The organism is Mesorhizobium sp. L-2-11, from assembly GCF_016756595.1.
Lineage (GTDB): Bacteria > Pseudomonadota > Alphaproteobacteria > Rhizobiales > Rhizobiaceae > Mesorhizobium.
In genome coordinates this window covers 5725039-5781490 of sequence record NZ_AP023257.1, presented here as the reverse complement: position 1 = coordinate 5781490, position 56452 = coordinate 5725039, and the positions used below count along the sequence as shown (strand labels likewise).

The following is a 56452-nucleotide window of genomic DNA, read 5'->3' as shown; positions in this document are numbered from 1 at the left end:
GTTTCGATCGGCGACGTGGTGAAGAAGCGCATCGAGGAGGTCGAGCACGAGGCCGAAGAGATTATTCACTACATCTGGGCGGGGTAAGCTCGCCAAGGCCCGCCATCTGGCCGCGACGTCCTTTTTTCAGGTTTTCAGGGTTTCTGATCCCCTGCCGAACCTCCTTCGGCAGCCTGAATAACGGATAAGCAGGCTGCGGGATCGCACACCGTATCAGATTACTGAGACTTGGGCATAACGTAGCGCCAAACCATGTAATCTTGAGAAACATCCGATACTAGGGCACAATTTGTAGACGCATCTGAAGTGCGCAGCTATCTCAAACTCGGCCGTCTTGCGCCGAGTGACAGGTCGCGGCGGAGGGTTGGCGTCGATGGATCAGGCGTTCTTTCTTCTGTTCGCTGCGGCGTCCGTGATCACGGCACTGACCGTGGTCCTGGCGCGGAATCCGGTTCACAGCGCATTGGCGCTGATGGCGTGTTTCCTGCAGATCTCGGCAATCTTCGTCTTGCTCGAGGCACCGTTGCTCGCTGTCATCCAGATCTTCGTCTATGTCGGCGCAATCATGGTCCTGTTCCTGTTCGTGATCATGATGATCGATGTGCGCGAAGCGGTGTTGCAGCGGTTCTTGCCGGGCGGCAACCTGCCGGCTCTGGTGCTGCTCGTCCTGCTTGGGGCCGAGATGCTTGTACTGGTGCTCTGGAGCGACCGCTTTTCGGTCACGGAGCCCGTCGCGATGCGCGGCGGCGATCAGATCAGGCAGCTCAGCACGACACTTTTCGCCGACTATCTCCTACCGTTTGAAGCCGCCTCCGTGATCCTGCTGGCGGCCCTGGTCGGCGCCATCGTGCTGGCGCGGAAGGAGCAGGGGTGATGGTTCCGCTCTGGTGGTATATTTTGCTCGGAGTGGTCCTGTTCGTGATCGGAGCGGCGGGCGTGCTGCTCAGGCGCAACATCCTGGTCGTGCTGATGTCGCTGGAGTTGCTGCTCAACTCGGTCAACATCAATTTCATCGCTTTCGGGCGTTACTACGACGATTTCCGCGGGCAGATCTTCGCGATCTTCGTCATCGCAATCACCGCGGCGGAGGTTGCGGTCGCCCTCGGGATTCTGGTCGCCCTCGTGAGGAACAAGTCCACCCTCAAGGTCGACGACGTGACCATGATGAAAGGATAGCGGCTTGGACCCGGTGATATCGATCCGGCCGCTGCTTGCCGTCGCCGTCGCAGGCCTGGCGGCCCTTGCAGTTCTCCTTCTGAACAACCGCGAGAAACCCCGCGATCTCGTCTCGCCCTTAGCCGCGATCGCCATGTTCGCAATTGTCGCCTCGATGGCACCCACGGTGCTGGCCGGCGGGACGGTCGATTTGCGCCTGTTCGAGATTCTGCCGGGGATCGACTTCGCTTTCCGGGTCGATGCGCTCGGCATGGTGTTTGCCACCGTCTCGTCGCTCTTGTGGATCGTGGCGGCGATCTATTCCATCGGTTACATGCGCCACTTGAACGAGCACGCGCAGACCCGGTTCTTCGCTTGCTTTGCGACCAGCCTCGCGGCGGCCGTCGGGGGCGCCTTCGCCGCCAATCTGTTCACGCTGGTGATCTTCTACGAGGTGCTCAGCCTCGTTACCTATCCGCTCGTCTATCACCACGAGGACGAAGAGGGATGGACGGGTAGCCGCAAGTATCTCGTCTATTTGATGGGCGCGTCGAAAAGCGTGCTTCTCGCCGCGCTGGCGCTGACCTACCATCTGGCGGGGTCGCTCGACTTCGTGCCAGGCGGGCTGCTGGCCGGGGTCGATGCCTCGCCGGCGCTGATGACCGTGGTCTACTTCTGCTATCTGTTCGGCTTCGCCAAGGCCGCGGTGATGCCGATGCACGCCTGGCTGCCTGCCGCTATGGTCGCGCCGACACCGGTCAGCGCACTCTTGCATGCGGTGGCCGTGGTCAAGATGGGCGTGTTCTGCGTGCTGCGGGTGGTGTTCCATGTCTTCGGCACGGGGCTGGTGGACGGGCTGGGGCTCGGCATCGCAACGGCCTATCTGGTCTCGTTCACCATCCTGATGGCGTCCATCTACGCCCTGACGCGGGACGACCTGAAGGCGCGGCTCGCCTATTCGACGGTCAGCCAACTCTCCTACATCGTTCTGGGCGCGGTCCTGCTGTCGCCGGTCGCGATGGTCGGCGGGATCATCCACATTGCGGCGCATGCGTTCTCCAAGATCACGCTCTTTTTCTGCGCCGGGTCGATCTATTGCGCGTCCGGCAAGCGGAACATCAGCGACATGGCCGGCATCGGCCGCAGGCTGCCCTGGACGATGGGCGCGTTCTTCGTGGCCTCACTCAGCATGATCGGGGTACCGCCGACCGCGGGCTTCGTCAGCAAGTGGTATCTGGCGCTGGGCTCGGTGGAGGCGGGGGAGATTGCGTTCCTGATCGTGCTCTTGGTGAGTTCGGTCCTGAACGCCGCCTACTTCCTGCCGGTCAGCTATGTCGCTTTTTTCGGGACGGAGACACAGGAAAGTCCGGCGACGGTCCGTGAAATTCCAATGGTGACGATCCCGCTGGTCGCGACCGCGATCCTGTCGGTGTCGATGGGTATTTTCCCCGGCTATTTTCTCACCCTGGCGGAAGGAGTGGTCAGATGATCAGGCGTGTCGTCGATTTCTTTGGTGAGGCGAGATACGCGGAGCAACGCCGCCGGCTGTTTTATTCGGCGCTCGTTCTGATCGTCATCGCCGATTTTCTGGTCCCCCGCGAACACGCTGAATACCTGTGGGACCGCTTGCCGGGCTGGTCGGCCGTCTATGGCTTCTTGTCCTGCGTCCTGCTGATCTTCGTCTCTAAGTTCCTTGGCCATCAGGGCGGGCTGATGCGGCATGAGGATTACTATGATTGACTTCGTCCATCCCGCCCTGCTGTTCATTCTTGGCGCCCTGCCGATCCCTTTCCTGAAAGGATCAATCCGCAAGGCCTATCTGATGCTGATCCCCGCGGTGGCGATCCTCGCCGTGCTCACCGTGCAGCCAGGCAGCTACGGCGCGGCGGAGTTCATCGGGCAGGAAATCCTGATCGCCAAGGTCGACAGACTGAGCATCGTCTTCGCCACCGTTTTCACCATCATGGCGCTGATCGGCATGGTCTACGCGCTGCACCTGACGGGCGCCGGAGAGCATGTGGCGGCGTTCGTCTATGTTGGCAGCGCGCTCGGCGTAGTGTTTGCAGGTGACTACCTGACCCTGTTCCTGTTCTGGGAAGGTATGGCGTTTGCCTCTGCCTATCTGGTCTTTGCCCAACGCGGCAATCAGGCGATCCGTGCGGGGTTCCGGTATCTCATGGTCCATATCACCGGCGGCGTCGCCCTGCTGGGTGGCGTCATTCTCCACGGGCTCGCCACCGGCTCCTTGCTCTTCGGCCCGATCGCGGGGGGGATGGGCGTCGCCGCCTACCTGATCCTTGCCGGGTTCATGCTCAACGCCGCCGTGCCGCCGCTCAACGCCTGGCTGACAGACGCCTACCCGGAGGCGACCGTCACAGGAGCGGTGTTCATGAGCGCCTTCACCACCAAGACCGCCGTCTATGTGCTGGCCCGGGCGTTTCCGGGCACCGAGCTTCTCGTTTGGCTCGGCACGGCAATGGCGCTTTACGGCGTCATCTACGCGGTGCTGGAGAACGACTGCCGTCGGCTCCTGGCCTATCACATCGTCAGCCAGGTGGGCTACATGGTGGCGGGCGTCGGCATCGGTACCGAGATGGCGGTGAACGGGGCCTCCAGCCATGCCTTCGCGCATATCCTCTACAAGGCGCTCCTGTTCATGGGTGCTGGGGCGGTGATCCACGTCACCGGGCGGCGCAAGCTCACCGAGCTCGGTGGGCTCTACAGGACCATGCCGCTGACCGTGGCGCTCTACATGGTCGGTGCCTTCGCGATCTCGGCATTTCCGTTCTTCTCGGGCTTCGTGACCAAATCGATGGTGGTGGCCGCCGCCGGACAGGATCACCGCGCGCTGGTGGTGCTGGCGCTGACGATGGCATCATCTGGGACCTTCCTGCACACTGGGCTCAAGCTCCCGTACTACATGTTCTTCGGCATGGACCGGAAGCTGGAGGCGCGGGAGCCGCCCCGCAACATGCTGGTTGCGATGGGAATGGCGGCGGTGCTGTGCATCGCGATCGGGGTGTTCCCCCAACCACTTTACGCGCTGCTGCCCCATCCAGTCGACTTCGAGCCCTACACCGGCGTCCATATCACCGAGAGCCTCGGCATACTGATGTTCACCGCATTGGGCTTCGTGCTGTTCCTCAGGGCGCTCGATCCCGAGAACACGATCAGCATCGACACCGACTGGTTCTACCGCAAAGGCGCGCGGCATTTCATGTGGCTCGCCGAAAAACCGCTGGCGCGCTACGAGAAGGCGGTGAGCGACGTGTCCGAGACCGCGGTGCTGCCCTTCCTGCACGGAACCGCGCGGGCCGGACTGCGGATCGATCTCAACGGTGTGGACGCCGTCGTGAACGGCGTCGCCCGCTCAATCCTGCGCGGTGGCGGTGTGCTGCGCAAGCTGCAGACCGGCGTCGTGACCCATTACGCGCTGGCGATGATCGTCGGTGTGATCGCAGCCATCGCCGTCTTCGCCGTGGTGTGGCGGTAGCGGTGCGATGGCGTTCCCGCTGCTTAGCCTCATCGTGTTCATGCCCGCCGCCGGGGCAGCGGTTCTGATGTTTCTCCGCAGCGACGATGCGGTGCGGTGGACGGCGCTGGGTGTCACCGTCCTCGACCTCGCTCTCTGCATCGCTATGCTGGCCGGCTTTGACACCACTACCCACGAGATGCAGTTCACCGAGACGCGCCCGTGGGTGCCCGCGCTCGGAATCACTTACGCGCTCGGCATCGACGGAATCAGCGCGCTCTTTGTATTCCTGACTGCGTTACTGGGCTGGATCTGCGTGCTCGCCTCGTGGGTCGCGATCGACCGCAAGGTGAAGGAGTTCATGGTCAGCCTGCTGGCCATGCAGGCGCTGATGCTGGGGGTGTTCTGCGCGCTCGACCTGTTCCTGTTCTACGTCTTCTGGGAGGCGATGCTGATCCCGATGTACGTGATCATCGGCGTCTGGGGTGGCGACGGCCGGGTCTATGCGGCGTTCAAATTCTTCCTCTACACGCTGGCGGGCAGCCTTCTGTTCCTGATCGGTGTCATCGTGCTCTATTTCCACGGCGGCGAGACTTTCGACATCCTCGCCCTGACGGCGCAGGATTTGCCGTTCCGGGTTCAGTCCTGGCTGTTCTTTGCCTTCCTGATCGCCTTCGCAGTCAAGGTGCCGATGGTGCCGGTCCATACCTGGCTGCCGGACGCTCATGTGCAGGCGCCGACGGCGGGCAGCATCATCCTCGCCGGAGTGCTCCTGAAGATGGGCGCCTACGGGTTCCTGCGATTCTCGCTGCCGATGCTGCCGGAGGCGTCGCTGCATTATTCGACACTAATGCTGGCCCTTTCGGCGCTTGCGATCGTCTATGGCGGGTTGCTTGCCTTGGCGCAGGACGACCTCAAGAAGCTTGTGGCCTATTCCAGCATCAGCCACATGGGTTTCGTGACGCTGGGTATTTTCACGTTGAACCTCCGCGGGCTCGAGGGCGGCATCCTGCAAATGTTCAATCATGGCGTAACGACGGGCGCGTTGTTCCTGTTCGTCGGTCTGATCTACGAGCGCACCCATACCCGCAGCATCGCGGATTATGGCGGACTGATGAAGGCGGCGCCGGTCTATACCGCATTTCTTGCGCTGTTCACCCTGTCGTCGATGGCGCTGCCGGGAACGAATTCGTTCGTGGGCGAGTTGCTGGTGCTGTCGGGCGCGTTTGCGGCCAATCTGGCTGTCGGCGCCGCCGCCGTTCTGGGTGCTCTGCTGGGCGCGGCCTACCTGCTTGGCATGTACAGGAAAGTCGCGCTCGGTCCGGCTAGCGTCGGCGCGCGGTTCAAGATACGCGACGTGAACGCCCGCGAGATGGTGGCGATCCTGCCACTGGCCGCCTTTGTGCTCTGGGTCGGGCTCTATCCGAAACCCTTTCTCGACATCATCGACGCATCGGCGAAGCATCTGCTGGCGCAGGTGCACGGCAGGGGGGACGGCCCATGACCGACGCCGCGCTCTACCAGTCGATCCTTGCGAGCCTGCCCGAGATCGTCGTGGTCACCGGCGCCTGCATCCTCCTGATCCTGGGTCAGATTGTGCCAAAGGGGTCAGGGCATTTCCTCGTCTGGGCTTCCGCTGCAACCGTGCTGGTTGCGGCCCTAGCGACATTGCTACTGGCGGGCGAGGTGCGGCCGGCCTATTCGGGCATGTTTATCGCCGACCGCTTCGCGGTCTTCTTCAAGATGGTGTTCTACCTTTCGACCATCCTGACGTTCCTCCTGTCGCGAAAATATGCCGAGATCGAGGAGATCGCGTTGAGCGAATACTATGTCCTGCTGCTCTTTGCGCTTTCCGGCATGATGATCATGGCCTCGGCAACCGATCTTCTGTCGATCTATGTCGGCCTCGAGCTGATGGCGCTCTCGACCTATGTGCTCACCGGCTTCCTCAGGAAGGAGCGGCGGTCGAACGAGGCGTCGCTGAAATACGTGGTTCTCGGCGGGGTCTCGACGGGAATCTTCCTCTACGGCGTCTCGCTGATCTACGGGATCACCGGCACGACGCAGCTGCACGGGATGGCTGCGGCGGTGACCGGCGACCCGCTCGATCCCGGATTGCTCCTGGCGGTGGTCTTCATCGTCGCGGGGCTGGTCTTCAAGGTCGGCGCGGTGCCGTTCCACATGTGGGTGCCGGACGTCTATGAAGGCGCGCCGACGACAATCACGGCCTTCATGTCGGTCGCCCCCAAGGCGGCCGGGTTCGCGGTGATCCTGCGCGTGTTCCTCAACCCGCTGGTCGCCGCTTCCGACGCCTGGATCATCGTCGCGGTGATCGCGGTGGTGACGATGGCGCTCGGCAGCTTCGTGGCGCTTGTGCAGGACAATTTCAAGCGCCTTCTCGCCTATTCCAGCATCGCCCATGCGGGCTTCGCGCTCTTCGGCGTGGTGGCGGGTGGCGCCGACGGGATTGCCGGCGTGATGCTCTACCTGCTGATCTACGCCTTCATGAATCTCGGTATCTTCGGCATCGTCATCATGATGCGGAATGGCGATTTTTCCGGCGAGGTCATCGAGGACTACGCCGGCTTCGCCAAGTCGCATCGCGGGTTGGCGCTTCTGATGCTGCTCTACCTGTTCGCGCTCGCCGGCATTCCGCCGACAGCCGGGTTCTTCGCCAAGTTCTACGTGCTGGTGGCGCTCGTCGAGCGGGGTTTCGTCACGCTGGCGGTGATCGCGGTGCTGTTGAGCGCCGTCGCCGCCTACTTCTACATCCGCATCGTCATGGTGATCTACATGCGCGAGCCGGAGCGCGCGTTCGAGCCTGCCCTGACGCCGTCCGTCCGCGCCACGCTCGCCTTGACCGCCGCCGGCACCATCGGCATCGGACTGTTTCCGGCGTGGTTTCTGAGGCTTGCCCAGAGTTCCGTGTTCGGCGGTTGACCACGATTGGATTTGCAATGAAGCGGCCAACCGAATACTCTTGGAGCTACGAAAGGATGCCCTAGTCGCTGCACGAGGGCCGCACCGCCGGCCAGAAGATTTGGTCGGTCGCAGCTTGAGCAAGCCCTCGGTGGGTGACCGGGGCAGCGTGACATGACTGGAATGGAATTCCTGCCGGTTCTCTTCATGGTCGCCGGAATTGTCCTGGTGGCCGTGGCGACGCTGTTCGTCTCCTCGCTCCTGCGCCCGTCCAACCCCTATCCCGCGAAGAACATGCCCTATGAGTGCGGTATGGACCCGGCCGGCGAGGCCGCCGGGGGCCGCTTTAGGGTGCAGTTCTTCATCCTAGCAATCCTGCTGGTGGTGTTCGACGTCGAGGCGATGTTCCTGTTTCCCTGGGCGGTCGTGCTGGAGGAGATCGGGCTCGTCGGCTATGTCGAGATGTTTGTCTTCATGCTGCTGCTCATCGTGGGCTTCGCCTACGCCTGGCTGAAAGGAGCGCTGGAATGGGAGGAATAGGCGAAACGATTCGCGACAGCGTGCTGTTCACCACCGCCGACAGCGTCATCAGCTGGAGCCGGCGGTCGGCGCTCTGGCCCGAAACCTTCGGGATTGCCTGCTGCGCCATCGAGATGATTTCGGCCGGCTGCGCCCGCTACGACCTCGACCGCTTCGGCGTGGTGTTTCGACCTTCGCCCCGCCAGTCCGACGTGATGATCATCGCCGGCACGGTGACGCGGAAGTTCGCTCCGGTCGTGCGCCGGCTCTTCGACCAGATGCCGGAGCCACGCTGGGTCATCGCCATGGGCACCTGCGCGATCTCGGGCGGGGTCTACAACACTTACGCCGTGGTGCAGGGGGCGGAGACTTTCGTGCCGGTGGACGTGCATGTGCCCGGCTGCCCGCCGCGGCCCGAGGCACTGATGCATGGCATCCTTCTGCTCCAAGAGAAGATCAAGAGGTCCCGCGCGCTGGCCGGGACGCCTCTGGACCGGGTTGTAGCCTCATGAGCGTGGAGACGTCCCTCATCCGAACCCTGATCGCGGAACGTTTCGGGGGGGAAATCGAGGAGCTTGGCTTCTCGCATGGGGTTCACGCTTTCGCCTCACCGCCTGACATGATCGTCGAGCTCTGCCAATTCCTGAAGGGCCATCCGACGCTGCGGTTCGATTTCCTGTCCGACATCTGCGGGGTCGACCATTATCCCGAAACGCTGCGCTACGAGGCGGTGTACCACCTCTATTCGCTGCCGAACAAATGGCGCGTTCGGATCAAATGCCGCCTCGGCGATCCGCCGCGGGTCCCGTCGGTGACGGGAGTCTGGCGGACCGCCAACTGGCACGAGCGCGAGGCTTGGGACATGTATGGCATCCGGTTCGAGGGCCATCCCGACCTGCGCCGAATCTACATGTGGGAAGGCTTCGAGGGCTTTCCGCAGCGCAAGGACTTTCCGCTCCGGGGCTACAAGGACACGCTGAACCCGTTTGGCGCGGAAGGCCCGCCGCCGACGCAGCCCGATCTCGCCACCAAGGACATTCCATAAGGGAGGCCGTTCGACGCCGGGAAGTGAGATGACCGAAGTCACGGAACTGAGCAGGCCGGCAGGTGAAGCGCTCGACACAAAGGAGGTGCTTCTCAACCTCGGCCCGCAGCATCCCAGCACGCATGGGGTGCTGCGGCTCGTCCTTCAGTTGGATGGCGAGTATGTCGCGCGCGTGGACCCACACATCGGCTACCTCCACCGCGGCACCGAAAAGCTGGCCGAGAGCTTCACTTACACCCAGATTTTTCCGCTAACCGACCGGCTCGACTACCTCTGCCCGCCCTCGAACAACCTCGCTTTCGCGCTAGCGGTGGAGAAGCTCCTGGGCATCGAAGCGCCAATTCGCGCGCAATATATCCGCGTGCTGATGGCCGAACTCGCGCGGATCTCCGGTCACCTCCTGATCACCGGCGCGTTGCCGATGGACCTGGGCGCCATGACCGCGTTGCTTTACGCCATGCGCGAGCGTGAAATGATCATGGACCTGTTGGAGATGGTCAGCGGGGCGCGGATGCACACCTCCTTCTGCCGCGTCGGGGGTGTGCGCGAGGACCTGCCCGGCGGGTTCTTCCCCAAGATCAGGGAGTTCTGCGGCATCTTCCCGAACCGGATCCGCGACTATGAACGGCTGGTCGAGAACAACCGGGTGTTCCTGAAGCGCACGCAGGGGATCGGCGTGATCTCAGCCGAGGACGGTATCGACCTTGGCCTGAGTGGCCCGAACCTGCGGGCCTCGGGCGTCGACTGGGACATCCGCCGCGACGAGCCTTATGAGATTTACGACCGGCTGGCTTTCAACGTCATTACCCGCGATGAGGGCGATTGCTACGCGCGCTGGCGATGCCGCGTCGAGGAGATGCGCGAGAGCGTCCGGATCATCGAACAGTGCCTCGACCAGATGCCCGAGGGGCCGTTCCAGATCGACATGCCGACAATCGCTTTCCCGGTGGACAAGGACAAAGTGCACTGCTCGATGGAGGCGCTGATCCAGCATTTCGACCTCTCGGCCTATGGCTTCAAGGTACCGAAGGGCGAGGTCTATTCGGCGATCGAGGCGCCAAAGGGCGAACTCGGGTTCTACATCATCAGCGACGGGTCGCAAAAACCGTTCCGGATGAAAGTGCGGGCGCCGTCATTCGTCAACCTTCAGGGAGTATTCGGGGTCAGCAATGCCCGCTACCTGGCGGACATGATCGCCGTGCTGGGCAGCCTCGACCCTGTGATGGCCGAGGTAGACAAGTAGCAGGGGATTTGACGCGATGAACATGCGCGAAAAGATCGAGGCGGCGGCGGCGCGGTATCCCGACCGGCGCTCGGCGATCATGCCCGCGCTTCTGATCGCGCAGAAGGAACATGGCCACCTGCCCGGCCCGGTGTTGGAAGAGGTCTCCGACATCCTCGGTGTCGAGCGGGTCTGGGTCTACGAATTGGCGACCTTCTACACCCTCTTCCACACCGAGCCGGTGGGCCTGTTCCACCTGCAACTCTGCGACAACCTCTCCTGCATGCTGCGCCGATCCGAGGATCTGCTGAGGCATCTGGAGACTGTGCTGGGGATCGAAAAGGGCGGCACGATCCCGGACGGGCTGTTCACGCTTTCGACCGTCGAATGCCTCGGCGCTTGCGAGATGGCCCCGGTGATGCAGGTCGGCGACGACTATCACGGCGACCTCGACATTGCGCGGATCGACGCGCTCTTGGACAGGCTGCGCGCGGCGGCGGGGCAAACGACGGGCGCCGAACTCGCCGCCGCAGGACCGCCGGGTGAGTAGCCGCCATGTTCGAACCGGTCCTTCTCAGAAACATGGACGTGCCGGATGGCCATCTGCTTTCGAGCTATGAGGCCGGCGGCGGCTACCAGGCGCTGGCGAAGGCGCTGCGCGAGCACACGCCCGAGGAGATCATCGACCTCGTCAAGCAATCGAACCTGCGCGGTCGCGGCGGCGCCGGATTCCCGACCGGGTTGAAATGGAGCTTCGTGCCGAAACGGGCCGACAAGCCGAAATACCTGTGCTGCAACGCCGATGAGGGCGAGCCCGGCACGTTCAAGGACCGGATCATCATGGAGCGTGATCCGCACCAACTGATCGAGGGCATGGTGATCAGCGCCTACGCGATCGGGGCGGAAACCGCCTATGTCTACATCCGCGGGGAATACGTGCTGGCGATCCACCGGCTGAAGCAGGCGATCGCCGAGGCCCATGCGAAGGGTTATCTGGGAACACGGATTCTGGGCTCGGATTTTAATTTCGTCGTGCACATCCATTGCGGCGCCGGCGCATATATCTGCGGCGAGGAGACGGCGATGCTCGACTCGCTCGAAGGCAAGCGGGCGCAGCCCCGTCTGAAACCGCCATTTCCGGCGGTCGCGGGGCTCTACGCCAGCCCGACCGTGATCAACAATGTCGAGACGCTGGTCTGCGTGCCGCATATCGTGGCGCGGGGGCCGGACTGGTTTCGCAGCATCGGCCCTGACAAGAGCCCCGGTCCGAAGCTTTATTGCCTCAGCGGGCACGTGCGGAACCCGGGCCTTTACGAACTGCCGATGGGCATATCGCTGCGTGAACTGGTCGAGGACCGCGCCGGCGGGCCGCCGCCGGGCCGCAGGATCAAGGCGGTGATCCCCGGCGGGGTCTCGGCGCCGCTGATCCCGGAGCGCGCCCTGGATGTCGGGATGGACTTCGACTCGCTGGCTGCGGTCGGCTCGATGCTTGGCTCGGCCGGAGTGATCGTGATCGACGACTCGACCTGCATGGTCAAGGTCGCCACCCGGATCATCGAGTTCTTCCACCACGAGTCCTGCGGGAAATGCACGCCTTGCCGCGAAGGGCTGAACTGGGTGGTGAAAGTGCTGCGCCGGGTCGAGGCAGGGCAGGGCGCGCCGGACGATCTGGAACAGCTGGAAGCGCTCTGCAAGGGCATTTTCGGCAACACGTTCTGCGCTCTGGGCGACGGCGCGGCTATGGGGCTGCGGGCGGCACTGGCGCATTTCGAGCATGAATTCGTCGCCCATATCGAGGAGGGCAGGTGCTCGTTTCATTAAGGAGCGCGCAGGGAGAAGGCCGCAAGAAAGTCATGGTTAGCGTCACGATCGATGAACAAACGCTGGAAGTGGACGCAGGCTCTACGGTGCTGCAGGCTGCCGAGCGTTTGGGCATCGAGATCCCGACCTTCTGCTATCTGAAGCGGCTGCCGGCGCTGGCCTCCTGCCGCATGTGCCTAGTGGAGATCGAAGGGCAGCGGCGGCTGCAGCCTTCCTGCGCCACCGCGGTCACCGACGGCATGGTGGTGCGGACTAACACGCCGCTGATCGACGAAACGCGCTCTTCCATGCTCGACATGCTGCTTGCCAACCACCCCCTCGACTGCCCGATCTGTGACAAGGGCGGCGAGTGCGAGCTTCAGGACATGGTGATGGCATACGGGCCCCGGGAAAGCCGATTCCGCGATGCCAAACGTGTGTTCCACTCCGAGGATATCCGTCTAAGCCCCGTCATCATCATGAACGTCAACCGCTGCATCCAGTGCCAGCGCTGCGTCCGGATGTGCGAGGACGTGGTCGGAGCGGTCGCCTTGGGCACCATCGAAAAAGGCATGGATACCGCCGTCACCGGCTTCGAGGGCAGTCTCGCGAGTTGCGACCAGTGCGGCAATTGCGTCGAGGTCTGCCCGGTCGGCGCGCTGATGAGCTTCCCCTATCGCTACAAGGCACGGCCCTGGGATCTGGTCGAGACCGACACGGTCTGCCCGCATTGCGGCACCGGCTGCCAGCTCACCGTCGGCGCGCGCAAGGGCGAGTTCATGCGGGTCCGCTCGAAGTGGGAGCATGGCGTCAATCGCGAAACGCTCTGCGTGCGGGGGCGCTTCGGCCTCGACTTCGTCGGGAGCCGGGACCGGATCAAGCGGCCGATGATCCGTCGTGACGGCGCACTGGTTCCGGTTTCCTGGGACGAAGCCGGGGACTACCTGCGCCGGCGCCTGTCGGCCGTCGAGAGCAAGGCTGCGGGCGGGCTGGCCTCGCCGCGCCTGCCCAACGAGGTGCTTTATCAGTTCCAGAAGCTGATGCGGACGGTATTCCGGACCAACAACATTGACTGCTCGTCGCGCTGGTCCACGCCCTTCGAGACGCTCGGCCCGTTGGTGGCGGGCTTCTACAGCCGCGCGCCGCTGGAGGAGGTGATCGGCAACGACTGCGTGCTTGTCGTCGGTGGCAATGTGACCGACGAGAACCCGGTCACTGAATACCTGCTGCGAGACGCGGCGCGGCGGAGGCAGACCAGGTTGCTCATGCTCTCGGCGAGGCCATCCCGGCTGGACACCGATGCCCGAGCAGTCTTTCGTGTTGCTCCGGGCGCTGAGGCTGCGGCCCTTGCCGCAGTGGTGGCCGGTCTCGTGGCGGCGGCCGGCCAAGCCTTGCCGAGCGAGGTTCTTGCGGACGTCGGCGCGACAACCGGCTGGGCACCAGCGACTACCGGCAGCGACGGGCCGGACCATCTAGCCGCTGCGCTGCTGGACGGCGGGAGCGTCGCTGTGCTTGTCAGCGCCGACCTCCTGAGGCTTTCCGAAGCGCGCGCAACGCTGCAGCAGCTCACCAACCTGCTGCGGGTTCTCCGCGTGATCGGCAAGGGCCCGGCGATGCAGTTCCTCTTCGACCGAGCCAACCAGCTGGGCGCCTGGGACATGGGGGTTCTGCCGGCGGCCCTGCCGGGGCTGCACCCGGTCGGCGATCACGCGGCGCGCACAGCTCTCATACGGGCCTGGGGCGCCGAAATTCCGCCTGAGCCGGGCGCGGATCTCGACGCAATGCTGGCGCTTTGTGACAAGGGGCGGGTAGGCGCGCTTTATATCGTCGGAAGCGACCCCCTGATGACCTATCCCGACCGGGGATTCGTCAAGCGGGCGCTTGATGCCACCGATCTCCTGATCGTGCAGGACACCTTCCTCACCGATACCGTGGGTCTGGCCGATGTCGTCCTGCCTGCGGCGGGTTATGGAGAGGAATCCGGCACCTTTACCAACAACGAGGGCCGGATCCAGGCGGTCCGCAAGTTCCGCGAACCCGCCTTCGAGGCGCGGGGCAATCTGGCGATCTTGGACTTCGTCGCAGCGCTCCGCAACCAGGCAATGCAGCCGTCGATGCAAGGCGAAATCTTCCGCGAGATTGCCCGACTGGTTCCGGCCTACCAAGGGCTGACGCAGGACGGGCTTGGCGCTGACGGAGCATTCACCACGGCGGACCCGACGCCGCCGGCTGGCGAGTTCTTCGCCCCTCCGCCTAACCCGAATGCGGCCGACCGGCTCATGTTGGTCACCGGCAACTGCCTGTTCCACAATGGATATCTTTCCGAACGCTCGGAGATCCTAAATACGGTGGCGGATGACCCATATGTTGAGATGAGCGCGTGGGACGCCGCGCAGCTTGGCCTTTCGGATCGCGATCAGGTTATCGTACGATCCACCCAGGGCGAACTGAGGGCGCAGCTCAAGGTCAATAGGCATTTTCCCGGGGGGCTCGTGTTCGTGCCGGAAAACTATAGAGACCTGCGTCTCAACAGCCTTATGCGGCGGGGCGAATACCCTTGTCCGGTGGAGGTTCAAAAGGCGCGTGCTGCCTTCGCCACCGGAGTCGAGGTGCGCCCTGAAAGTCGCGGCCGAGGCATTGCCGAGCTTCCGGGCAGTTCACTCTAATCGGCTCCCCCGGGTTTGTATCCTCAGTGATAAGGGGTCCCGGCAATGTAATCGCTCAACGCTTGCTCGGTACGGAGCAATTCGTCGAGCCGGTGCTTGACCACGTCGCCGATGCTCACCACGCCGACAGAAGCATCGCCGTCCATGACCAACACATGGCGCGTGCGTCGGTCGGTCATGAGCGACATCACAAAGGGCAGCAAATCCTGTGTCGAACAGGTCACCACACTGCGGTTCATGATGTCGGCGACCCGCATTGTGGCCGCCTCGATTCCGTATTCAGCCACCGCATAGCAGCAGTCCCGCTCCGACAGCGTGCCCAGGCATTCCCCGGGCGAACGGCTGACGACCACGAATCCGATGTTGTTGTCCCGAAACAGCCGCAGGACTTCTACGATCGTCTGATCTGGTGTGACTGAGATGAGCTCGGGAGATTTGGTCTTCAAGATTTGGCAGACAAGCATCTGAGCCTCCTGTGCTCCGGCTTGACGACTACCGCGCGTTCACGTTCGGCGGATATTCCGCCACCAGTTGTATCCCTGCGGCTCACTCGTCTCGACCAGCACGTCCTGTTCGGTATTCAGACGCGCCGCGACCACACCGCCGCCGGTCGTCGCCTTGCCCGGTTTGCCGAGCAGATCGTCACGTCCGACCACCAGGTCACGCGAGGAAAAACTCGAGAATTCATACTCTTGGCCAAGCGCGATCGCGTCGGCCGGGCAGGCGTCCTCGCACAGCCCGCAGAACAGGCAGCGGGCCATGTCGATCTCGAATTTTGCTGGATGCCGGTTGCCCTTCTCGTCCTCGTAGGGAATGACTTCGATACAGTCGCAGGGACAAATCCGCGCGCAGAGCTCGCAGGCCACGCACTTGATCTCGCCCTCTTCGTCGCGCGTCAGGAAGTGATGCCCGCGGTAACGCGAATAGGGCAACCATTTTTCCTTGTCAGGATACTGCATGGTCACGGATCTGGAGAACATGTAGCCGAAGGTCAGCGCCAAGGCGCCCGCTAGATCGGCGAAGAATGCCCAGCCGATCCATGTTCCACGTATGTGCAGTGCGCGCGACATCGCCGCCTCGCTTGGAGTGGCCCTCAAAGGAAAGCAACTCCTGTTACTATTATGTTCGCCAGTGACAGCGGAAGCAAGACTTTCCATCCGATCGCCATCAGTTGGTCGTATCGATAGCGCGGGAAGGTGAAGCGGAACCACATAAACACATAGAGAAAGAACGCGACCTTGAGCGCGAACCAGAGGAGCGGCGGCAACGGGACCAGCACGCCGTTCCAGCCGCCGAAGAACAGGATGACCGACAGGACCGACACCAGCAGCATGACGGCGTATTCGCTGACCATGAAGAACGCAAAGCGGATGCCGCTGTATTCGGTATGGAACCCGGCCCCCAGATCGCCTTCCGCCTCCGCGAGGTCGAATGGAATGCGCTGCGCTTCGGCCAGCCCGGCGACGAAGAATACGAAAAACCCGACCGGTTGGTAGACGATGTTCCAGACATCGGCCTGCGCCCGTACGATCTCGAGCAGGCTCATGGATTGCGCCAGCATTACCACGCCGATGACCGCGAAACCCATGGGGATCTCGTAGCTGATCATCTGCGCGCAAGTCCTGAGGCTGCCCAGGACCGCGTATTTGCTGTTCGCGGCCCAGCCGCCGAAGATGACGCCATAGACCTCGATCCCGATCACCGCGAAGACGAAAAGGAGCGCCACGTTCATGTTGGAGGCGTAGAGCGTGATCTCGGCGCCGAGGACCGAGACGCTTTCGCCGAAGGGGATCGCGACGAACACCACGAAGGGCGGGGCGAGCGCCAGGATCGGCGCCAGTTTGAACAGGAAGCGGTCGGCTTCGGCCGGGATGTGGTCCTCTTTGGTCAAGAGCTTGATGCCGTCCGCCACCGGCTGCAGCAGCCCGTGCCACCCCACGCGCATCGGCCCCATCCGCTGCTGGATGTGCCCGGCGATCTTGCGTTCCACCCAGGTCAGCGGCAAAGGCAGCAGCAGCAGGATCGCAATCAGCAACGCGACCTTGAAGGCGATCAGGCCAAGGGCGACGACAAGTTCCATAATCCGCGGCTACTTGTTCATCGGGTTGAGACTTACGATACTGAGCACTGCGCTTGTCCGGCTTCGCGGAAACGACAGTCTGCCGGCGGCGACGCAACTTGTGCAATGGTATCACAGTCTTACCGTTGCTGGCCATGGTGTGTGTCGCTTGGCGCTCAAACGGGCCCGCACATCGAGCAATGGCACGCAATGACGGGACCAGATGGCCCCAGCGCCTAATACTGAACGCCTCCACAAACAGCCCCCTTCTTACCGTTCAACAACGGCATTCGGCACGAGACACATTCCTAAGGGCCAGAACGCAGGGCACTGAACCGCTTAATCGGTGCAGGTGACGCTCCCCCACCAAAGGGCAATCCGAACGAGTTGCCGCCCGCCCGGCCAAAAAAGAGACCGACAACGCAGACGAGAAATGGGGAAATCTCGGCAGCGCCATCGGTCCAACGGACCAAAGGCGAGGAGGGTTTTGGTGAATTGTCAATGCTATCAGCTTGGTCCGTTCGGCGCCATTCGGCTTTCCGGTTCTTCGAGAGTGCCCGATGGGCGGTATGAGAGGCCTCGGATCATGCCAGAAACTGCGTCGCCACGCCGAGCAACGGTCCAGCCTCGGCGAGCTTTTGGTCGAGCGTATGTACCGTGGCGCCATGCTCCGATGCCGTTGCGAGATGCAGCGCGTCACCAGCGCGAAGCCCGAGACTCTGCTGATCGGCGAACTTTGCCGCCGTGCGGAAATGCCCGCCCGTGACAGGCAGCACGGTGAAGCTCTCGGCGGCCAGCTTGTGGAACATCGCGAGCGCTGCTGCGCGCTGCTCCAGGTTGATCTGCCCGGTTCGCAGCTTGATCGCCATGGCCGACGACATCTCGGTGATGGTCCAGTCGCTGATCAGAAGCTCCGCCGGATCCTGCTCCGCCAGCCAGCTCTGAACGCGCGGCGTCGTCGCTTCATTTGAAAGGGCGGCAACGATCAGCGACGTGTCGAGATAGTGCATCAGTAGCGGTCGCCATCCCGCATCGACCGTACCAGATCGGCAGAACTCTCGGCCTGAGGCGGCATGGTCGCGGTCAAGGATTGCAGGAGGGTCGCGTCGATCCGCCGCCGCGGTCTCACCACGGCGGTGAGCCGTGCGACCGGTTTACCCCGCCGGGTGATGTCGATCGTATCTCCTGCCTCGACACGATCGACTAGCTCGCTCAGATGGGCTTTGGCATCTGCCAGGTTGATCACACTCATGTCACGCTCCTGACCATCTAGATGGTCATATAGCGTATTGCGCCTAACATTTCCAGCGAGAGGTTTTTCACTCTGCTCCGGCAGCAACTCCATGACATGATCTGTGGGCGTGCCGGTCCGAAGCGCTGCTGTCGGGCTGAAAATGCGTCCTTCGTTGCAGCCTCATCGATTGTCGAGATCCAGCAACAACGAGGCCGCCAGCGCCTCTTCGGCGATGGCCACGCGGTGGTGACGCATCGCGGCCGCCAGCGCTACGTCCCATGACGCTTCCGCCACCTTTCCTCCAAGCTGGTGCGAAAAGCGGTCAAAAGCCAGATGATGGTCAGCCCAACAAATGTTGGACCGATCCCTATGAGAGCAGGCGCATCGGCTCGTTTGCCAATGCGGCTGTTTGTGGAAGCCAGGAAATCAGCCGCCTTTGGCTTTACAACCGCGGGAGCCCGGTCTGGCCGGGACGCCTTTCCATACTCGTTCCACCAGGTGGTGAGCGCACATCGCACCCGTCATCCTGTTCCTCGCGAGTCCTCAGCGCGAAATCAGATCATTGCAGTCGGCTGTTGTGTCGCAGCACCAGGCCGACTGCGCCGAGCAATGCATCATTTTCCGTGTGCTTGCCGACGATTATGCGGGTGCGCAGGGCGGGCGCGATATCGCGGGACTTGATGAGCGTGTGGCGTTCATATGACGCGATCAGCGGTGCCAGGAGAACGTCGCCTGCCAAAGCCATGCGGCCGCCGATGATGATGAGCGGCGGATTGATCACCGAGCCGATCAGGCCAAGACCACGGCCGGCGAAGTCCGCGGTGTCCTCGATCATCCGCAGCGCCCCGACGTCGCCCTGTTCGGCCATCATGATCACCTCGTCCATCGTGACCGTCCGCCGCACGATGCGCGAAATCTGCTCCAGCGGCCGGGCAAAACTCGCATAAAGCTCCAGGCATCCGCGATTGCCGCACCGGCAAAGATCGCCGCCTGGATCGATGCTGATATGCCCGAATTCGCCGGCGCCGCCGGCGATGCCGGTCACCAGCTGGCCATGCTGGACTATGGCCCCGCCGACGCCGAGGTCGATCTTGAACAGGACGAAATCGTCCTGGCCGACGGCCGCGCCCCACATTAGCTCGGCAATGGCCGAGCAGTTGCTCTCGTTGTCGGCGAAAATCGGTTGTTCGAGAACCGGCCCGAACACCTCTCGGATGTTGACCCCGGCCCAGGTCGGAACAATACTCGCACGCAGCACCACGCCTTCGCGGCTGACAGGGCCCGAGACGGAAACCCCAACCCCCAGGAGTCCCGCCATCGGCAGACCGTTCTCTTCGTAGCATTGGGCGATTGCTGACTTGGCGAGCTCGGCCGCCTGTTGTGGCTGGTAGTCCAGGCCCATGGTGATAGTTTGTTCGGCAATGACAGAATGCGACACGTCGGCGACGATGCACCGCATCTCGTCGAGGCCCAGATGGATCCCGACGCAGGTGCCCGCAGCGGGATTGAGCGTCAAGGTCGCGGCGGGCCTGCCAACTCCCCTGGCCAAGTCATGGTGGGCCGAGGTTTCGATCACCATTCCGGATTTTTTCAAGCCATTGAGCGCGGTTGAAACGGTCGATCGCGCCAAGCCGGTGATATGCGCGATTTGCGAGGCAGAAAGCACGCCGCGCTCACGCAGGCAGCGCACGATCAGGCTCTCCGGTGATGCGGAGGGCTTGTCGATCAGCCAGTTTCTAAGCGAAGGTTTGTTCATGATGAGCACAAAGGACGTTGACTGATAGCTCAAATATGTCATCTTGGAAAGAACGGAGATGCTGCATCTCCCTCTGCGACGAACTCGAATTGCGTCCACAAGCGGTCGATACGAACCGTTCATCACTTATGGGAGTGAAACGATGGAATACCTGAGGACGGCCGTTGCGGCCGCTGCGGCATACACCTTTGTTGCGGGAGCCGCGCTCGCAGAGCCCAAGACCAACCTGTTGCATCAATGGGCGACCGGATCGGACGCCCAGGCCATTGCCAAGCTCGGCGAGATGTTTACCGCCAAGGGAGGCACCTGGCAGCAGACCTCCATCGCGGGCCACACGGCCAACACGCTGGCGAAACTGCGCGCCGACGTGATCGCCGGCAATGCACCTCCAGCGGTGCAGCTCAAGGGACCCGAGATCGCCGAATGGAACGAGACCGGTATGACAGCCAATCTCGACGAACTGGCGACAGCGGAAAATTGGGAGAAGGTCGTCGCTCCCGAATTGCTGCCGGTGATGAAGCCGACCGGCAGTTGGGTGGCGGCGCCGATGAATATCCATCGCATCAACTGGCTGTGGGCATCGCCGAAGGTCATGCAGGAAGCAGGTGTCGCCGAGGTGCCGAAGACGTGGGCGGACTTCAACGCCGCCTGCGACAAGATCGTGGCATCAGGCAAAATCTGCATCTCGCACTCGACTGCCGACTGGACCGATTCGACGGTCTTCGAGGTCGTGGTCTACGGAATGGATCTCGATCTCTTCAAGAAGGCCTTCGTCGAGGGTGACGTCGAGGCGATGCGCAGTGAGGGCATGGTCAAGGCCTTCGAACAGTTCCGCACCATGACGACGAAATATATGGACCCCGGCATGAACGGGCGCGACTGGGATACCATGTCGCATCTGGTCGGCCGCGGCGAGGCCGCCTTCCACATCATGGGCGACTGGACGCTCGGCCTGCTCACGGCCGGCGGCTTCAAAGAGGGCACCGACTATGTCTGCGCCCAGGCGCCGACTGACTGGGGCAAACCGGGCTTCATCCTGAATTCCGACTCGGTCGTGTTCTTCCAGCAGAAGGATCCAGACTACGTCGAGGGGCAGAAACTGCTCGCCAGCACCATCCTGTCGCCTGAGTTCCAGACGATTTTCAATCAGACCAAGGGCTCGATCCCGGCCCGTCTCGACGTCGATCTTTCGAACGGCTTCAATCCTTGCCAGCAGCTTTCCCAGAAGGACCTGCAGGCGTCGATCGATGGCGGCACGCTCGTCCGTTCGATGGCGCATAACATGACGATCCCGCAGAAGGTGCGCGGCGCGATCATGGATACCGTCACCGAATTCGTGGCGACGCCGGACATGACCGCGCAGGACGCAGCCAGTGCGATGGCCGATGTTGCCGAAGCGCAGATGTGAAGAAGCTGCCGATGATGGCCCGGCGCGGCGCGCCCGACCCCGACTTCGCCGGAGCAGCCGATGTCCACGCGTGACCTGACCGTACCGGTTGCGGCTCCCGCAACCCCGTGGCGGCAGCGCCTGGGCACGATGGTGCCCATTCTGGTGCTGGCGCCGTCGCTTGCAGCGAGTTTCATCTACGTCTTCGTCTTCACGCTCTGGACGCTGTATCTCTCGCTCTCCAGTTCGTCGCTGATGCCGACCTATGGGTTTGTCGGTCTCGACAATTATGCTTCGCTCTGGGTGAACCGGCGCTGGAACATCGCCTACACAAATCTCTTCCTGTTCAGCGGCTTCTATATTGTCGGCTCGATGGCCATCGGACTGCTTCTCGCGATCCTGATCGACCAGCGCGTTCGCGGCGAGGCGGTTTGGCGCACGATCTTCCTCTACCCGCTGGCAGTGTCCTTCATCGTCACCGGTACGGTGTGGAGCTGGCTCTACAATCCCGTCGACGGCATCCAGGCCTTCGTGCGGGGGCTCGGCTGGACCGACTTCAGCTTCGCCCTGACGGCCAACCGCAACACCGCGATCTATGCGGTGATCATAACCGGTATCTGGCAGTCGTCCGGCTTCGCAATGGCGCTTTTCCTGGCTGGCCTGCGGTCGGTCGATCCGGATCTCATCAAAGCAGCGCAGATCGACGGTGCGTCGGTTTTCCGAACCTATCGGAAGGTCATCCTGCCGACGATCGCCCCGATTTTTCTGGCGGTGGCGGTCATTCAGATCCAGTTCGCCATCAAGACGTTCGACCTGGTGGCGGCGTTGACGCGGGGTGGGCCGGGTGTGTCCACCACCTTCCCGGCGATCTACGTCTACGACCTGATGTTCCAGCGCGGGCAGATCGGCGAGGGTGCCGCTGCGGCGATGATGATGCTCGCAGCCCTCGCGGTCGTGCTGGTGCCCTATTCCGTGTGGATCGTTTGGCGCAGGCGGGCGGAGGGCCGCAATGGCTGAAATCGCCGCCAACGCCCGGCATGATCCCGAAGCGGCCGCGGCCACGCGGCGCTATTTCTGGAACCGCTTCCTTGTCTATGCAGTGCTGACGCTTTTCGCCGTCATCTACCTTGCACCGCTGCTGGTCGTCGTCTTCAACTCATTGCGGGAGCAGTCGGAGATTGCCCGCAACGGCCTCATCTCCCTGCCGCGCAGCTTCCGCCTCGATGCATGGGCGGAGGCGTGGGGCACTTATTGCGTCAGTGGCACCTGCGAAGGCATGAAGCGCAATTTCTTCAACTCGCTCTGGATGGCAATTCCCGCGACGGTCATCTCCACGCTCCTCGGCGCCATGAACGGCTACGTGCTGTCGAAATGGCGCTTCAAGGGCTCGGAAGTTCTGTTCAATCTGATGCTGCTCGGCGTCTTCATGCCCGGCCAGATCTCGCTGATGCCGTGGGCGTTCCTGCTCGGCAAACTCGGCCTAACCAATTCGACATACGGGCTGGTCTTGATTCATGTCGTCCAGGGCATCTCGTTCACCACCCTGTTCTGCCGCAACTTCTACGTCAGCATACCGGACGATCTTATCAAGGCGGCACGCATCGACGGCGCCGGCTTCTGGCGGATCTTTCGCAAGATCATCCTGCCCCTGTCGCCGCCGATTTTGATCGTCACCGTCATCTGGCAATTCACCGGTATTTGGAACGAGTATCTGTTCGGCGTCGTCTTCACCTCGGGCCAACAGCAGCCGATTACGGCGGCATTGGTCGCGCTCACTGCCGGCGGCACGACCGCCCGTGCTTACGATGTGATGAGTGCAGCCGTGCTGATCGGCGCGCTGCCGCCGTTGCTGATCTACCTGTTCGGTGGAAAGTACTTCGTGCGCGGCCTGACGCAGGGCGCCATCAAATGAGGCATCGCCCATGTCCGCGCTGATGATCCGCGACCTTCACAAGAGCTATGGCGGGCTCGAGATTCTGGCCGGCATCAATCTCGAGGCGCGAACCGGGGAATTCATCGCCCTTGTCGGCCCGTCGGGATGCGGCAAATCAACCTTGCTCGCCATGATCGCCGGCCTGGAAACCGTCACCTCGGGTGAGATCTGGATCGGCGACCGGCTGGTGAACTCCGTGCAGCCCAAGGATCGCGACATAGCGATGGTGTTCCAATCATACGCCCTCTATCCCACGATGACGGTGCGCCAGAACATCACCTTCGGCATGGAAAGCCGGGGCGTGCCAAAAGCGGAGCAGGCGGAAGCCGTGAAGCGGGTTGCCGCACTCCTGCAGATCGAGCAGCTGCTCAACCGCAAGCCCGGGCAATTGTCGGGTGGCCAGCGGCAACGCGTTGCGATGGGGCGCGCCCTGGTACGCGACCCAAAGCTGTTTCTGTTCGACGAGCCGCTGTCCAATCTCGACGCCAAGCTGCGCGTCGACATGCGCACCGAAATCAAGAAGCTGCACCATCGCGTCGGAAAGACGACGGTCTACGTCACCCACGATCAGGTCGAGGCGATGACGCTGGCGTCCCGCATTGCGGTGATGAATCAGGGCTCGGTGCAGCAGTTCGACACGCCGAAGCGGATCTATGACCGGCCGACCAACATGTTCGTGGCCGGTTTCATGGGATCGCCGGCGATGAATTTCATCCCCGCCCGTCTTACCGGTTCAACCAGCATCTCGGTACGCGCCGCTGACGGCAGCGACGCCACTCTTGCCCTTGCGGCGCCTTTGCCCGCCGGTGCGCCAAAGGACGTGGTGCTCGGTGTTCGACCCGAACACATCTACCGTTTCACGACGGACCTGAAGTCGCGCAAACCTGCTGTGCAGCCCTTGCAGGCGCCGGTCGAACTGGTCGAGCCGACCGGCGCCGAGACGCTTGCCGTCCTCAGGCTGGGCGACCTGGAGATCACCGGACGTTTCGAGCCGGATGACGCTCCCGTCATGGGCGAGACGATAACGCTCGGCATCGACATGTCGCGCGCCTGTCTGTTCGATCCAGCAACCAGGGCGCTTCTGTGATCTGATGTCCGTGCAATTCGCGACCTACCCGAGCTTGACCGATCGCGTCGTGCTGATCTCCGGCGGCGCCTCCGGGATCGGCGCCGATATGGTCCGCGCCTTCGTGGCGAATGGCGCCCGCGTATGCTTTCTCGATGTGCAGGACGAACCCGCGGAGGCGTTGGTGCGTGAGCTCAGCGGTGCCGGCGGGCGAACTCCCCTGTACCTGCATTGCGATGTGACCGACGTTGATGCGCTGCAGGCCTCGGTAGAAGGCGTGCGCGCGCGGCTTGGTCCGGTCGCCGTCCTAGTGAACAACGCTGCCGACGATCAGCGCCATCCTGTTGATGCGGTGACGTCAGAATATTGGGACCGCAGCTTCGACGTCAATCTCCGGCATCACTTCTTCGCCGCGCAGGCGGTGCATCCGCATATGAAGGAACTCGGCTTCGGCTCGATCATAAACTTCTCTTCCATCGCCTGGCGTTTCGGCGCGGACCAGATGGTAGCGTATGCCACCGCCAAGGGCGCCGTGGTGGCGCTGACCCGCGCACTGGCGCGGTCGTTTGGATCCGACAACATCCGCGTCAATGCAGTCGAACCCGGCGCCGTCATTACCGAGCGGCAGCGCCAGCTGTGGTTCAGGACGCAGGACCCAATCGACCAGACGGTGCAGCGGCAATTGATCCGCCGCGTCCTGTTGGGCGAGGAGATTGCACGGACCGTGCTCTTCCTTGCCGCCGACGACAGCCGAATGATCACGAAACAGTCCATCGCCGTCGATGCCGGTCTGCGCTGATGCGATCGCTTCCACATCTTTCAATGGGACTGCCAAACTGATGTTTCGCCTCGGTCTCAACCCTTACGGACTGACCTACACTCTCGGCCTGCAGGGACGTGGTACGCCGCGGCACAATCCGGACGGGACGGGGCTGGAAGGCTTTATAGCGATTGCGCAGGAACTGAGCGCACGCACGCTCGAGATCTATGAACCATGGTTGACCGACTTGCCGGACGCCGAAATCGTCGACCTGCGCGGGCGTCTGGCGGCGCTCGACATCGTCCCGGTGGTCAGTGGCGGACTTCTGGTGGCCGGTCCGTTGGACAGCGCGTTTCGGGCGGCGCGCCTGCTCGAGGCGACGACGATCCGTATCGCGCTGACCCCAGTCCTGTGTGGCGATCGTAACCTGTGGGGCCCGAAATGGAGTGAGTTCAACGCGACGATCCGCGCTGCCTTGACGGAATGGGGACCGCGTGCGGCGGCTGAGGGCCGGGTGCTCGGCATCGAGAACCATCAGGACTTCGGCAGCGACGAACTGGTCGCGTTCTGCGAACTCGGCGGGCCGGGTGTCGGCATCACCTATGATACCGGCAACACCTTTCCTGTCGGCGAGGCACCGCTTGCCTTCACGCGGCGGATCGCGCCCTATGTCCGCCACGTCCACCTCAAGGACTATCGCGTGCAGTTCACCGATGAGGGTTATCGTCTGGTCCGCTGCGCGATCGGCGACGGCGCCGTGCCTTTCGCCGGACTGGCAGCCATCCTCGCGGAGCACCACGACACGCTGACGGCCGTGCTTGAGCCGGGCGCGCTGGAGGCCCGCCACGTTCGCTGTCTCAGCGACGACTGGTGGAACGGGTATGCGCCGAAGACCGCGCGCGAGTTCGCGGCCTGCCTGAGTGCTGCGCGCGTAAACCGCCTTGCTGACGACGTCGACTACCGGACGCCATGGGAGCGCGACGATGACGGCGCGCTCGTTTCGTATGAGCTCGACATGATCCGGCGCAGCGCCGCCAACATGAAGAAGTTCGATTTCATTGCAATGGAGAAATCAGCATGACTGACCGAGAACTCAGCGGCCTGACTGCCTTCGTGACCGGCTCGGGACGCGGCCTCGGCCGCGTGATGGCCGAACGCCTGGCCGAACTTGGCGCAAACGTTGCGATCCACGATCTCGATTGGACCCGGCCATCGCAATATGGCGAATTCGCGGACCTTGGCGAATCCGCCAGCGGTCTGGAAAAGCATGGGACACGGGTAACCGCGGTTACGGGCAATATCGGTGACAGGCAAGCCGTTGCCGAAATGAAGAGGAAGATCGAAGCGGAGCTCGGCGATGTGCACGTTCTGGTCAACTGCGCCGGCGGCGACATTGGCGCCAAAGGGGTTAAGCCCAGTCCCAACAACGCGCTCGACATCGACTATGAAGACATCAAGGTGCTGACCGAGAACAATCTCATCGGCACGATGCTGGTCTGCCAGGCGTTCATTCCGCCCATGGTCAAACGCGGCTCAGGCTCGGTGATCAACATTGCCTCGGCGGCAGCGCATATCGGATGCTCGCCGGAGGTGGTCTACTCCACGCTCAAGGCGGCCGTCGTCCATTATACGCGCTGCCTCGCCAAGGAACTGATCGATGATGGCGTGCGCATCAATGCGGTGAGCCCCGGCGCCACCAAGACGGCACGGTTTCAGGCGAGCCGCGTGGTCGATCCGGAGCGCATGGATTCGAGCAAGAAATCGCTGAACCGCTATGCCGAGCCTGAAGAGATCGCCGAAGCGGTGGCCTTCCTCGCCGGTCCGCGCGCGCGTTTCATCAACGGGCAGGTCATTCGCGTCGACGGCGGTTTCACAATCTTCCCAGGTTGAATCGCGGCCGTTTCACATCGCGAACCGTCGGGCTGAGCGCACACCAATGAGCAGGGCCACGACGGCCCATTGCCAGACCTTGCTTCGTTGATGGGTTGCGACGTACTCGCAGAGCCCAGGAATCGACGGTGAAGTTCGGCAACACGTCAATTCTCTTGGCGACACGCTGATGTTACAGCCCGCCTGTATGCACCCACGCAATGGCTCAGACTGTTGGGGTCGGTCTACTCTGCGCCCTGAGAAGGCGAGATTTTCCGGATCGAGGCGCTGGGCCACTGCGCGCAGGCAGGGCGAACCGCTCCTGTCTACACGTTCAGAGGCGCAACATTAGAGATTGGGGGAACAGATGAGGCAAGAGAACGATGTTGAGAAGTCGGTGCGCACGTTGCGTGCTCGAGCACCTGACGACGCGGCTGAATTGCTTGCCCGAGAATCTCCCGAGTTCATCCGAGACATATTAAAGTTGTTGCCGGATACGCACGCCCGGAAGGTGGCGGAGCATTTGCCTCCGGATATGAGGCCTATCAAGCCTCATGGCGACGGCAAGGATATCGCGGTCCGCGGATCCGTCGTCGAGTTGATGGACCCGATCCCCGCCAGCGTTCCTGTCGGGACGACGGTAGCCGCCGCGGTCGAGGCCGTCAGGCGCGCGCAGGTGCCGACCGAGTTGACTTACCTCTACATCACGGACGAGGGCGATAGACTGGTTGGCCTAGTGGTCTTGCGCGATCTGATGCTGAGCGAGGCCGGCGCGACGGTGGATCAGATTATGCTGCCAAGTCCGTTCGCCCTTCACGTCGATATGCCTTTGAGCGAAGCCTGCAAGGCGGCGGTACGCCGTCACTACCCTGTCTATCCCGTGGTGGACGCGGAGAACCGGCTGCTCGGGCAGGTTCGCGGCTGGCAGCTGTTCGAGCAGCAAATCATCGAGATTTCTGCCCAGCCTGGCCAGATGGTGGGTGTCCAGAAGGAGGAGCGTTCTTTCACTCCGCTGTTTTCAGCCTTCTTGAAACGTCATCCGTGGCTGCAGCTCAACCTGCTGACGGCCTTCATAGCCGCTTTCGTGGTCGGCTCGTTCACAGGCACGATCGAGAAGATCGTCGCGTTGGCGGCGTTCCTCCCGGTGTTGGCCGGACAGAGCGGAAACACCGGCTGCCAGGCGCTGGCTATTACGCTGCGTGGCCTCGCCTTAAGGGATGTGGACAAACGACCGAAGCTGCATTTGGTGCTGAGGGAGGGAGCGCTCGGGATCGCCAACGGCTTGCTCGTCGGTCTGGTGGCGGCTGCGGCGATGTGGTTCTACGCTCCACGGCAGCCGGAGTCGGCATCCCAGGCGCCCATGCTGGCGCTTGTGATCCTGCTCGCAATGTCCGGATCGTGCCTCATGTCAGGAATCTCCGGCGTGCTGATCCCGTTGGGCCTGCGGCGGGTCGGCGCCGATCCGGCCGTGGCTTCGGCGATCTTCCTAACCACCGTGACCGATATCGTGGGCATGGGCCTGATGCTGGGGCTGGCCACCATGCTGGTGCTGTAGTCCGTCGCGCCGCTTGAGCGCCGGGCGCCGTGCTGTGCTGGCGATCCGGCGGACCGACTGTACCGAAGACCTTCGGATGAGCCACATTTGACTCTGATGCGCCAGGCGCGGCCAGATACGTGCAGAATCGCGCAAACAATATTGATCTTGTAGGCTACGCAATCCACGGCTGATTATGATTTGTCTTAGTTGCTGTTTGTAGCGAATACTTTCTCGGGTCCAAGCAACGCTGAAAAGATGTTTGGCCAACCAGCGTAGGAGAAACGCGAATGAATCCGATAGTTTGTTGCGCAACTGCAACAGCTGCTGAAGACTCGGAAGGTCCCGTGACAGTTCTGTCGCTTTTTTTCGTGGCGGCGTGCTAGATCCGCTGCACTAGTCGGGTTGGGTGGGGTTCTCGGCATGCATTCCTCGTTTTCAATGATCCTCGGCTTCGCCGCGGCGCTGCTTTGTACCGGCATATTGCCGGCCGGCGCACAAGGTCTCTATCCGGCCTATGACGATGCGTTTTCGGCCCGCATTGCCAATCCGACCGACAATGGAACGCTAGCTCAATTCGTCACAGTTGCCGTCAACGCAGGGCAGTACGATCAGGCGATCTCGTCGATCGAGCAGTATCTCATCAAATATCCTCGCGATGCGCGCGCCCGGCTCGCGGCCAGCCGGTTGTACTATCATGTCGGCTCCTATGAATTGGCCCAGCGGCAGGTGCAGTACGGCCTCGAGGTCGGGGACCTGTCAGCGGATGAGCAGCAAGAGGCCGTTCGCCTGCTCGCCCGCATCGAGCGCGCGTTACGGGGCGTCACCTGGGAACTCGCTCTGACCGGCGGCATGTTCAGCGCATTCACCGATTTTGAGTCGGGCGGGGCCCAGGACGACCATTCCTTCGCCTCGCCCTACGGGCGGGCGGAAGGCTTTGTCCGGTGGGATCTCGGCACGCCAAGTGCTGACGCAATCGTCGTTTCGGGATCGTTGACGGCGACACAGCGCTTTTTCACAGAAGACCTGTCGGTTCCCGGTGCCGAGGAGACTTTTATCCAAGGTAACGCCGCCATTACCCTGGACAAGGGACTGCCCAACAGCGGGATCGATTCCCTGCGGCTGCTACTTTCCGCGTTCGCCGTTACAGATCGCTTCGACAGCGATATCAACGAGACCGGCGTCGGTCTAAGTGGGCGCTTCCTCGTGCGCCCCACCGTCGAGACGACGCTTTTTGCAGGTGCCGGCTACATCGATTTAAGCGGCTCGAAAGGCATCTTTGCCGATAGTAGGGTCTTCTATGAGGCAGGCGGCAGCTACCGCTTCCGCAATGGCCAGGCGCTCGGACTGCGCCTGGTCGGCTCGACTGACTTCGCCTCCGGAGCTGGCGAAATCGGCCGCAGCTACATGGGAGAGGTCCGCTACGGCGGCGTGGTGAAGGAAGTACCGGACCTTTTCGTATGGTCTCACCAGGTCGCCGTCTCGGCCGGCCACAGCGACACTCCCGACTTGTCCTTCGGCATCGGCACGAACATAGAGAGCGACTTCTGGCGCATTGCCTCGGAAAGCGATTTTCAGCTCACGGAGTCGCAGAAGGTGAGTGTCGACCTCGCCTATCGCGAAACCGACTTCGATATCGCCAGCGGCGACCGAAATTCATTCGAATTGCTCGTGAGCTACACGTTGACACTCAACTGAAAGAGGCCGCGATGAGGACCCTGCATCGTCAGATAGCCACTTGTATCGCCTGCCTTGCCTTTGCGGCACCATCTGTCGCTGAAACGGTCGGGTCCATGACGGCCTACCAGACCAACATCATCCGCAATGACGGCGAGGCGATGAACGTCGGCGCTGGCGTCGAACTCGGCGACCAGCTGCGCAGCAATATCACCGGTCTCGGAATGCTCGTGTTCCGGGACGAGTCGAGCGCCAAGATTGGTCCGAACACCAGCCTGACGATCGATGAATTCGTCTACAATCCGGGGTCCCGATCAGGAAAGATCGACATCAGGATGAACAGCGGCCTGGCCCGTTTCTACGGCGGTCAGGTTTCGAAGGGCGGCGACATGCAAGTTGCGACGCCACACATGGTGCTCGGAGCCAGAGGCGGCATCATTGAAGTGCTTGTGATAGCTGGTCAGACCGTCGGCATACTGCGCGCCGGCCGCATGACCTGCATGATGAATGGCCGCAAGCTCGTGATCACCAACCCGGGCCACGCCTGCACGTCGGACGATGACAAGCTGCTAACCGGTTACGGCGGTATCGACGCCTTCCCGATATTGGACAGCATCGATCGGATAGCCGGCACCGGCCTGCCGGGCGAACCGGGTCCGGGGCTGAACGTAAGCGCGATTTGTGCGTCAGCACTCGGCAACTCGCTCAAGGCCTGCAAGTCCACCGACGGCGCATTGCCCGGCGTGGCCACGGAGTTCCCAGACAGCCAAACGCCCCCTGTAGGCAGCGGGGTGGATGATGACGATGATAACTGCTTTCCCGACTGCCGGTAAGCCCGGCCGATCGGTGTGAGCCCCTCACTTGATTGGCGGCGGGCTGCCAGGCTGAAAATACCCGGTCTTGCGGTCGTACTCTTGCTGCTCGCTTGCCATTTTGCTTTCGACGGGCCGCTGTCGCGCCTGCGCGAACGCACGTATGACTTCTACCAGTTCCTCGCCCCGCGCGAGGCGACGAGCAATCCTGTTGTCATAGTCTCGATAGACGACGCGAGCCTTAACGCATACGGGCGATGGCCTTGGAACCGTGGCCTTTTGGCCGATTTGGTCGATGGTGTCGCCGAGTCCGGTGCCGCGGTGATCGGGCTCGCGCTGGTGCTGCCCGAGGCTGACATCTCTCCTGATGGCATCGCCGGAGACAAGCGCCTCGCCAGCGCGCTGGCGAAAAATCGAACGGCGCTCGCCGTCAGCCTGGGCAATGAGGCGACGGTATCAGAAGCAGAGCCCAAAGCCGGCTGGTCGATCGTCGGGCAAGTACCCGAGACGCTTCCTGGCTTCACCGGTCTGACGGGCTCGCTTGCGGATTTCTCGGGCGCCGCTGCAGGCCTCGGCGCAATTCGCACTCTGCCCGATCCCGACGGCGTATTACGCCATGTGCCGCTGCTCTGGCTGCGAAATACGGCTCAAGGCGTGCAGCTCTGGCCGTCCTTCGCGCTCGAACTCCTGCGCCTCTACGCCGGAGAGAACGGCTACGTTGCCCGGATGAATGGCGCCGGGTTCGACGCGCTCAGGATGGCCGGCAGCATTGTGCCGCTTGAGCCGCAGGGCAGCATCCGCCTCTGGGAAACCGACACCAGCACGCTGCGCATATCTGCCAGTAATATCCTTTCGGGCCGCGGCGATCCGCTGCTGCGGAACGCGATCGCCATTGTTGACCTGTCGGCCGTGGGATTGACGCAGTATCTGCCAACCCCGACGCGTCCGGCTCGACCAGGCGTCGACATCCACGCTGATGCAATCGGCCAGATGCTTGCCGCGCGCCATCTTGTAGAGCCCGCGCAAGCGCGGATGCTCGAGCGGCTCTGGTTTGTCCTCAGTGGCATCGTGTTCATCGCACTTTCGGGAGTTCTCGCCCAGCGTGTCATGCTTGGCGTCCTCGCTCTGGCGCTCCTTGTTGCCACGCCCTTCGCGTTCGGCGCTCTCGAATACAGCCTGCAGGGTAAGCTCTACGACCCACTGCAGCCGGCGCTTGCGACAATCCTCGTAGCTGGCTTCGAAGGCTATGCCCTCTACAAGCGCAGCGAGCAGCGCCGGTCCACCCTGGCACGGCAGTTTTCGCAATATCTGTCGCCCTCCGTGGTGCAGCGCCTCGCAAATTCGGATACCGAAGCGATCCTGTCCGGAGAGAAGCGCGAGATCACAATCCTGCTGAGTGACATACGCGGCTTCACGACGATGAGCGAACAACTCGATGCGCAAGAAATCGCAAAGGTGGTCAACCACTTCCTCGGCCTTGCGACTGATGAGATACTCAAGCGCGACGGGACCATCGATAAGTTCATGGGCGATGCCGTGCTAGCCTTCTGGAACGCGCCGCTTGGTCAGCCAGATCATCGCGAGCGCGCGCTCGAAGCGGGGCTTGCCCTGATCCAAAGGGTGAAGCGCGAAAACGCCGCGTTCACCGCGCGCGGGCACCCCCCTATCGAAATCGGCGTCGCCATCGAGACTGGCATCTGTTCCGTAGGGAATTTCGGCTCCGAACGGCGCTTCGATTACACCGCGATCGGCTCGCCGGTGAACCGCGCGGCACGGCTCGAGTCTACGACCAAAAAGCTGAGGATCCCTCTGGTGCTTGGTCCCGGATTTGCCCAGGGAGCATCGATGCCGGTTGTCCAGGCGGGCGCCTTCGAACTCCAAGGCTTCAACGGCGAGGTGCCGGTTTTCACCGTTCCGGAGATACACCCCTCGTCGCAATCCGCCGAGGCAGTCGTATGATGTTCGGCTCGCTACCTCATTGGCAGCCGGCGACCGAAAGCGGACGCTGGATGATGCCAAGCGCGAAAAGATGCTCTCGGAACTCAGCGGGATTGTCTTCAACGACGTTGCCCTGACTCCGATGCACCGTGAGGTTCTCGTCGTGGCGGCCCGAATCGACCTCCAGTTCACGACGCGGGCCGAGCAGTATACGCTAGCCGCCAATTCCAAGACTTGAGGAGTTGTAGACTTGACCAGCATCGCCACGGGGTCCTTTGCGGATCGCGGCCGCGCTACATACGATCTTGGCGCGACCGCCATCTTTGCTTCGAAATCAGATCCACGCTTCCATTATTGTCTGTATGTGCCGCCTGCGGTGGGGGAAGGCGCCAAAGTCGATCTGCTGGTGGCCGTCCATGGCACCGGGCGCACCTCGTTCCTCGGTTTTCGCGACGCGTTCGCCGAGTTCGGACGCTGGAACGACTGCGCCATCTTGTGCCCGCTGTTCCCAATCGGCGTTCTCGGCGACGATGCCCGCAGCGGGTACAAATACATGATCGAGGGTGATATCCGTTACGATCAGGTGCTGCTCGCCATAGTCGAGGAAGTCGTTGCGAAATATCGTCAGGACTGGACCCGCTTCGCCATGTTCGGATATTCCGGCGGCGGGCAATTCACCCACCGCTTTGCCATCCTCCATCCCGACAGGCTATGGGCGGCGTCGATCGGCGCGCCGGGCTCGGTGACCTTGCTCGATTCCGCACGGGATTGGTGGGTGGGCATTCGTGACCTGCCGGAGAAGTTCGGCATCAGCTTCGACGCCGCTGCGCTGGCAAAAGTGCCTGTCCAGATGATCGTCGGCGATGCCGATCTGGAAACCTGGGAAATCACGCACGTTCAAGGTAGCAGCCATTGGATGCCGGGCGCCAACGATGCAGGACAAACGCGGCCGGAACGCCTCAGGACGTTGTGTCGATCGTTCGAGGACGCGGGTTTGCGCGTGCGCTTCGATTTGCTGCCAGGCATATCCCACGAACGCGACGCGGTTCTCGATGTGGTCAAGGATTTTCTGGCCCAGGCGCTCAAGGAGCGACGGAACGGATCAACAATGGCCAAGCCCCGCACCGACAAGCTTGCGCAAGGATAGCCTGTTGCGGGCAGGCCTCAATCGTATTTGGCGACAAAGCGTCCGACAGCGGCGAGGCAATCGTCCTTCTCCTCGACATGCGGCATGTGGCTGGAATTCGGGAAGACAAGGCCTTCCACGTCCGGGATGCGATCGAGAAAGGGCTGGACGCAGGCTTCGGTCGCTTCGTCGTAAAATCCGCGGAACGCCAGGGTCGGCGCCTCAATCAGATGCAGGCGCTCGACGATGGTCCAGTTCCGCAAGGTGCCGATGACGTGAAATTCATTGGGTCCGTTCATGGTACGATACACTGTCGGATCCGCGTCGATTGCCGCGAATGTCCGGGCCACTTCCGGCGGCGTCGGAAGGACACGGCAGACGTGGCGGTCATAGAACGCCTTGGTTGCCGCAACATAATCCGGGTGATCGGTGGTCCCGGCTGCCTCGTGCCGGTCAAGCGCGTTTTGCACGTCGGCCGGCAGCCCGGCGCGCAATTGCAGCGCGCCTTCCACCCATAGCGCCATCGAGGCCAGCGAATTGGCCAGGATCAATGCCTTGAGCCCGGCAGGGCGTCGCACTGCATGTTCGGCCGAAAGTATGCCGCCCCAGGACTGGCCGAGCAGGGCGTAGCGCTCGGTAATGCCAATGTGAGCGAGCAGCGCATCGAGTTCGCCCAAAAAGAAATCCACGGTCCAGAAGTCGCCGCCCTTGTCGGGCAGATGGGTCGATTTGCCGTTGCCGATCTGATCGTAGTGGATGACGGCCCGCCCGGTATCGGCAAGCTCCTTGAACGAATCGACATAGTCATGGGTGCAGCCCGGCCCGCCGTGAGCGACGACCAAAGGCAGCTTGCCCGAGGTGAGATCTCCGACCACGCGGTACCAGGTGCGGTAGCCTCTGTAGTCGCTGAATCCTTGGGTGGTCGCATGTGCCGTCACAGTTCCAAGCTCCGCGTCATGGCGCGGCAGGAACCGAGTGACGGACCCTCCCAGGCCTTGTTTGCGGCCGACGGTACTAAGTCGCCCGGCGCATTTACAGCTAGCACTATTAACAGGTTTGCCCTGCCAGGATCGGTGGCCTCAGGTGGAGAGCCTCAATGCTCCGGCTCGAAACCGTCGCCTGGTTGCTTGCCATCATCAAGGCTGGGGGTTGGCATGTGGCGCTTCAACGCCACCCGATTGCCGATCGGTGCTGAGCTTAAGCGGGCGCGGCTGTGCCGAGCGCTGCGGCCACCACATCAGCAAGGCCACGGCCGGCGCTGCCGTCCTCGTCGAGGCGCGGATTGTAGATGGTGACCTCGATCCCGACCGCCTTGCCGCTCGCCAGGATGATGCGGAGCGCCGCCGACAGTTCGTCCCAAGACAGCCCGCCCGGTACGCGGAAATCGACCGCCGGCATGATCGCATCGTCGAGACAATCGGCGTCGAGATGGATGAAGAAGCCGTCGAGTTCCGCTCGCGTCAGGTGACCAACCGCTGCTTGGGCGGCGGCTTCGACGCCCAGGCGGCGGATGGCGTGCAGATCATAGGCCGTGAGCTCGGCCGGCAAAGGCTGGCTGCCGAATTCGGCCTGGTCCTGGTGGTCGCGAAACGCGAAGGCAACGACGTCCTCGGAGCGCGCCAACGGGCGGCGGCCCTCCAGGTCGGTCAGCAGGGCCGGCCCGTAGCCGGTAACGAACGCCAGTTCCATCGACGCGCCTTCGCTGTTGGGCTCCGCCTCGGGCTGGAAGAAGTCGGCGTGGCCGTCGATGAAGAACAGGCCGTAGCGACCGCGCCGGCGCAGTGCCAGCATCGGACCCAGCAAGATCGTGCAGTCGCCGCCCAGCACCACCGGGAATTCGCCCGCGTCCAGCGCCTCCCCCACGGCGTCGGCGAGCCTGGGCGACCACGCCGCGATCGCCTTGGCGTTCAGCGTCAGGGTCGCAGGGTCGGGCTTCGGGTCTTTCGGCGGGACGGCCAGCCGCCCGGCGCGGCGCGCATGGATGCGTTCGGCGAGGCCCAGTTCCAGCAGCCGACCGGGCAAGGCTTCAACGCCGTCGGTCGCCAGACCCAGCGAGGACGGCGCTTCAAGGATGGCATAGCGGCGGCTCGGCATCGGATGCTCCAGCTATCGCGGGTGAGAGGGCGTTGCCCCGGCGTTCTCAGCTACTGAGCGCTGCGAGGCTGCCGGTTTGATGTAAGCGACGCTTTTACAGCCAAAAAATCACCTCGCAGCCGACGTTACTTCAGTACGTGGGCGAAACCGTGGAAATTTCAAGCCGCCGCCCAAATTCCCTGTTTGAGGTCAAGATGATTGCATTCGGAAGAACGTTGCGCGGCCGGATCAATGGAACGCCGTAGCTCAAAACGTTTTAAGTACGCTGCGCAGCGCGCGGGCGCGCAGCGGCTCCGCCACCGCCCATGTCGGCAGTAGGGCGATGCCGATGTCGTCGAGCGCGGGAACGCGCAGCATCTCAGTATTGTTGCTGCGAAAATTGCCGCCCACGGCCGCCCGCACCTCGCCAATTTTGCCGGCAAGGCCTATCTCCTGGTGAGAGACCCAAAACCACGAAGGAGATCGACGATGGATGCCAAAGCTGCAGCGGCCGAAGCGTTCGTTCGCGAGCCGGCGGCCGGCTCGACGCTCAACGTTCTGGGCATCACCCATATCTACAAAGCCACCGGCGCCGAGACCGCCGGGTCCTTCTCGCTTTGGGAGTCCGTGGTTCCGCCGGGCGCGGGAACGCCATCGCACACCCATGCCCGTGAGGATGAAGCCTTCTATGTGCTGAGCGGCGAACTCGTCATCGAATTCGAGGGCGACACCGCGCCGCATCGCGTTGCGCCCGGCGGCTTCTTCTTCGGCGCACGCGGCCGGCGCCATGCCATCCGCAATGACGCCGACAAGCCGGCTCGCGTGCTCGTCTTCTGCGCGCCGAGTTGCGGCCTTGATCAGATGTTCGCGGAATTGGACGCCGCGACCGCCGCCGGCACGCCGGAGATGGCAAAGGTCGTGGCCATCGCCGCTAAATACGGCGTGACCATCGAGGCACCGGCTGATCCGCCGCGCTGAAGTCAGATCGTCTGTCAGGCGGGAAAGAGAAATGCGGCGGCGGGATCGAAATAAATCTGTCTGTTTGAGGCGATGCCTTCCTGTGCATGCGCCATGTCGGATGTCGGCCTGACGTCGATCTCCTGGCCGGCGGCGGTGCGCGCGATGACGCGCCGCCGCTCGCCGAAGAAGGCGGTGTCGATGAATTCGACCGCAAGCCCGGCAGTGGCCGGGCCGGGCCGCAGCCGAAACGCTTCTGGCCGCACCATCAGCCGGGTCTTCTGGCCTTGGCTGAAGTCCTGATCGTTCCTGACGCCGGAGACGACCGAGCCATCGGCGAGGCGGATCGTGGCGGCGCCGTTGACGGTTTCAAGATGCTCGGCCGGCAGGAAATTGGAATTTCCGATGAAGCTGGCCACGAATTCGCTCTGAGGTCTCAGATAGAGGTCCTCACCGGTGCCGATCTGCTCGATGCGCCCGTCCTGAAACAGGGCGATGCGATCCGAAAGATGCAGGGCCTCGTCCTGATCGTGGGTGACGTAAAGGATCGTTACGCCGGTTTCGCGATGGATGCGCCGTATCTCGGCCTGGATCTCCTCGCGCAGCTTCTTGTCGAGCGCCGAAAGCGGCTCGTCCATCAGGAGGATCGGCGGATCGTAGGCGAGCGCCCTGGCAAGCGCCACGCGCTGCTGCTGTCCGCCGGAAAGCGCGCCGGGATATCGGCCGCCGAAACTCTCGAGCCGCACCAGCGACAGCATCTCGGTGACCTTTCGGTTCACCTCGGCGTCCGGCCGGCGGCGCACGCGCAATGGAAACGCAACGTTCTCGGCGACGGTCAGATGCTGGAACAGCGTGTAGCGCTGGAACACCATGCCGATGTTGCGCTTGTGCGACGGCACCGACAGCAGCGACCCGCCTTCAAGAAGAACGTCGCCGGATGTCGGTTGCTGAAAGCCGGCGATCGCGTAGAGCGTCGTCGATTTGCCAGAGCCGGAAGGGCCGAGAAAGGTCAGGAATTCGCCCTTGGGAATATCGATCGTGACATCGTGAACGGCGACGAAGCTGCCGAACGCCTTGCGCAGGTCGCGAATAGAGAGGAACGGTTCGGTCATTTCGACAATTTCCGCCGAATGAGTGCGGTTACGACCATCAGGCTCAGCGTCAGAAGAACGAGAAGGCTGGAGGCCGCGGCGATGACCGGGCTGAGATCCTGGCGCAGGCTGCCCCAGATCTTGACCGGCAGGGTCTGCAAGGTGGGGCTGGCCATGAAGATCGCGACCACCACCTCGTCCCATGAGGCGAGAAAGGCGAAGATCGCCGCCGAAAAAATCCCGATCTTGATCGCCGGCAAGGTCACCCGGAGTTTTGCCTCGAATGGGCCTGCGCCGCAGACGATCGCCGCATCCTCGATGGATTTGTCGAAACCTTCGAGTGCCGCGGTGATCGGAATGATGGCGAAGGGCAGTGCCAGGACGGTGTGGGCGATGACGAAGCCTGCCGTGGTGCCGCCGAGCCCGATCCGCAGGAAGAATGCATAGATGGCGATGGCGAAGACCACGACCGGCAGCACCATTGGCGTCAGCAGCAGGCCGCGAAGCACGTTGCGCCCGCGAAACTGTCCCCTGACCAGGGCGAAGGAAGCCAGCAGCCCGATGACGACGGCAAGAAGCGCAGCCATGGCAGCAATGCGCGCGCTGGTCAGCGCCGCTTCGAGCCACGCCGGATCGGCGAAGAGTTCCCCATACCATTTCAGCGTCCAGCTTGGCGGCGGAAAAGCCAACCACCGCGACGAGCCGAACGACAAAAGCACGATGAAAACCACCGGCAGCAGCAGAAACGCCGCAACCAGGCCGGTGAAACCCAGCAGTGCTGCACGCAGCCAGCCCAGCCGATCGTAGTCGAGCAGCATCTCAGATGCCTCCTGTCATGCGCTTGGCGCCGACGAGGCGCAGCTGCAGCGCGTAGAGCGCCATGGTGACCACAAGCAGGATGAAAGCCGCAGCACTTCCGAGCCCCCAGTTGAGCAAGGACTGGATCATCTGGGCGATCATTGCGGCGAGCATCATGTTGGAGGTGCCGCCGAGCAGCGTCGGTGTCACGAAATAGCCGAGCGACATGACGAAAACCATCAGGCCGCCTGCAGCGATTCCGGGGAGCGATAATGGCAGCAGGATGCGGCGGAAGGCCTCGAAGGGGCTCGCGCCGCAAAGGGCGGCGGCGCGCAGCGTCATCGGATCGATGGCGCGCAGGGTTCCGACCAGTGGCAGTATCATGAATGGCAGCATAATGTAGACCATGCCGATGGTGACGCCGGTCAGGTTGTTGATCAGCGGCAGCGGCTCGCTGATCAGGCCGATATCCATCAGCGTCCGGTTGATGACGCCGGTGCGTTGAAGCAGCACCATCCAGGCGTAGGTGCGGGTGAGCAGATTGGTCCACATCGACAGGATGATGATGCCGAATACGATCGAGCCGAGGGCGGGCGGCATGATCGCCAGCATCCAGGCGACCGGAAACGCCACGATGATGGTGACGGCGGTGACGACGGTGGCGACCAGAAAGGTGTTGAAGAAGACCCGCGTATAGGTGCCGTCGCCAAACAGGGTGGCGTAGTTGTGCAGGCCCGGCACGGGTTCGGTCACGCTGCGCAACAGCAGCGCAACAACCGGCACCACGAAGAACAGGGCGACAAGAGTTAGCGCCGGCAAGGCGCCGCCGATGCCATCTGGCCTTCGGAGGATTGGCTGTCGATGAAGCAAATTGCCCGACATGGCGATGATCCCGGCAGCTCAGGCGGGACGCCTGGCGACGCCCCGCCGGTTCATGGGTGAGGTCGGCTTCTATTTGGCCTGCCAGGCGTACCAGCGTTCCGCGATCTTATCGCGGTTTTCAGCCCAGTAGTTCATGTCGAGGTTGATCTGCCCGTCGACATAGGCGTCCGGCAGCGACTTGACGACATCGGCCGGCATTTCGGCCTTGGCTGCCGTGTTGATGGGGGCGTAGCCGCTTGCTTCAGCAAACATGGCCTGGCTTTTCGGGCTTGTCGCAGCGGCCAGGAATTTCATCGCGCTCACCTTGTTCTTCGAACCCTTGGGGATGACGAGCACGTCGGCGGCGGTCAGGTTCTGATTCCAGGATGCGCCGACATCGGCGCCTTCCTGCTCGAGAGCGAAGACACGTCCGTTCCAGAGCTGCCCGAAGGCTGCTTCACCGGAAGCGATCAGCTGTTGCGACTGCGCGCCGCTGTCCCACCAGACGATTTCCGATTTGATCGTGTCGAGTTTCTTGAACGCCCGGTCGAGGTCGAGCGGATAGAGGTTGTCTGCAGGCACGCCGTCGGCCAGCAGCGCGATTTCGATGACGCCCGGCGCCGACCACTTGTAGAAGGTGCGCTTGCCGGGAAATTTCGCCAGGTCGAACATGTCGGCCCAGCCCGCCGGTTCGCCCGACACCGCGCCTTTGTTCCAGGCAAGAACGAAGGAATAGTAAAAGCTGCCGACCGCATGGTCGGTGGTGAAGCGAGGATCGAGATCGGCTTTCGGCACAACGTTGAAGTCGATCGGCTCGAGCAGGCCGTCCTTGGCCGCCTTGATGGCGAAATCCATTTCGACATCGACGACGTCCCAGGCGACGCTGCCGCCCTCCACCATGGCCTTCAGCTTGCCGTAGTCGGTCGGGCCGTCCTGCAGGACCTTGATGCCGGAACTCGCTTCGAACGGAGCAGCCCAGGATTTGGTCTGCGCCTCCTGGGTGGTCCCGCCCCAGCTGGTGAACACCATTTCATCGGCCCGTGCGGCAGTGGCTGCCAAGAGTCCGGCCAAAATGCCGGTCAAAATCAGTTTCATGTCATTCTCCTCTGTTGGTTGTTTTTGTTTCTTGTTTTTTATGAAATTGCGCGATTGACGCTGCCTTCACCGCATGACGAACGGGTCCGGGATTGGCTCGTCGGATATCCGTATCCAGACGGATTTCGAGCGCGTGTAATCGCGGATGGCGTCGAGCCCGCCCTCACGTCCGAGCCCGGACTGACCATAGCCGCCGAATGGCACGAGCGGCGAAACGGCGCGGTACGTGTTGACCCAGACGACGCCGGCATGAATGTCGCGCGCCATGCGGTGCGCCCTGGCGAGATTGGTGGTGAACACGCCCGAGGCCAGGCCGAACGGCGTGTCGTTGGCAAGCGCTAATGCTTCGGCTTCCGTGTCGAAGGCGAGAACGCTGAGCACCGGACCGAACAATTCCTCCCGCACGCAAGGCAGCGCTGTATCCTCGGCGTCGATGATGGTCGGTGCGTAGTAGAAGCCGCGCGAATGCTCGTCCGGCCTTTTTCCACCGGTGACCAGCGTCCCGCCCGTGGCGAGGCTCTCGGCAACGATCTTCTCGATCCATTCCCGCTGACGTGGCGTTGCCAGCGGTCCCATTTCGGTGGCCGGATCCTGCGGATCACCAATTTTGATGGCCTCGGCCTTGTGCTTCAGCCTGCCGAGGAACTCGGCTTTTATCGAACGCTCGACAAGCAGGCGCGAGCCGGCGACGCAGCTTTGTCCAGACGCTGCGAAAATTCCGGCGACGACCGCGTTTGCCGCACTGTCCAAGTCTGCGTCGGCGAAAACCACAACCGGGCTTTTCCCGCCCAGCTCGAGCGTCGTGTAGGCGAGATTTTCCGCCGTGTTGCGGACGATCGCGCGAGCGGTCGAAGGTCCGCCGGTGAAGGCGACGCGTGACACCAGCGGGTGACTTGTCAGGCGTCGGCCGCAATCGAGCCCGAACCCGGTCAGTATGTTGACGCTTCCGGCGGGAAATCCGGCCTCGTAGACGAGTTCGGCGAAGGCCAGCAGCGGTGCCGGGCCGTCTTCCGAGGCTTTCAGGACGACCGTGCAGCCGGCGGCCAGTGCCGGACCGAGCTTGACGGCCGAAAGGAAGAGCTGCGAATTCCACGGCACGACGGCAGCGACGACGCCGATCGGCTCGCGCCGGATGGTGACGTCCATATCGGCCTTGTCGATCGGCAGATGCGAGCCTTCGTGCTTGTCGGCAAGCCCGCCATAGTAGCGATAGTAGTCGCCGACATAGGCGATCTGGGCGCGGGTCTCGCGGATGATCTTGCCGGTGTCGCGCGTTTCCAGCTCCGCCAGGCGGTCGGCATTGGCGACGACCAGTTCGCCGAGGCGCACCAGCAGCTTGCCGCGGGCGGTCGCCGTCAGGGATGCCCACGCGGCCGAGTGCAGCGTCCGGTGCGCCGCCTCGACGGCGCGGTCGACGTCGGCTTCGGTTGCAGCCGGCATCGTAGCCCAGGGCGCTCCGGTGGACGGATCGGTGCTTTCGAAGGTGGCGGTCGGCGTATCGAACGCCCCATCTATGAAGTTGCTGAAGGCCACAAGGGTCATTGCGGCCTCCCATGCCCGAAGGCCGGCATCACCTTGTCGACGAACAGCTGCAGCGACTTCTTCTTGCGCCCGTGTGGCAGACCGCTGTCGATCCAGATCGAGTACTGGTCATAGCCGAGCGCCTCATATGCCTTCAGCCGGGTGATCACCTCTTCGGCCTCACCGATGACCAGGTTCTGTCGGATTTTTCCCGGCGCGTATTGCGGCATGGCCGCGATCTCGTCGTCGGTGAGCGCTTCCAAAATTCCTTGGCGAACCGGCTTCTTGTTCTGGAACCACGCGCCGAACTGGCAGTAAAACAGCGACAGGTCCTTCGTCAGCTGCTCCGCATCGGCGGCGTCTTCGGCAACGAATGTGTGCATCAGCAGCATGATCTCGGGGCGGGCCATGGCCGGATGCGCCGCGCACGCCGCGTTGAAGCGCTCCATCAGGCTGGTTACTTCATCATCGCCCGAGGCGAGCGGCGTCACCTGAACGTTGCAGCCGTTGGACACGGCGAAGTCATGCGAGTTCGGATCGCGCGCCGCCACCCAGATCGGCGGGTGCGGTTTTTGCACCGGCTTGGGCGACGAGGTGGTCGAGGGAAACGACCAAAACTCCCCGGACATCTCGAAGTCGCCCTGCCAAAGGCCCTTGATGGCGGGGATGATCTCGCGCATGCGCTGGCCGGCGCCCCAGGCGTCGAGCCCCGGGAACAGGCGCTGGTATTCATAGCTGTAGGCGCCGCGCGCGATGCCGATGTCGAGCCGGCCGCCCGTGACGACATCGGTCATGGCTGCTTCGCCGGCGAGCTTGATCGGATGCCAGAACGGCGCGATGACGGTTCCTGTGCCAAGCCGGATGCGCTTCGTCCGGGCGCCGAGATAGGCGATGTTGATGAACGGGTTTGGCGAGATGGTGAACTCCATACCGTGGTGTTCGCCGATCCAGGCCGTCTCGAAGCCTGCCGCCTCGGCCATCAGGACCAACTCCTCGAGCTCGTCGATGAGCTCGGCATGCGGCTTTGCCGGGTCCGAGCGTTCCATGTGGACGAAGAGCGAGAACTTCATATCTGTTCACCCCGAAGTGTTCATGGATACCGGCTTGGCGAGCGGACGGACTTCGCCTTCGACTTCGTTGCCGACATAGACTCCGAACGCATCCTCCCGACATTCGCGAACATAGCGGGCGAGCATCGAGCGCACAGCAGCGTCGGCGATGTTCAGTCCGGCAATCCTGTCGATGTCGACGAGCCGGACTTGGCCATCGCTGGAGTGGGGCGCGGCTACCGTGCCGCGGTAGTAGACATGTGTTCGCGATGGATTTGCGGCGTCGTCCCAGACCGCAAACAGGAATCCGAGATGGGCGTCGACAGCTTTCGCGGCGAGGCGTCCCTTGAGGCTTTGCGTGTCGCCGGGCGTCCCGAGTCCTCGGCCCGCCGGCAACTCGAAAAAGCCGTCGACGGTTTCGAAGAACAGCACGCGGCCTTCATCTTCGAGGATCGCGCCGACCTCCATGTCCGGAGGCGCCGCCGCCAGCGCTTCCTGGCTGAGACCGGGCGAGACATACGCCCCACGGCAATAGCCGAGGGGCTGCGATGAATTGTGGGAGAATTCGCGAACGCGGCCGATGAGGATCGAATGGTCGCCGGCATCGACCAACTGCTCCATGTCACAGTCAAACGTAGCCACCGATCCAGCGAGCAGCGGACTGCCGGTCGGGCCGAACCGCCACTCGACAGCCGAGAACTTGTCCTGCGATTTCGAAGCGAAGACGCCGGACGCGGCTCGCTGTTCCTCCGAGAGCACGTTGATGGCAAAGCACTTCGAGGTCGAAAACACCGGATGACCCAGCGCTTTCTTGGCGATGCAGACCAGAACAAGCGGCGGATCGAGCGAAACGGATGTAAACGAATTGGCGGTGAAGCCTCGAGGCTCTCCCTCTGGCCCGATCGCGGTGACGATGGTAACGCCGGTCAGGAAGGAACCGAGCGCCCGCCTGAATTCGCCCGCGTCGAAGGCTGTGTCCATTGCCGGGCGCACCGATGTGCTTGCGCCGTCGTTGCTCTCGAGAAAGTCGGCAATGCGCCGTGTGACCACGTCAGGCGAGGCTACGGCCATCATATGTCGTTCGCCGTCCAGAACGACGCAGCGACCGCGCGGCGCGAGGCGGGCCATCGCCGCCGACATCGCAGGTGACGAATTCCTGTCCTGCGAGCCGGTCATGAACAGGGCCGGCACCGCGAGACCGGAGAGACGATCGCCATGCGCCGCATCGGCATGGGCGAAAAGTCGATAGGTGCGCGCATAGCCTTCGGAGTTGACGCTTTGCAGTGCCGCGCGCGTCGTCGTTGCGGCTTCGGCCAGGCTGTCGGGGATCGGATTGCCGAACCAGCGCGCGATCGTTGCGTCCGTCCCCGACGGGTTTTCCGCGCCATTCAATTCGGCGGCGCGCTCGCGTACTGCCTGCGCAAGCTCCGCCGGGCGGCGAAAGACCGCGTTGAGCGACACGATGCTGCGGACCCGTTCGGGTGCGTCGAGAGCGATTTCCTGCCCGACCAGCGCCCCCATCGAATGGCCGACAATCGAGACGGCATCCAGGCCAAGATGATCGAGAAGCCGGATCGCCTGTCCGGCATAGTCGGCAAGGCTGGCGTCCTCGGGCGGCAACGGCGACTGGCCGTGTCCCAGGATGTCGATGGCGATGATATCCCATCTGTTTTTCATCAGCTCGATCTGCGGTGCCCAGATCGAGGCATTCATGCCGACGCCGTGGATGAGCAGGACCGGCGCGCCGGAACCGGCACGGATGTAGCCGGTGCCGTCAGGCGCCGTTCCGCGATGCCAGCCATGGTCCGCCAGCTCAGCCATGCAGGTCGCCGACCTCCTTGAGATCCTGGTAGCGGTCGCCGATGCGATGATGCGGTCGCCCGCCGATCGAGGCGCCAAGCGCCACCACCAGCTCGTCCGGCGCCGGCGCGTCGCCGATCTGGAAATGCACCGTCAGGTAATGCGAACGCCGGCCTTCGTCGTTCTTGTCCATGAGCGGGATCATGATCGGCGTGTTCGGACCGCCGCGCAGGTTGGTGAAGGCAAGATAGGTCTTGGCGCCGACGGCACGCCGATAGTGGTTGCCGAAATGCAGCGTGTGGATGAGCGCCGAGGCATGCTCGATCTCGCCCGATGTGCCGCAGATTGCGGCCTTGCCGTAGCCTTCGATCGCTTCGCCGGATCCGGCGACTGCGAGGATTTCATGGGTCAGCATCTCCCCCAGAACCGGCGCATAGGCGCGGATCTCGGGAGAAAGGTCCTCGGTGAAAACGCGTCCGGCCCACGGATTGTCGAGCACTGCCGCCACGCCGATCAGGCGCAGCGGCCGGGGAGCCGCCTTGCCGCCTTCTATCAGCGTGTTCTCGATATGGGTGACGATCTTTCGGATGGCCGGCTTCATCAAATCCTCGGTGGTCGATTAGGCTGAGGCATCCGGAAAAGTTCCCTTTCGCCTCAATCGTCTTATGGTATACCATACTATTGAAGACCAAATCCCTTGTCAACGGATCATCGAATCTGTTTGTTTGCGGATGCTGGGAAGGTGATGAATTGGCCGACGACACACTGAGGATCGAACGATCCGCCAAGACGCTGAGAACGCTGGCGCTGGAGCGCATGCGCGACGCGATCATGGGATTTCACTTCCAGCCCGGCGAACGGCTGGTCGAGCGGCCGCTTTGCGACCAGCTCGGCGTCAGTCGCTCGGTGGTGCGCGAAGTTCTGCGGCAGTTGGAGACTGAGGGCCTGGTCCAGATGATACCGGGCCACGGACCCGCCGTGGCCCGGCCGGATCTCAGCCGCACCGACGAGATTTATGAACTGCGCGCCCTGATGGAGGGCATCGCGGCGCGCGCCTGCGCACTGACGGCGACTGAGGACCAGATCGCTGCGCTTGAGCGTGCATTCAATGTGCTGCTCACGGCGTGGGCCTCAGCCAATCCGATCGAGGTGATGCGGGCGACGACAAAATTCTACGAGGTGCTTTTCGATGCCGCCGACAAGCGCATCGCCTGGGAGATCGTCCAGGGCCTGAACGTCCGCATCAACCAACTGCGTTCCATGACCATTGCTTCGGTAGACCGCCGCGATGCCGCAATTGCCGAAATGACCGACATCATGAACGCCATCAAGTCGCGCAACGGCGATGAAGCCGAAGTCGCGGCCCGCCGGCATGTGGAGCAGGCCTGGCGAATTGCGCAACAGACTCTTCGCAACAGCTGAAGGGGAAACGTCACGTTACGGAATTGCCCGTCGCCCTCGCACTGACGCACTGCAGGCAATTCCAACTCGACGATAGTGCAGCGCTGGCGTTGTTTCTGGCAGCTGACATAGCGTACCCTGGGCTTGCTGGTGTGGATCTTATTTTGAGGATATTCTCTTCCTTAAAGTATAAGGCGGGTCGACCTCGATTGGCGGTCGCTTGCGCCCGGCCGCCCCGCTCGGGAGGAGCCTCTGATTGCGATGGCGCGCTTTGCTCACCTTGCCCTTCTCGCCGTCGCCTTGGCATTGCCTGGAATTGCACTGGCTGGGGAGCCTTTCGTCCCGAGCTGGATCAAGAACGATCCCGCAGCCAAGACAGTGGCCATAGAGATTGTTGCCGATTGGAACCAGGTCGAGCGCTACCGCAGGGACAACATCCGGACCGACATCATCGACTTCAACGGTTACTGGGGTGGCAATCTCACCATCATCGTGCCAGCGGAATGGTCGGTAAAGATCGAGTTTATCAATGGCTCCTCGTCTTTCCGGCACAGCCTGATGCTGACCAGGGTCTACGCACCGTCAGAGATGCCAGTGAAGTTGACGGCCGAGGATGCGATCTGGGGGGTGTACACCGATCCGCCAGAGGGAATTAAAATCAACGAGAGGAGGCAACTCAACTTTGTTGCGCAGCAGGCCGGAAGCTATTTCCTCGCCTGCGGGAGGCAAACGCATCTGATGGACGGACACTGGATCGGTTTCGAGGTGAGAGACAGCATCGAGCAGGCCGTGGCAGTCATAGACGAAGACAAATTTCCGCAGGAGCAGCCCCCAGGGCGCCCTTAGGGCCTACGCGAGCAAGCCCGCGCTATGGCTTCGTCGTGGAGATCAATGCAAATCCATGGCGGCTTACCGGAAATTCGAAAGTCTGGCGTGCCCGAGCAGCTGCCTTTGCTCGCCAAGTTACCCGCGGGCAATGCTTTCGTCACTATTTCAGCTGCCCTATGCGACAAGGGCAATTCTGTACGGGCTGGTCGTTCTGGGTGCTGTCATGGCGCTGCTCGAACGGCGGCTGCAATGAGAAAGGACCGGACGATGAGTGCGACGGCGATAAGTAAAGGGGCACCGTCATCGGCGGACGATTTTCTGACCGGGCTGAAGGGGCAGCGCGTGCTGGTGACGGCGGGTGCCGGCGGCATCGGCTTGGCCATTGCCGACACGCTGTCGCGGCTCGGCGCGCGCATCGTCGTTTGCGACGTCTCCGACGAGGCGCTGACCGCTGCACCGGACAAGATCGCCCTCGTCGCCGCGGTCAAGGCCGATGTCTCGCGCGAAGACGACGTCGACCGGCTGTTCGAGACGGTGAGGGAAAAGCTCGGCGGCCTCGACGCGCTGGTCAACAATGCCGGCATCGCCGGGCCGACCGGCGGCGTCGATGAAATCGATCCGGCGGACTGGCGGCGCTGCATCGATATCTGCCTGACCGGCCAGTTCCTCTGCGCCCGGCGTTCCGTGCCGCTGATCAAGGCGGCGGGCGGCGGCTCGATCGTCTCGATGTCGTCCGCCGCCGGCCGCCACGGCTACGCTTTTCGCACCCCCTATTCGGCGGCCAAGTTCGGCGTCATCGGTTTCACGCAAAGCCTCGCCAAGGAACTCGGGCCGCACGGCATCAGGGTCAATGCCATCCTGCCCGGATTCGTCGAAGGACCACGCATCGACAAGGTCATCGCCGACCGGGCCAGGCAGCTCGGTGTGTCGAACGAGGAGATGACGGAGCGCTATCTCCAGAATATCTCGCTGCGCCGCATGACCAGCCCTTATGATGTCGCCGCGATGGTCGCCTTCCTGTTGTCCGATGCGGCGATCAACATCTCCGGCCAGTCGCTCGGCGTCGACGGCAACGTCGAAACCCTTTGAGGAGTCCGACCATGGTGAAAGTAGCAATTGTCGGCAGCGGGTTCATCGGGCGGGCCTGGGCGATCAGTTTTGCCCGCGCCGGTCATGACGTGCGGATGTGGGACCAGTCGCCGGCCGCGACGACCGGCGCACATGATTATATCGCCGGCGTGCTCGGCGACCTCGCCGCGAACGATCTGCTGCGGGGACAGGCAATCGACGCCGTGCTTGGTCGCATCGCCGTCGTTGCGGAGCTGGAAGAAGCGCTGGCCGATGCTGTCCATATCCAGGAGAACACGCCCGAAATCCTCGGCGTGAAGCGCGAGGTGTTCTCGCTGATCGATGCAGTTGCCGGTCCGCAAGCGGTGATCGCCAGTTCCACCTCGGCGTTGCTGCCGTCGAAGTTCACCGACCATCTGCACGGGCGGCACCGCTGCCTGGTCGTGCATCCGATCAATCCGCCCTATCTCATCCCGGCCGCGGAAGTCGTGCCGGCGCCATGGACCTCTTCCGAAACAATCGAAAGCACACGCGCCCTCCTCGTCGATGCGGGCCACGCGCCGCTGGTGATGAAGCACGAGCTCGACGGCTTCATCATGAACCGCCTGCAGGGCGCGCTGCTGGAGGAGGCTTTTCGCCTTGTCGCCGACGGCTATGCCAGCGTCGAGGATGTCGATATCGGCATTCGCGACGGATTGGCGCTGCGCTGGTCGTTCATGGGTCCGTTCGAAACGATCGACCTCAACGCGCCGGGCGGCGTACGCGACTATGTCGAGCGCTATCAAGCGATCTATTCCAACATTTTTCCGCAGATGCAGCGCCGCGTTGACTGGGCCGGCGAGGTCATCGAAACGGTAGAGGCCGACCGCCGCAAGCACCTGCCGCGGGAAAGCCTCCGCGAACGGCAGGTGTGGCGCGACCGCCGGCTGATGGCGCTGGCGGCGCACAAGAAAAAATCGGATCAGGAGTTCGGACAATGACGGAAACAAGCCGCAAGCCCGGCGCTACGCAGACCAGAGGCAAGGTTATCATCACCTGTGCGGTGACCGGGGCGATCCACACGCCGACCATGTCGCCCTATCTGCCGATCACGCCGGACCAGATCGCCTCCGAAGCGATCGCGGCGGCGGAGGCGGGTGCGGCGATCCTGCACCTGCATGCCCGCGACCCCGAGACCGGCAAGCCAGACCAGACGCCGGCGGCCTTCGCCCGTTTCCTGCCGCGCATCAAGCAGGCCACCAATGCCGCCATCAACATCACCACTGGCGGCAGTCCCTACATGAAGGTCGAGGAACGCGTGCGCCCGGCTGCCGAGTTCAAGCCTGAGGTCGCTTCACTCAACATGGGCTCGATGAATTTCGGGCTCTATCACCTCGTCGACAAATACGAGACTTTCAAGTTCGACTGGGAAAAGCCGCATCTGGAAGCGACGCGCGACCTGGTCTTCCGCAACTCGTTCAGGGATATCGAATACATTCTTGAAACCTGCTACGACAACGGCACCCGCTTCGAGTTCGAGTGCTACGACATCGCCCATCTCTACAACCTCTCGCACTTCGCCGACCGCGGGCTGGTGAAGCCGCCGTTCTTCGTGCAGTCGGTGTTTGGTCTGCTTGGCGGCATCGGCACGCATCCCGAAGACGTCGCCCATATGAAGCGCACCGCCGACCGGCTGTTCGGCGACCAGTTTCGCTGGTCGGTGCTCGGCGCCGGCGCCAGTCAGTTGCGCATTGCCGCGCAGTCGGCAGCGCTTGGCGGCAACATCCGCGTCGGGCTCGAAGACAGTCTTTGGGCCGGCAAGGGCAAGCTTGCCAAATCGAACGCCGAGCAGGTGGTGCTTGCCCGCAAGATCATCGAGGGCCTTGGCATGGAAGTGGCGACGCCCGACGAGGCGCGCGAGATCCTGTCATTGAAGGGCGGCGACAAGGTCGCGTTCTGAGGCGGCTCGCCTATCACTGCACGGCGCCAACAGAGGAGGACGGCATGAAGATCGAAGTCGTGGTGGACGTGAAGACCACGCTGGGCGAGGGACCATTGTGGGACGTCGAACAGGAGCGCCTCTACTGGATCGGCAGTTTCTCGTCCATCGATGGCGGCCACCTCGTTTCATCGCTGGGAGCTTGTCCATGAATTTCGACATTCCCGCCCGCACCGAAGATTACCGCGTCCGCATTGCCGACTTCGTCGAGCGTGAAATCCTGCCGCTCGAGGCCGACAAGACGTCCTATGACGCGCATGGAAATATCGCCTTGCCGCTGCTGGAGGGGCTTCGCGCCAAGGCGCGGATGGCGGGCCTGTGGTGTCTGCAGCTCAAGCTGGAAAGCGGCGGCGCCGGTCTCGGCAAGATCGACATAGCGGTCTGCTACGAGGAGATGAACCGGTCGATCTTCGGACCCGTGGTGTTCAATTCGGCGGCGCCCGACGATGGCAACATGATGGTTCTGGAGGCGCTCGGCACGCCGGCGCAGAAGGAAAAATGGCTGAAGCCGATTGTCGAGGGCAAGGTGCGCTCGGCCTTTGCCATGACCGAACCGCACCCCGGCGGCGGCTCGGACCCTTCGATGATCATGACGCGTGCTGAGCGGCGCGGCGACAAATATGTCGTGACCGGCCGCAAATGGTTCATCACCGGCGCGCAGCAGGCCAGCCATTTCATTCTGATCGCGCGAACCTCCGACGACCCGCGCCATGGTCTGTCGGCCCTGATGTTCCACAAGGACCAGCCGGGCTGGCGCATTGCGCGCCGCATCGAGATCATGGGCCCGGAGGAGCATGGCGGGCATTGCGAGCTGGAATTTGACGGGCTCAAAATACCTGTCGAAGACATGCTGGTTGGCGAGGGCAGGGGCATGAAGGTGACGCAGGTGCGGCTCGGCCCGGCGCGGCTTACCCACTGCATGCGCTGGCTTGGATTGTCCAAGCGCTGCGTCGAGATCGCGCGCGCCTACGCTGCCGAGCGCTATGGTTTCGGCCAGCGCCTCGCCGACCGCGAAAGCGTCCAGATGAAGCTCGGCGACCTCGCAATGCGCATCGAGATCGGCCGCATCCTGGTGATGAAGGCTGCGTGGGAGCTGGACCGCGGCGGCTTTGCCCGCAAGGAAGTGTCGATGGCCAAAGTCCAGGTCGCCAATGTGCTGCATGACGCGGCCGATGTGGCGATCCAGATCAATGGCGCGCGGGGCTATTCCAAGGACACTGTGCTCGAATGGATCTACCGCTATGCGCGCCAGGCGCGGCTGGTCGATGGCGCCGATGAGGTCCACAAGATGGTGCTGAACCGTTTCCTCAACGAGGAGGAGAGGGGCTTTTGGCGCTGGACCGTCGAAGGCGAGGCGTAAGGGGACGCGCGGTGGCGTCTCAGGAGGAAAAGATGCCGCTGAATGCGGACTTCGATCCTGCGGCATTGAAGGACTTTCTCGCGAACCGCTTCGGCGATGCCGCAATGACGCTCGAGCGGATCGGCGGCGGGCAGTCCAATCCCACCTACTTCGTCGACTATGGTGCGCATCGCATGGTGCTGCGCAAGAAGCCGGCCGGGCCGATTCTGAGCGGGGCGCATGCCGTCGACCGCGAGTTCCGCGTGCTTGAAGCGCTCGCACCGACCGACGTCCCGGTGCCCAGGCCGGTGCTCTATCACGCCGGCGCCGAGCCGCTCGGCACGGCTTTCTACCTGATGGAGCGGCTGGATGGTCGCGTCTTCCACGACTGTTCGCTGCCTGGCATTTCGCCCGCGGAGCGACGCGGCATCTATTTCGGCATGGCCGAAGCGATGGCCAGATTGCACGCTGTCCGTCCCGACGCGGTCGGTCTCGGCGACTACGGTCGGCCCGGCAACTATTTCGAGCGCCAGATCGGCCGCTGGACAAGACAGCTCAGGCAATCGCCGAGTGACAGTATTCCGGCACTCGAAGCGGTCGCCGACTGGCTGCCGCAGCATATGCCCGCGGACGACGGGCGCGTGTCGATCGCCCATGGCGACTTCCGCCTCGGAAATCTGCTGTTTCATCCCGATAAGCCGGAGGTGATCGGCATTCTCGATTGGGAGCTGTCGACGATCGGCCATCCGCTCGCCGATCTCGGCTTTTGCTCGATGACCTGGCATTCGACTCCAGACGAATATGGCGGCATCCTCGGCCTCGATCATGCCGCCCTCGGCATCCCAAGTCAGCGCGAATTCCTCGACCATTATTTCGCGCATGCCGTACCCACTGCGCCCTTGCAACGCTTCCACCTGGTTTTTTCGCTGTTCCGTTTCGCGGTGATCTTCGTCGGCATCGCCGACCGTGCGCGGGCAGGCAGCGCGGTGTCGGCCGATGCCGCCGGCATGTCGCCTCTCGCCGGTCGCTTTGCCGTACGCGCTCAAGAGATCATCCAAGGGGCAAGACCGTGGAGCGCCGCCTGAGACGAGCGCTCGCGCCCTGGTCCTTTTCCTACCCGCGGCGTCAGCAATCCAGTCCGGAAATCCAGTCCGAGAGGCTTTGCGAAAAACTTCGCGGCACGAAGAGTTCGCACGCGGTATCGCCGGTGCGCAGGAACAGCACGGGCACATGATGCAGGGATGTCAGCACGGCGCGGCCCGGGGCGGCCGCCGGCGCGCGCCAGTCGACAGTGATGCATTTGGAGAGGACCCGCGCGACGTCGGCCCCAGCCATTCTGAAACGCACGCGACCTTCGTCGAGAGAGACCGAACAACCGAGATCGGGGTCGACGGCAAGCGAAGGCGCTTCAAAACCGTCGTCGAGAGCCAGCCAGAGACGGCGAGGCGCGACGCGGATCACGAGGAGACCTTTTTGGCGAACCGTCTCTCCGACCGAGGCGGGGAGCTTGGTGCCGAGCGACGCCGAGAGGCTCGTTTCGAATTGCCCTAGCGTGACGTCCCAGCCCTCGATCTGGATGAGCGGGCAATCGGCCACGGACAGGCTGAAATCCGGGCTAGCCATGCAGTCGCTCCCCCTGCGGATCGAGGAATACCGGCGAGACGATGCGGGCACGCACCGTTTCGGCTTTCATCGGATAGACGGCCACGACCTCGCTTCCTTCGCTGGCGACATCGCCGGCAAGCAAGGCCAGCCCGACATAGTGGCCGCGTTCGGGGCTGAAGGTGACGGAAGTCACGCGGCCGCGCCCGTGGCCGTAAGGTTTCTCGCCCGGCAGGAACAGGATCGCGCCACTGCGCAGGCGTTTTCCCTCCTCGATGCATTCCAGCCCGACCAGGCGCTGGCGGTCGGGCGCCTGGAAGGCGGGGCGCCGTCGCAGCACGTCGCCGACGAAGCCGGTATGCTTGCCGGCCATGCGGCCGAGGCCAAGATCGTCGAGCGTCGTGCGCCCATCGATTTCAGGTCCGGCGACATGGCCCTTTTCGACGCGCAGCGCGCCGAGCGCCTCGACGCCGTAAGGCTTCAGGTCGAATGCTCTGCCGGCTTCGAGCAGGCGGCTCCAGAGTTGTTCACCGGCAGTTGCGCCGACATAGATTTCGTAGGCGCGCTCGCCGGAATAACTGAGGCGCAGGATGAGGAGCGCATGGCCCTCCCATTCGCTTTCGAGCAATCCCATATGCGCAAGTGCTGCATCGGAAACATCGAGAGCGGGAAATGCCGCACTCAGAATTGCCCGGCTTTTCGGTCCGGCAACCGACATCGCCGCCCATTCATCGCTCACCGAGGTCACGGCGACGCGCAAATCCGGCCAGGCCGTATCGAGCAGGAATTCAAGACGCGACAGCACGTCGGCGGCCTTGGCAGTCGAGGTGGTCATGAAGAACCGGTTCTCGGCCAGCCGCGTCGTGGTGCCGTCATCGAAGACGATGCCGTCGTCGCGCAGCATGACGCCGTAGCGGGCGCGGCCGACCGGCAGTTTGGCAAAGCCGTTGGCGTAGATGCGATCGAGGAAAATCGCGGCATCCGGGCCCTGGACGTCGATCTTGCCGAGGGTGGAGATGTCCATCAGGCCTGCGGCCTGGCGCACATTCCGCATTTCGGCGACATAGGCTTCGTTCACGTCACTTCCGGATCGCCTGTAGAAATAGGGTCGCATCCAGAGCCCGACCTCCAGCATCTCGGCGCCGTTCGCCATGTGCCAGTCGTGGATCGGGGTGCGGCGGATCGGCTTGAAATGATGGCCGATGGCGCGTCCGGCAAGCGCACCGATGGCGACCGGCGTATAGGGCGGGCGAAAGGTCGTGGCGCCGGTCTCGGGGATCGTTGCGTTTCGTAAGGCCGCCATCGAGGCAAGCGCCGCAAAATTGCTGGTCTTGCCCTGGTCGGTGCCCATGCCGAGCGTGGTGTAGCGCTTCAGGTGCTCGACCGATTCATAGCCCTCGCGATGGGCGAGCTCGATATCCCCGGTCGTCACGTCCATCTGGAAATCGACGAAGGCCTTTCCACGTCCAGCGGGCAGGACCTCGCGGAGCTGTGCCGTGGCGGTCTCGCCGAGATCGAGTTTCGACGGAGCGGGCACCGGCGCAGACTTGCCGCAGAATGATGCTGCTTCGATGCCGGCGCGATGACCCTCCTTGACGGCATCGGCGGTCGAATAAGTTCCCATCATCGAACCGGCGCCGGACCGGTCCGCCGCAAACGCGCCCGGCACGAAGCCGCCAATGTCGTCGCGATATTGAGGTTTGACGCCAAGATGGGAGGTGAGATGCACGGTTGGCGACCAGCCGCCGGACACGCAGACCAGGTCGCAGGCCGTTTCCGATTGGCCGTCCGGCCCGTTGAGCGTTGCACGCCTGACGGCATGGCCGCCGCGCACGTCGACGATGCGCGTTGCGGCCCGCACCACCACGCCGAGCCGTGCGGCTTCTGCGGCAAGTGCTGTGGGCGGCGCTGCACGCAGATCGGCAACCGTCACCTCTGCGCCCGCATCGGCAAGGTCGAAGGCGGCGCGCCAGGCGCCGTCATTGGTGGTGGCGACGATGATTTTTTTGCCGGGCAGGACGGCGAAACGGTTGAGATAGGTACGGGCGGCTGACGCAAGCATGACGCCGGGCCGGTCGTTGTTGGAGAATATCAATGGCCGCTCGATGGCGCCGGTGGCGAAAACGATCGAGCGGGCGCGAAGCATGGTGAATGTCTGCAGCACTTCGCCGGCCGGCTGCGGCTCGGTTGGGTCGCGTTGCTCGACCAGTCCGATGACATTGCCGTCATAGATGCCGAAAGCGGTCGTCCGCTTCATCAGGGCGACGGTTTCGAAGCCCTCCAGCTCGGCCACGGCCTGTCTCAGCCATGCGGCGGCAGCGCTGTCGGACGGTTCCGCCAGAAGCTGGCCGCCGAGCAGGAAATCCTGCTCGATCAGCGCGACCCGCGCGCCGGCCGCTGCGGCAGCACGCGCCGCCGACAATCCCGCCGGGCCGCCGCCGACGATTGCGACATCGGCAAAGGCGTGACTGATGTCGTAGCGGTCGGGATCAGGGTCGCTGCCGGCTCTGCCGAGCCCGGCCGCCTTGCGGATAAAGTGCTCGTAGAACATCCAGGCGCGGCGCGTCGGACCCATGAACGTCTTGTAGTAGAAGCCGGCCGAAAGGAACGGCGCCAACAGGCCGTTGGCGCTTTGCACGTCAAAGGCAAGCGAAGGCCAGCGGTTCTGGCTCTGCGCGACCATGCCGTCTGCGAGTTCCAGTGTCGTCGCCGGCAGGTTCGGCTCGCGCCTGCCTGCGATTCCCTGCGTAACCAGCGCATTCGGCTCCTCGGGCCCGGCGGAAAAAATGCCGCGCGGACGATGATATTTGAAGCTGCGCCCGACCAGGGTGACGCCGTTGGCGAGCAGCGCGGAGGCAAGCGTGTCGCCGCGATATCCGATCAGGCTCCGGCCGTCGAAGGTAAACTCGACCGGCTGCTCGCGGTCGATACGGCCACCCATCGACAACCGCTTGTGGTTCGAACTCATGCCGGCGATTTCCTGGCGGGTGATTTCCTGGCCGATAATTTCCTGGCGAGGGAGACCGATGCGATGGCGTGGTT

Annotated in this window: 58 protein-coding genes (2 of these 58 running past the window's edge); 37 read left to right on the top strand and 21 right to left on the bottom strand. The window is 63.1% G+C overall.

Annotation, left to right across the window (positions count from 1 at the left end):
* From JG739_RS27580 to nuoG, 15 genes are all read left to right on the top strand, one after another.
* On the top strand, window positions 1-87 hold the 3' end of the coding sequence (locus tag JG739_RS27580; protein WP_202364277.1) for a CBS domain-containing protein. Its footprint begins 345 nt before the window's first position; the window shows 87 of its 432 coding nt (coding positions 346-432); its start codon lies off the left edge, out of view; its stop codon occupies window positions 85-87.
* Between the two features lie 286 nt (window positions 88-373).
* Complete coding sequence (locus tag JG739_RS27575; protein ID WP_202364276.1) at window positions 374-874, top strand: NADH-quinone oxidoreductase subunit J family protein; 501 nt, start codon at window positions 374-376, stop codon at window positions 872-874.
* Window positions 874-1176: an NADH-quinone oxidoreductase subunit NuoK gene (gene nuoK / locus JG739_RS27570; protein WP_023800378.1), complete on the top strand. Its 303-nt coding sequence runs from the start codon at window positions 874-876 to the stop codon at window positions 1174-1176. The genes JG739_RS27575 and nuoK overlap by 1 nt, the downstream gene beginning before the upstream one ends.
* 4 nt (window positions 1177-1180) lie before the next feature.
* Complete coding sequence (locus tag JG739_RS27565) at window positions 1181-2644, top strand: monovalent cation/H+ antiporter subunit D family protein (protein ID WP_202364275.1); 1464 nt, start codon at window positions 1181-1183, stop codon at window positions 2642-2644.
* Window positions 2641-2895: a hypothetical protein gene (locus JG739_RS27560; protein WP_202364274.1), complete on the top strand. Its 255-nt coding sequence runs from the start codon at window positions 2641-2643 to the stop codon at window positions 2893-2895. Before JG739_RS27565 ends, JG739_RS27560 begins: the two co-directional genes overlap by 4 nt.
* On the top strand, window positions 2888-4648 hold the full coding sequence (locus JG739_RS27555; RefSeq protein ID WP_202364273.1) for a Na(+)/H(+) antiporter subunit D: 1761 nt from the start codon (window positions 2888-2890) through the stop codon (window positions 4646-4648). The genes JG739_RS27560 and JG739_RS27555 overlap by 8 nt, the downstream gene beginning before the upstream one ends.
* 7 nt (window positions 4649-4655) lie before the next feature.
* A complete protein-coding gene (locus JG739_RS27550; protein ID WP_202364272.1) occupies window positions 4656-6131 on the top strand; it encodes an NADH-quinone oxidoreductase subunit M in 1476 nt (491 codons plus the stop codon).
* Complete coding sequence (locus tag JG739_RS27545) at window positions 6128-7567, top strand: NADH-quinone oxidoreductase subunit N (RefSeq protein WP_202364271.1); 1440 nt, start codon at window positions 6128-6130, stop codon at window positions 7565-7567. The genes JG739_RS27550 and JG739_RS27545 overlap by 4 nt, the downstream gene beginning before the upstream one ends.
* A gap of 153 nt (window positions 7568-7720) precedes the next feature.
* Complete coding sequence (locus JG739_RS27540; protein ID WP_065007022.1) at window positions 7721-8086, top strand: NADH-quinone oxidoreductase subunit A; 366 nt, start codon at window positions 7721-7723, stop codon at window positions 8084-8086.
* Window positions 8074-8577 (top strand): NuoB/complex I 20 kDa subunit family protein, encoded by a 504-nt coding sequence (locus tag JG739_RS27535; RefSeq protein ID WP_065007023.1) that lies wholly within the window; start codon window positions 8074-8076, stop codon window positions 8575-8577. The genes JG739_RS27540 and JG739_RS27535 overlap by 13 nt, the downstream gene beginning before the upstream one ends.
* A complete protein-coding gene (locus tag JG739_RS27530) occupies window positions 8574-9110 on the top strand; it encodes an NADH-quinone oxidoreductase subunit C (RefSeq protein WP_128179632.1) in 537 nt (178 codons plus the stop codon). Before JG739_RS27535 ends, JG739_RS27530 begins: the two co-directional genes overlap by 4 nt.
* Before the next feature lie 28 nt (window positions 9111-9138).
* Window positions 9139-10353: an NADH dehydrogenase (quinone) subunit D gene (gene nuoD, locus JG739_RS27525; RefSeq protein ID WP_202364270.1), complete on the top strand. Its 1215-nt coding sequence runs from the start codon at window positions 9139-9141 to the stop codon at window positions 10351-10353.
* 16 nt (window positions 10354-10369) lie between these two features.
* A complete protein-coding gene (locus tag JG739_RS27520; protein ID WP_202364269.1) occupies window positions 10370-10882 on the top strand; it encodes an NADH-quinone oxidoreductase subunit NuoE in 513 nt (170 codons plus the stop codon).
* A 5-nt stretch (window positions 10883-10887) separates the two neighbouring features.
* Window positions 10888-12153, top strand: a complete 1266-nt coding sequence (gene nuoF / locus JG739_RS27515; RefSeq protein WP_202364268.1) for an NADH-quinone oxidoreductase subunit NuoF — start codon at window positions 10888-10890, stop codon at window positions 12151-12153.
* A gap of 32 nt (window positions 12154-12185) precedes the next feature.
* On the top strand, window positions 12186-14798 hold the full coding sequence (nuoG, locus tag JG739_RS27510; protein WP_202364267.1) for an NADH-quinone oxidoreductase subunit NuoG: 2613 nt from the start codon (window positions 12186-12188) through the stop codon (window positions 14796-14798).
* A 23-nt stretch (window positions 14799-14821) separates the two neighbouring features.
* Here nuoG and JG739_RS27505 read toward each other — a convergent pair whose 3' ends face one another.
* The 7 genes from JG739_RS27505 to JG739_RS27475 form a co-directional block, all read right to left on the bottom strand.
* On the bottom strand, window positions 14822-15262 hold the full coding sequence (locus JG739_RS27505; RefSeq protein ID WP_202364266.1) for a CBS domain-containing protein: 441 nt from the start codon (window positions 15260-15262) through the stop codon (window positions 14822-14824).
* A 39-nt stretch (window positions 15263-15301) separates the two neighbouring features.
* Complete coding sequence (locus JG739_RS27500) at window positions 15302-15868, bottom strand: NADH-quinone oxidoreductase subunit I (RefSeq protein ID WP_128345626.1); 567 nt, start codon at window positions 15866-15868, stop codon at window positions 15302-15304.
* Between the two features lie 23 nt (window positions 15869-15891).
* Complete coding sequence (gene nuoH / locus JG739_RS27495) at window positions 15892-16878, bottom strand: NADH-quinone oxidoreductase subunit NuoH (protein WP_202364265.1); 987 nt, start codon at window positions 16876-16878, stop codon at window positions 15892-15894.
* A gap of 563 nt (window positions 16879-17441) precedes the next feature.
* Complete coding sequence (locus JG739_RS27490; protein WP_202364264.1) at window positions 17442-17867, bottom strand: type II toxin-antitoxin system VapC family toxin; 426 nt, start codon at window positions 17865-17867, stop codon at window positions 17442-17444.
* The gene (locus JG739_RS27485) at window positions 17867-18109 is read right to left on the bottom strand and encodes a type II toxin-antitoxin system Phd/YefM family antitoxin (protein ID WP_202364263.1); all 243 of its coding nucleotides are present in this window, start codon (window positions 18107-18109) and stop codon (window positions 17867-17869) included. Before JG739_RS27485 ends, JG739_RS27490 begins: the two co-directional genes overlap by 1 nt.
* A 162-nt stretch (window positions 18110-18271) precedes the next feature.
* Window positions 18272-18385: a DUF2399 domain-containing protein gene (locus JG739_RS27480; protein ID WP_244749597.1), complete on the bottom strand. Its 114-nt coding sequence runs from the start codon at window positions 18383-18385 to the stop codon at window positions 18272-18274.
* A 265-nt stretch (window positions 18386-18650) separates the two neighbouring features.
* Window positions 18651-19970, bottom strand: coding sequence for an ROK family transcriptional regulator (locus tag JG739_RS27475; RefSeq protein WP_202364262.1), 1320 nt, complete (start codon window positions 19968-19970; stop codon window positions 18651-18653).
* A gap of 19 nt (window positions 19971-19989) precedes the next feature.
* Between JG739_RS27475 and JG739_RS27470 the strand changes: the two genes are divergently transcribed.
* The 13 genes from JG739_RS27470 (at window position 19990) to JG739_RS27410 (ending at window position 33970) form a co-directional block, all read left to right on the top strand.
* Window positions 19990-21255 (top strand): ABC transporter substrate-binding protein, encoded by a 1266-nt coding sequence (locus JG739_RS27470; RefSeq protein ID WP_202364261.1) that lies wholly within the window; start codon window positions 19990-19992, stop codon window positions 21253-21255.
* 60 nt (window positions 21256-21315) lie between these two features.
* Window positions 21316-22251 (top strand): carbohydrate ABC transporter permease, encoded by a 936-nt coding sequence (locus JG739_RS27465; protein WP_202364260.1) that lies wholly within the window; start codon window positions 21316-21318, stop codon window positions 22249-22251.
* Complete coding sequence (locus JG739_RS27460) at window positions 22244-23146, top strand: carbohydrate ABC transporter permease (RefSeq protein ID WP_202364259.1); 903 nt, start codon at window positions 22244-22246, stop codon at window positions 23144-23146. The genes JG739_RS27465 and JG739_RS27460 overlap by 8 nt, the downstream gene beginning before the upstream one ends.
* Before the next feature lie 10 nt (window positions 23147-23156).
* Entirely contained in the window at window positions 23157-24254 is a 1098-nt protein-coding gene (locus JG739_RS27455; protein ID WP_202364258.1) for an ABC transporter ATP-binding protein, read from the top strand.
* A 4-nt stretch (window positions 24255-24258) separates the two neighbouring features.
* A complete protein-coding gene (locus tag JG739_RS27450) occupies window positions 24259-25032 on the top strand; it encodes an SDR family NAD(P)-dependent oxidoreductase (RefSeq protein ID WP_244749596.1) in 774 nt (257 codons plus the stop codon).
* A 40-nt stretch (window positions 25033-25072) separates the two neighbouring features.
* Window positions 25073-26074 carry a sugar phosphate isomerase/epimerase family protein gene (locus tag JG739_RS27445; protein ID WP_202364257.1) on the top strand — a complete coding sequence of 334 codons (1002 nt, stop codon included), beginning with the start codon at window positions 25073-25075 and terminating at the stop codon, window positions 26072-26074.
* A complete protein-coding gene (locus JG739_RS27440) occupies window positions 26071-26883 on the top strand; it encodes an SDR family NAD(P)-dependent oxidoreductase (protein WP_202364256.1) in 813 nt (270 codons plus the stop codon). The genes JG739_RS27445 and JG739_RS27440 overlap by 4 nt, the downstream gene beginning before the upstream one ends.
* Before the next feature lie 346 nt (window positions 26884-27229).
* Window positions 27230-28417 (top strand): magnesium transporter, encoded by a 1188-nt coding sequence (locus JG739_RS27435; protein WP_202364255.1) that lies wholly within the window; start codon window positions 27230-27232, stop codon window positions 28415-28417.
* A 420-nt stretch (window positions 28418-28837) separates the two neighbouring features.
* A complete protein-coding gene (locus tag JG739_RS27430; RefSeq protein WP_202364254.1) occupies window positions 28838-30094 on the top strand; it encodes a tetratricopeptide repeat protein in 1257 nt (418 codons plus the stop codon).
* A 95-nt stretch (window positions 30095-30189) separates the two neighbouring features.
* A complete protein-coding gene (locus tag JG739_RS27425; protein ID WP_202364253.1) occupies window positions 30190-30906 on the top strand; it encodes a FecR domain-containing protein in 717 nt (238 codons plus the stop codon).
* An 81-nt stretch (window positions 30907-30987) separates the two neighbouring features.
* The gene (locus JG739_RS27420) at window positions 30988-32844 is read left to right on the top strand and encodes a CHASE2 domain-containing protein (RefSeq protein ID WP_202364252.1); all 1857 of its coding nucleotides are present in this window, start codon (window positions 30988-30990) and stop codon (window positions 32842-32844) included.
* Window positions 32845-32863: 19 nt separating this feature from the next.
* Window positions 32864-33061, top strand: coding sequence for a hypothetical protein (locus tag JG739_RS27415; RefSeq protein WP_202364251.1), 198 nt, complete (start codon window positions 32864-32866; stop codon window positions 33059-33061).
* Between the two features lie 12 nt (window positions 33062-33073).
* A complete protein-coding gene (locus JG739_RS27410) occupies window positions 33074-33970 on the top strand; it encodes an alpha/beta hydrolase (protein WP_202364250.1) in 897 nt (298 codons plus the stop codon).
* 17 nt (window positions 33971-33987) lie between these two features.
* Here the strand turns inward: JG739_RS27410 and JG739_RS27405 are convergent, their stop codons facing one another.
* The 3 genes from JG739_RS27405 to JG739_RS27395 all read right to left on the bottom strand — a co-directional run bounded on the left by JG739_RS27405 (window position 33988) and on the right by JG739_RS27395 (window position 36433).
* Window positions 33988-34887, bottom strand: a complete 900-nt coding sequence (locus JG739_RS27405) for a proline iminopeptidase-family hydrolase (protein ID WP_202364249.1) — start codon at window positions 34885-34887, stop codon at window positions 33988-33990.
* Window positions 34888-35146: 259 nt separating this feature from the next.
* Window positions 35147-36043, bottom strand: a complete 897-nt coding sequence (locus JG739_RS27400) for an arginase family protein (RefSeq protein ID WP_202364248.1) — start codon at window positions 36041-36043, stop codon at window positions 35147-35149.
* A 246-nt stretch (window positions 36044-36289) separates the two neighbouring features.
* Window positions 36290-36433, bottom strand: coding sequence for a hypothetical protein (locus JG739_RS27395; protein ID WP_202364247.1), 144 nt, complete (start codon window positions 36431-36433; stop codon window positions 36290-36292).
* A 78-nt stretch (window positions 36434-36511) separates the two neighbouring features.
* Between JG739_RS27395 and JG739_RS27390 the strand changes: the two genes are divergently transcribed.
* A complete protein-coding gene (locus tag JG739_RS27390) occupies window positions 36512-37000 on the top strand; it encodes a cupin domain-containing protein (protein ID WP_202364246.1) in 489 nt (162 codons plus the stop codon).
* Window positions 37001-37014: 14 nt separating this feature from the next.
* On the opposite strand, the gene JG739_RS27385 is transcribed toward JG739_RS27390, so the two are convergent.
* The 8 genes from JG739_RS27385 to JG739_RS27350 all read right to left on the bottom strand — a co-directional run bounded on the left by JG739_RS27385 (window position 37015) and on the right by JG739_RS27350 (window position 45795).
* Window positions 37015-38091, bottom strand: a complete 1077-nt coding sequence (locus JG739_RS27385; protein ID WP_202364245.1) for an ABC transporter ATP-binding protein — start codon at window positions 38089-38091, stop codon at window positions 37015-37017.
* Entirely contained in the window at window positions 38088-38888 is an 801-nt protein-coding gene (locus tag JG739_RS27380) for an ABC transporter permease (protein ID WP_202364244.1), read from the bottom strand. Before JG739_RS27380 ends, JG739_RS27385 begins: the two co-directional genes overlap by 4 nt.
* A gap of 1 nt (window position 38889) precedes the next feature.
* Window positions 38890-39750, bottom strand: a complete 861-nt coding sequence (locus tag JG739_RS27375; protein WP_202364243.1) for an ABC transporter permease — start codon at window positions 39748-39750, stop codon at window positions 38890-38892.
* Between the two features lie 69 nt (window positions 39751-39819).
* On the bottom strand, window positions 39820-40824 hold the full coding sequence (locus JG739_RS27370; protein WP_202364242.1) for an ABC transporter substrate-binding protein: 1005 nt from the start codon (window positions 40822-40824) through the stop codon (window positions 39820-39822).
* Window positions 40825-40890: 66 nt separating this feature from the next.
* The gene (locus tag JG739_RS27365) at window positions 40891-42366 is read right to left on the bottom strand and encodes an aldehyde dehydrogenase (RefSeq protein ID WP_202364241.1); all 1476 of its coding nucleotides are present in this window, start codon (window positions 42364-42366) and stop codon (window positions 40891-40893) included.
* Entirely contained in the window at window positions 42363-43415 is a 1053-nt protein-coding gene (locus tag JG739_RS27360) for an LLM class flavin-dependent oxidoreductase (RefSeq protein WP_202364240.1), read from the bottom strand. The genes JG739_RS27365 and JG739_RS27360 overlap by 4 nt, the downstream gene beginning before the upstream one ends.
* 6 nt (window positions 43416-43421) lie before the next feature.
* A complete protein-coding gene (locus JG739_RS27355; RefSeq protein WP_202364239.1) occupies window positions 43422-45215 on the bottom strand; it encodes an alpha/beta fold hydrolase in 1794 nt (597 codons plus the stop codon).
* Window positions 45208-45795 carry an amino acid synthesis family protein gene (locus JG739_RS27350; protein ID WP_202364238.1) on the bottom strand — a complete coding sequence of 196 codons (588 nt, stop codon included), beginning with the start codon at window positions 45793-45795 and terminating at the stop codon, window positions 45208-45210. The genes JG739_RS27355 and JG739_RS27350 overlap by 8 nt, the downstream gene beginning before the upstream one ends.
* Window positions 45796-45944: 149 nt before the next feature.
* On the opposite strand from JG739_RS27350, the gene JG739_RS27345 reads away from it, so the two are divergent.
* The 8 genes from JG739_RS27345 (at window position 45945) to JG739_RS27310 (ending at window position 52893) form a co-directional block, all read left to right on the top strand.
* The gene (locus tag JG739_RS27345) at window positions 45945-46616 is read left to right on the top strand and encodes a GntR family transcriptional regulator (protein ID WP_202364237.1); all 672 of its coding nucleotides are present in this window, start codon (window positions 45945-45947) and stop codon (window positions 46614-46616) included.
* A 240-nt stretch (window positions 46617-46856) separates the two neighbouring features.
* On the top strand, window positions 46857-47441 hold the full coding sequence (locus JG739_RS27340) for a sulfocyanin-like copper-binding protein (RefSeq protein WP_244749595.1): 585 nt from the start codon (window positions 46857-46859) through the stop codon (window positions 47439-47441).
* 264 nt (window positions 47442-47705) lie between these two features.
* Window positions 47706-48512 (top strand): SDR family oxidoreductase, encoded by an 807-nt coding sequence (locus JG739_RS27335; RefSeq protein WP_202367667.1) that lies wholly within the window; start codon window positions 47706-47708, stop codon window positions 48510-48512.
* Between the two features lie 11 nt (window positions 48513-48523).
* Complete coding sequence (locus tag JG739_RS27330) at window positions 48524-49471, top strand: 3-hydroxyacyl-CoA dehydrogenase (protein WP_202364236.1); 948 nt, start codon at window positions 48524-48526, stop codon at window positions 49469-49471.
* Window positions 49468-50430, top strand: a complete 963-nt coding sequence (locus JG739_RS27325; RefSeq protein ID WP_202364235.1) for a 3-keto-5-aminohexanoate cleavage protein — start codon at window positions 49468-49470, stop codon at window positions 50428-50430. Before JG739_RS27330 ends, JG739_RS27325 begins: the two co-directional genes overlap by 4 nt.
* A 44-nt stretch (window positions 50431-50474) precedes the next feature.
* Window positions 50475-50621 carry an SMP-30/gluconolactonase/LRE family protein gene (locus JG739_RS27320; RefSeq protein WP_244749594.1) on the top strand — a complete coding sequence of 49 codons (147 nt, stop codon included), beginning with the start codon at window positions 50475-50477 and terminating at the stop codon, window positions 50619-50621.
* Entirely contained in the window at window positions 50618-51829 is a 1212-nt protein-coding gene (locus tag JG739_RS27315; RefSeq protein WP_202364234.1) for an acyl-CoA dehydrogenase family protein, read from the top strand. Before JG739_RS27320 ends, JG739_RS27315 begins: the two co-directional genes overlap by 4 nt.
* Window positions 51830-51861: 32 nt before the next feature.
* Complete coding sequence (locus JG739_RS27310; RefSeq protein WP_202364233.1) at window positions 51862-52893, top strand: phosphotransferase family protein; 1032 nt, start codon at window positions 51862-51864, stop codon at window positions 52891-52893.
* 40 nt (window positions 52894-52933) lie between these two features.
* Here JG739_RS27310 and JG739_RS27305 read toward each other — a convergent pair whose 3' ends face one another.
* The 3 genes in view from JG739_RS27305 to JG739_RS27295 are tightly spaced (each overlapping or abutting the next) and all read right to left on the bottom strand, a layout consistent with a single transcriptional unit that may run on beyond the window.
* Window positions 52934-53431 carry a sarcosine oxidase subunit gamma gene (locus JG739_RS27305; RefSeq protein ID WP_202364232.1) on the bottom strand — a complete coding sequence of 166 codons (498 nt, stop codon included), beginning with the start codon at window positions 53429-53431 and terminating at the stop codon, window positions 52934-52936.
* Entirely contained in the window at window positions 53424-56378 is a 2955-nt protein-coding gene (locus JG739_RS27300) for a sarcosine oxidase subunit alpha family protein (protein ID WP_202364231.1), read from the bottom strand. The genes JG739_RS27305 and JG739_RS27300 overlap by 8 nt, the downstream gene beginning before the upstream one ends.
* Window positions 56375-56452 carry the end of a sarcosine oxidase subunit delta gene (locus JG739_RS27295; protein ID WP_202364230.1) on the bottom strand. 219 nt of this gene lie beyond the right edge of the window, so 78 of the gene's 297 nt are visible here — the last part of the coding sequence; its start codon lies beyond the right edge, outside the window; the stop codon is at window positions 56375-56377. The genes JG739_RS27300 and JG739_RS27295 overlap by 4 nt, the downstream gene beginning before the upstream one ends.

Excerpts from the sequence above, each read along its gene's own strand:
- JG739_RS27575 (WP_202364276.1), top strand. The coding sequence starts at position 374 with ATGGATCAGGCGTTCTTTCTTCTGTTCGCTGCGGCGTCCGTGATCACG.
- nuoK (WP_023800378.1), top strand. The coding sequence starts at position 874 with ATGGTTCCGCTCTGGTGGTATATTTTGCTCGGAGTGGTCCTGTTCGTG.
- JG739_RS27560 (WP_202364274.1), top strand. The coding sequence starts at position 2,641 with ATGATCAGGCGTGTCGTCGATTTCTTTGGTGAGGCGAGATACGCGGAG.
- JG739_RS27555 (WP_202364273.1), top strand. The coding sequence starts at position 2,888 with ATGATTGACTTCGTCCATCCCGCCCTGCTGTTCATTCTTGGCGCCCTG.
- JG739_RS27550 (WP_202364272.1), top strand. The coding sequence starts at position 4,656 with ATGGCGTTCCCGCTGCTTAGCCTCATCGTGTTCATGCCCGCCGCCGGG.
- JG739_RS27545 (WP_202364271.1), top strand. The coding sequence starts at position 6,128 with ATGACCGACGCCGCGCTCTACCAGTCGATCCTTGCGAGCCTGCCCGAG.
- JG739_RS27540 (WP_065007022.1), top strand. The coding sequence starts at position 7,721 with ATGACTGGAATGGAATTCCTGCCGGTTCTCTTCATGGTCGCCGGAATT.
- JG739_RS27535 (WP_065007023.1), top strand. The coding sequence starts at position 8,074 with ATGGGAGGAATAGGCGAAACGATTCGCGACAGCGTGCTGTTCACCACC.
- JG739_RS27530 (WP_128179632.1), top strand. The coding sequence starts at position 8,574 with ATGAGCGTGGAGACGTCCCTCATCCGAACCCTGATCGCGGAACGTTTC.
- nuoD (WP_202364270.1), top strand. The coding sequence starts at position 9,139 with ATGACCGAAGTCACGGAACTGAGCAGGCCGGCAGGTGAAGCGCTCGAC.
- JG739_RS27520 (WP_202364269.1), top strand. The coding sequence starts at position 10,370 with ATGAACATGCGCGAAAAGATCGAGGCGGCGGCGGCGCGGTATCCCGAC.
- nuoF (WP_202364268.1), top strand. The coding sequence starts at position 10,888 with ATGTTCGAACCGGTCCTTCTCAGAAACATGGACGTGCCGGATGGCCAT.
- nuoG (WP_202364267.1), top strand. The coding sequence starts at position 12,186 with ATGGTTAGCGTCACGATCGATGAACAAACGCTGGAAGTGGACGCAGGC.
- JG739_RS27505 (WP_202364266.1), bottom strand. The coding sequence starts at position 15,262 with ATGCTTGTCTGCCAAATCTTGAAGACCAAATCTCCCGAGCTCATCTCA.
- JG739_RS27500 (WP_128345626.1), bottom strand. The coding sequence starts at position 15,868 with ATGTCGCGCGCACTGCACATACGTGGAACATGGATCGGCTGGGCATTC.
- nuoH (WP_202364265.1), bottom strand. The coding sequence starts at position 16,878 with ATGGAACTTGTCGTCGCCCTTGGCCTGATCGCCTTCAAGGTCGCGTTG.
- JG739_RS27490 (WP_202364264.1), bottom strand. The coding sequence starts at position 17,867 with ATGCACTATCTCGACACGTCGCTGATCGTTGCCGCCCTTTCAAATGAA.
- JG739_RS27485 (WP_202364263.1), bottom strand. The coding sequence starts at position 18,109 with ATGAGTGTGATCAACCTGGCAGATGCCAAAGCCCATCTGAGCGAGCTA.
- JG739_RS27475 (WP_202364262.1), bottom strand. The coding sequence starts at position 19,970 with ATGAACGGTTCGTATCGACCGCTTGTGGACGCAATTCGAGTTCGTCGC.
- JG739_RS27470 (WP_202364261.1), top strand. The coding sequence starts at position 19,990 with ATGGAATACCTGAGGACGGCCGTTGCGGCCGCTGCGGCATACACCTTT.
- JG739_RS27465 (WP_202364260.1), top strand. The coding sequence starts at position 21,316 with ATGTCCACGCGTGACCTGACCGTACCGGTTGCGGCTCCCGCAACCCCG.
- JG739_RS27460 (WP_202364259.1), top strand. The coding sequence starts at position 22,244 with ATGGCTGAAATCGCCGCCAACGCCCGGCATGATCCCGAAGCGGCCGCG.
- JG739_RS27455 (WP_202364258.1), top strand. The coding sequence starts at position 23,157 with ATGTCCGCGCTGATGATCCGCGACCTTCACAAGAGCTATGGCGGGCTC.
- JG739_RS27450 (WP_244749596.1), top strand. The coding sequence starts at position 24,259 with ATGTCCGTGCAATTCGCGACCTACCCGAGCTTGACCGATCGCGTCGTG.
- JG739_RS27445 (WP_202364257.1), top strand. The coding sequence starts at position 25,073 with ATGTTTCGCCTCGGTCTCAACCCTTACGGACTGACCTACACTCTCGGC.
- JG739_RS27440 (WP_202364256.1), top strand. The coding sequence starts at position 26,071 with ATGACTGACCGAGAACTCAGCGGCCTGACTGCCTTCGTGACCGGCTCG.
- JG739_RS27435 (WP_202364255.1), top strand. The coding sequence starts at position 27,230 with ATGAGGCAAGAGAACGATGTTGAGAAGTCGGTGCGCACGTTGCGTGCT.
- JG739_RS27430 (WP_202364254.1), top strand. The coding sequence starts at position 28,838 with ATGATCCTCGGCTTCGCCGCGGCGCTGCTTTGTACCGGCATATTGCCG.
- JG739_RS27425 (WP_202364253.1), top strand. The coding sequence starts at position 30,190 with ATGACGGCCTACCAGACCAACATCATCCGCAATGACGGCGAGGCGATG.
- JG739_RS27400 (WP_202364248.1), bottom strand. The coding sequence starts at position 36,043 with ATGCCGAGCCGCCGCTATGCCATCCTTGAAGCGCCGTCCTCGCTGGGT.
- JG739_RS27390 (WP_202364246.1), top strand. The coding sequence starts at position 36,512 with ATGGATGCCAAAGCTGCAGCGGCCGAAGCGTTCGTTCGCGAGCCGGCG.
- JG739_RS27385 (WP_202364245.1), bottom strand. The coding sequence starts at position 38,091 with ATGACCGAACCGTTCCTCTCTATTCGCGACCTGCGCAAGGCGTTCGGC.
- JG739_RS27380 (WP_202364244.1), bottom strand. The coding sequence starts at position 38,888 with ATGCTGCTCGACTACGATCGGCTGGGCTGGCTGCGTGCAGCACTGCTG.
- JG739_RS27375 (WP_202364243.1), bottom strand. The coding sequence starts at position 39,750 with ATGTCGGGCAATTTGCTTCATCGACAGCCAATCCTCCGAAGGCCAGAT.
- JG739_RS27370 (WP_202364242.1), bottom strand. The coding sequence starts at position 40,824 with ATGAAACTGATTTTGACCGGCATTTTGGCCGGACTCTTGGCAGCCACT.
- JG739_RS27365 (WP_202364241.1), bottom strand. The coding sequence starts at position 42,366 with ATGACCCTTGTGGCCTTCAGCAACTTCATAGATGGGGCGTTCGATACG.
- JG739_RS27360 (WP_202364240.1), bottom strand. The coding sequence starts at position 43,415 with ATGAAGTTCTCGCTCTTCGTCCACATGGAACGCTCGGACCCGGCAAAG.
- JG739_RS27355 (WP_202364239.1), bottom strand. The coding sequence starts at position 45,215 with ATGGCTGAGCTGGCGGACCATGGCTGGCATCGCGGAACGGCGCCTGAC.
- JG739_RS27350 (WP_202364238.1), bottom strand. The coding sequence starts at position 45,795 with ATGAAGCCGGCCATCCGAAAGATCGTCACCCATATCGAGAACACGCTG.
- JG739_RS27340 (WP_244749595.1), top strand. The coding sequence starts at position 46,857 with ATGGCGCGCTTTGCTCACCTTGCCCTTCTCGCCGTCGCCTTGGCATTG.
- JG739_RS27330 (WP_202364236.1), top strand. The coding sequence starts at position 48,524 with ATGGTGAAAGTAGCAATTGTCGGCAGCGGGTTCATCGGGCGGGCCTGG.
- JG739_RS27325 (WP_202364235.1), top strand. The coding sequence starts at position 49,468 with ATGACGGAAACAAGCCGCAAGCCCGGCGCTACGCAGACCAGAGGCAAG.
- JG739_RS27320 (WP_244749594.1), top strand. The coding sequence starts at position 50,475 with ATGAAGATCGAAGTCGTGGTGGACGTGAAGACCACGCTGGGCGAGGGA.
- JG739_RS27315 (WP_202364234.1), top strand. The coding sequence starts at position 50,618 with ATGAATTTCGACATTCCCGCCCGCACCGAAGATTACCGCGTCCGCATT.
- JG739_RS27310 (WP_202364233.1), top strand. The coding sequence starts at position 51,862 with ATGCCGCTGAATGCGGACTTCGATCCTGCGGCATTGAAGGACTTTCTC.
- JG739_RS27305 (WP_202364232.1), bottom strand. The coding sequence starts at position 53,431 with ATGGCTAGCCCGGATTTCAGCCTGTCCGTGGCCGATTGCCCGCTCATC.
- JG739_RS27300 (WP_202364231.1), bottom strand. The coding sequence starts at position 56,378 with ATGAGTTCGAACCACAAGCGGTTGTCGATGGGTGGCCGTATCGACCGC.